At 38.4% G+C, this 57671-nt stretch carries 50 protein-coding genes and 2 tRNA genes (2 of these 52 cut by a window edge); 32 read left to right on the top strand and 20 right to left on the bottom strand.

Annotated elements, in window-relative coordinates; genetic code table 11:
• The 9 genes from AAY42_RS09380 to AAY42_RS09340 form a co-directional block, all read left to right on the top strand.
• Nucleotides 1-831, top strand: the 3' portion of a protein-coding gene (locus AAY42_RS09380) for an asparaginase (RefSeq protein WP_055394511.1). Its footprint begins 201 nt before the window's first position; only the last 831 of its 1032 coding nucleotides appear in the window; its start codon lies beyond the left edge, outside the window; the stop codon is at nt 829-831.
• A gap of 67 nt (nt 832-898) precedes the next feature.
• Nucleotides 899-986 (top strand) — tRNA-Ser (locus AAY42_RS09375).
• A gap of 81 nt (nt 987-1067) precedes the next feature.
• Complete coding sequence (locus AAY42_RS09370; protein ID WP_055394509.1) at nt 1068-1799, top strand: MotA/TolQ/ExbB proton channel family protein; 732 nt, start codon at nt 1068-1070, stop codon at nt 1797-1799.
• A gap of 27 nt (nt 1800-1826) precedes the next feature.
• Entirely contained in the window at nt 1827-2273 is a 447-nt protein-coding gene (locus tag AAY42_RS09365; protein ID WP_055394507.1) for a hypothetical protein, read from the top strand.
• Nucleotides 2274-2287: 14 nt separating this feature from the next.
• The gene (locus tag AAY42_RS09360; RefSeq protein ID WP_055394505.1) at nt 2288-2893 is read left to right on the top strand and encodes an ExbD/TolR family protein; all 606 of its coding nucleotides are present in this window, start codon (nt 2288-2290) and stop codon (nt 2891-2893) included.
• Between the two features lie 11 nt (nt 2894-2904).
• Nucleotides 2905-3387 carry an ExbD/TolR family protein gene (locus AAY42_RS09355; protein ID WP_055394503.1) on the top strand — a complete coding sequence of 161 codons (483 nt, stop codon included), beginning with the start codon at nt 2905-2907 and terminating at the stop codon, nt 3385-3387.
• A gap of 177 nt (nt 3388-3564) precedes the next feature.
• The gene (locus tag AAY42_RS09350; protein ID WP_055394501.1) at nt 3565-4185 is read left to right on the top strand and encodes an ExbD/TolR family protein; all 621 of its coding nucleotides are present in this window, start codon (nt 3565-3567) and stop codon (nt 4183-4185) included.
• Between the two features lie 10 nt (nt 4186-4195).
• Entirely contained in the window at nt 4196-4675 is a 480-nt protein-coding gene (locus tag AAY42_RS09345; protein ID WP_055394498.1) for an ExbD/TolR family protein, read from the top strand.
• Nucleotides 4676-4748: 73 nt separating this feature from the next.
• Nucleotides 4749-5432 (top strand): porin family protein, encoded by a 684-nt coding sequence (locus AAY42_RS09340; protein WP_055394496.1) that lies wholly within the window; start codon nt 4749-4751, stop codon nt 5430-5432.
• Here AAY42_RS09340 and AAY42_RS09335 read toward each other — a convergent pair.
• From AAY42_RS09335 to pyrH, 6 genes are all read right to left on the bottom strand, one after another.
• Nucleotides 5427-6029, bottom strand: coding sequence for a hypothetical protein (locus tag AAY42_RS09335; protein WP_055394494.1), 603 nt, complete (start codon nt 6027-6029; stop codon nt 5427-5429). The two genes, AAY42_RS09340 and AAY42_RS09335, sit on opposite strands and share 6 nt — an antisense overlap.
• Nucleotides 6029-7483, bottom strand: coding sequence for an RNA polymerase factor sigma-54 (gene rpoN, locus AAY42_RS09330; protein WP_055394492.1), 1455 nt, complete (start codon nt 7481-7483; stop codon nt 6029-6031). Before rpoN ends, AAY42_RS09335 begins: the two co-directional genes overlap by 1 nt.
• A gap of 43 nt (nt 7484-7526) precedes the next feature.
• Nucleotides 7527-8960: an asparagine--tRNA ligase gene (asnS, locus tag AAY42_RS09325; protein WP_055394490.1), complete on the bottom strand. Its 1434-nt coding sequence runs from the start codon at nt 8958-8960 to the stop codon at nt 7527-7529.
• 91 nt (nt 8961-9051) lie between these two features.
• A complete protein-coding gene (locus AAY42_RS09320; protein WP_055394489.1) occupies nt 9052-11448 on the bottom strand; it encodes an efflux RND transporter permease subunit in 2397 nt (798 codons plus the stop codon).
• A gap of 78 nt (nt 11449-11526) precedes the next feature.
• Nucleotides 11527-12081, bottom strand: coding sequence for a ribosome recycling factor (frr, locus tag AAY42_RS09315; protein WP_055394487.1), 555 nt, complete (start codon nt 12079-12081; stop codon nt 11527-11529).
• Between the two features lie 41 nt (nt 12082-12122).
• Nucleotides 12123-12830, bottom strand: a complete 708-nt coding sequence (gene pyrH / locus AAY42_RS09310) for a UMP kinase (protein ID WP_055394485.1) — start codon at nt 12828-12830, stop codon at nt 12123-12125.
• A 191-nt stretch (nt 12831-13021) separates the two neighbouring features.
• Between pyrH and AAY42_RS09305 the strand changes: the two genes are divergently transcribed.
• From AAY42_RS09305 to AAY42_RS09290, 4 genes are read left to right on the top strand one after another with little or no spacing between them, the layout of a single operon-like run.
• Nucleotides 13022-13549: an RNA polymerase sigma factor gene (locus tag AAY42_RS09305; RefSeq protein ID WP_222836839.1), complete on the top strand. Its 528-nt coding sequence runs from the start codon at nt 13022-13024 to the stop codon at nt 13547-13549.
• A gap of 2 nt (nt 13550-13551) precedes the next feature.
• Nucleotides 13552-14346: a HEAT repeat domain-containing protein gene (locus AAY42_RS09300; RefSeq protein WP_055394481.1), complete on the top strand. Its 795-nt coding sequence runs from the start codon at nt 13552-13554 to the stop codon at nt 14344-14346.
• A 58-nt stretch (nt 14347-14404) separates the two neighbouring features.
• Nucleotides 14405-15265 carry a DUF4097 family beta strand repeat-containing protein gene (locus AAY42_RS09295; protein WP_055394479.1) on the top strand — a complete coding sequence of 287 codons (861 nt, stop codon included), beginning with the start codon at nt 14405-14407 and terminating at the stop codon, nt 15263-15265.
• Nucleotides 15266-15269: 4 nt separating this feature from the next.
• Nucleotides 15270-16079: a DUF4097 family beta strand repeat-containing protein gene (locus tag AAY42_RS09290; protein ID WP_175288746.1), complete on the top strand. Its 810-nt coding sequence runs from the start codon at nt 15270-15272 to the stop codon at nt 16077-16079.
• 80 nt (nt 16080-16159) lie between these two features.
• Here AAY42_RS09290 and tsf read toward each other — a convergent pair whose 3' ends face one another.
• The 4 genes from tsf to rplM all read right to left on the bottom strand — a co-directional run bounded on the left by tsf (nt 16160) and on the right by rplM (nt 19286).
• Complete coding sequence (gene tsf / locus AAY42_RS09285) at nt 16160-16984, bottom strand: translation elongation factor Ts (protein ID WP_055394475.1); 825 nt, start codon at nt 16982-16984, stop codon at nt 16160-16162.
• 81 nt (nt 16985-17065) lie between these two features.
• Nucleotides 17066-18232, bottom strand: a complete 1167-nt coding sequence (gene rpsB, locus AAY42_RS09280; RefSeq protein WP_055394473.1) for a 30S ribosomal protein S2 — start codon at nt 18230-18232, stop codon at nt 17066-17068.
• 212 nt (nt 18233-18444) lie between these two features.
• Complete coding sequence (gene rpsI / locus AAY42_RS09275; protein WP_055394471.1) at nt 18445-18831, bottom strand: 30S ribosomal protein S9; 387 nt, start codon at nt 18829-18831, stop codon at nt 18445-18447.
• Nucleotides 18831-19286 carry a 50S ribosomal protein L13 gene (gene rplM / locus AAY42_RS09270; protein WP_055394469.1) on the bottom strand — a complete coding sequence of 152 codons (456 nt, stop codon included), beginning with the start codon at nt 19284-19286 and terminating at the stop codon, nt 18831-18833. Before rplM ends, rpsI begins: the two co-directional genes overlap by 1 nt.
• A 250-nt stretch (nt 19287-19536) precedes the next feature.
• On the opposite strand from rplM, the gene AAY42_RS09265 reads away from it, so the two are divergent.
• Both AAY42_RS09265 and AAY42_RS09260 read left to right on the top strand, forming a co-directional pair.
• Entirely contained in the window at nt 19537-22188 is a 2652-nt protein-coding gene (locus tag AAY42_RS09265; protein ID WP_055394467.1) for a DUF5916 domain-containing protein, read from the top strand.
• 77 nt (nt 22189-22265) lie between these two features.
• The gene (locus AAY42_RS09260; RefSeq protein ID WP_055394465.1) at nt 22266-22763 is read left to right on the top strand and encodes a lipocalin family protein; all 498 of its coding nucleotides are present in this window, start codon (nt 22266-22268) and stop codon (nt 22761-22763) included.
• Nucleotides 22764-22801: 38 nt separating this feature from the next.
• Here the strand turns inward: AAY42_RS09260 and AAY42_RS09255 are convergent, their stop codons facing one another.
• From AAY42_RS09255 to hppD, 5 genes are all read right to left on the bottom strand, one after another.
• A complete protein-coding gene (locus AAY42_RS09255) occupies nt 22802-23905 on the bottom strand; it encodes a pyridoxal phosphate-dependent aminotransferase (RefSeq protein ID WP_055394463.1) in 1104 nt (367 codons plus the stop codon).
• On the bottom strand, nt 23902-24816 hold the full coding sequence (locus AAY42_RS09250; RefSeq protein WP_055394461.1) for a flavin reductase family protein: 915 nt from the start codon (nt 24814-24816) through the stop codon (nt 23902-23904). The genes AAY42_RS09255 and AAY42_RS09250 overlap by 4 nt, the downstream gene beginning before the upstream one ends.
• Before the next feature lie 33 nt (nt 24817-24849).
• Nucleotides 24850-26070 carry a fumarylacetoacetase gene (fahA, locus tag AAY42_RS09245; RefSeq protein WP_055394459.1) on the bottom strand — a complete coding sequence of 407 codons (1221 nt, stop codon included), beginning with the start codon at nt 26068-26070 and terminating at the stop codon, nt 24850-24852.
• Between the two features lie 92 nt (nt 26071-26162).
• Entirely contained in the window at nt 26163-27320 is a 1158-nt protein-coding gene (locus AAY42_RS09240) for a homogentisate 1,2-dioxygenase (protein ID WP_055394457.1), read from the bottom strand.
• 15 nt (nt 27321-27335) lie between these two features.
• Nucleotides 27336-28469: a 4-hydroxyphenylpyruvate dioxygenase gene (hppD, locus tag AAY42_RS09235; RefSeq protein WP_055394455.1), complete on the bottom strand. Its 1134-nt coding sequence runs from the start codon at nt 28467-28469 to the stop codon at nt 27336-27338.
• Nucleotides 28470-28611: 142 nt separating this feature from the next.
• Between hppD and AAY42_RS09230 the strand changes: the two genes are divergently transcribed.
• Complete coding sequence (locus AAY42_RS09230; RefSeq protein WP_055394453.1) at nt 28612-29058, top strand: MarR family winged helix-turn-helix transcriptional regulator; 447 nt, start codon at nt 28612-28614, stop codon at nt 29056-29058.
• A 140-nt stretch (nt 29059-29198) separates the two neighbouring features.
• Entirely contained in the window at nt 29199-29369 is a 171-nt protein-coding gene (locus AAY42_RS18270) for a hypothetical protein (protein WP_175288745.1), read from the top strand.
• A gap of 80 nt (nt 29370-29449) precedes the next feature.
• On the opposite strand, the gene AAY42_RS09220 is transcribed toward AAY42_RS18270, so the two are convergent.
• Nucleotides 29450-29926, bottom strand: a complete 477-nt coding sequence (locus AAY42_RS09220) for a nuclear transport factor 2 family protein (RefSeq protein WP_055394449.1) — start codon at nt 29924-29926, stop codon at nt 29450-29452.
• Between the two features lie 369 nt (nt 29927-30295).
• On the opposite strand from AAY42_RS09220, the gene AAY42_RS09215 reads away from it, so the two are divergent.
• The 4 genes from AAY42_RS09215 (at nt 30296) to AAY42_RS09200 (ending at nt 36460) form a co-directional block, all read left to right on the top strand.
• Nucleotides 30296-31462 (top strand): DUF4249 domain-containing protein, encoded by a 1167-nt coding sequence (locus AAY42_RS09215; protein ID WP_082433388.1) that lies wholly within the window; start codon nt 30296-30298, stop codon nt 31460-31462.
• 114 nt (nt 31463-31576) lie between these two features.
• A complete protein-coding gene (locus AAY42_RS09210; protein ID WP_082433386.1) occupies nt 31577-32734 on the top strand; it encodes a DUF4249 domain-containing protein in 1158 nt (385 codons plus the stop codon).
• A 114-nt stretch (nt 32735-32848) separates the two neighbouring features.
• Entirely contained in the window at nt 32849-34018 is a 1170-nt protein-coding gene (locus AAY42_RS09205; RefSeq protein ID WP_055394443.1) for a DUF4249 domain-containing protein, read from the top strand.
• A 9-nt stretch (nt 34019-34027) separates the two neighbouring features.
• Nucleotides 34028-36460, top strand: a complete 2433-nt coding sequence (locus tag AAY42_RS09200) for a TonB-dependent receptor (RefSeq protein WP_055394442.1) — start codon at nt 34028-34030, stop codon at nt 36458-36460.
• A gap of 2 nt (nt 36461-36462) precedes the next feature.
• On the opposite strand, the gene polA is transcribed toward AAY42_RS09200, so the two are convergent.
• Nucleotides 36463-39297: a DNA polymerase I gene (gene polA, locus AAY42_RS09195; protein ID WP_055394439.1), complete on the bottom strand. Its 2835-nt coding sequence runs from the start codon at nt 39295-39297 to the stop codon at nt 36463-36465.
• A gap of 82 nt (nt 39298-39379) precedes the next feature.
• Nucleotides 39380-40375: an isoaspartyl peptidase/L-asparaginase family protein gene (locus AAY42_RS09190; protein WP_055394437.1), complete on the bottom strand. Its 996-nt coding sequence runs from the start codon at nt 40373-40375 to the stop codon at nt 39380-39382.
• A gap of 40 nt (nt 40376-40415) precedes the next feature.
• Here AAY42_RS09190 and AAY42_RS09185 point away from each other — a divergent pair, with 40 nt between their 5' ends.
• The 3 genes from AAY42_RS09185 (at nt 40416) to AAY42_RS09175 (ending at nt 42814) form a co-directional block, all read left to right on the top strand.
• Nucleotides 40416-41138 carry a copper homeostasis protein CutC gene (locus tag AAY42_RS09185; protein ID WP_055397835.1) on the top strand — a complete coding sequence of 241 codons (723 nt, stop codon included), beginning with the start codon at nt 40416-40418 and terminating at the stop codon, nt 41136-41138.
• A 55-nt stretch (nt 41139-41193) separates the two neighbouring features.
• Nucleotides 41194-42426 (top strand): metallophosphoesterase, encoded by a 1233-nt coding sequence (locus AAY42_RS09180; protein ID WP_055394435.1) that lies wholly within the window; start codon nt 41194-41196, stop codon nt 42424-42426.
• 91 nt (nt 42427-42517) lie between these two features.
• On the top strand, nt 42518-42814 hold the full coding sequence (locus tag AAY42_RS09175) for a thioredoxin family protein (protein WP_055394433.1): 297 nt from the start codon (nt 42518-42520) through the stop codon (nt 42812-42814).
• 25 nt (nt 42815-42839) lie between these two features.
• Here AAY42_RS09175 and AAY42_RS09170 read toward each other — a convergent pair whose 3' ends face one another.
• Complete coding sequence (locus AAY42_RS09170) at nt 42840-46172, bottom strand: glycosyltransferase family 117 protein (RefSeq protein WP_055394431.1); 3333 nt, start codon at nt 46170-46172, stop codon at nt 42840-42842.
• 170 nt (nt 46173-46342) lie between these two features.
• On the opposite strand from AAY42_RS09170, the gene AAY42_RS09165 reads away from it, so the two are divergent.
• The 5 genes from AAY42_RS09165 to infB all read left to right on the top strand — a co-directional run bounded on the left by AAY42_RS09165 (nt 46343) and on the right by infB (nt 51918).
• Nucleotides 46343-46414, top strand: a tRNA-Gln gene (locus AAY42_RS09165).
• A gap of 310 nt (nt 46415-46724) precedes the next feature.
• Nucleotides 46725-47261 (top strand): DinB family protein, encoded by a 537-nt coding sequence (locus AAY42_RS09160; protein ID WP_055394429.1) that lies wholly within the window; start codon nt 46725-46727, stop codon nt 47259-47261.
• Between the two features lie 148 nt (nt 47262-47409).
• On the top strand, nt 47410-47871 hold the full coding sequence (gene rimP / locus AAY42_RS09155) for a ribosome assembly cofactor RimP (protein WP_055394428.1): 462 nt from the start codon (nt 47410-47412) through the stop codon (nt 47869-47871).
• Between the two features lie 13 nt (nt 47872-47884).
• Nucleotides 47885-49117: a transcription termination factor NusA gene (gene nusA / locus AAY42_RS09150; RefSeq protein ID WP_055394426.1), complete on the top strand. Its 1233-nt coding sequence runs from the start codon at nt 47885-47887 to the stop codon at nt 49115-49117.
• Between the two features lie 44 nt (nt 49118-49161).
• A complete protein-coding gene (gene infB / locus AAY42_RS09145; RefSeq protein WP_055394424.1) occupies nt 49162-51918 on the top strand; it encodes a translation initiation factor IF-2 in 2757 nt (918 codons plus the stop codon).
• A gap of 52 nt (nt 51919-51970) precedes the next feature.
• Here the strand turns inward: infB and AAY42_RS09140 are convergent, their stop codons facing one another.
• The gene (locus AAY42_RS09140) at nt 51971-52342 is read right to left on the bottom strand and encodes an SPOR domain-containing protein (protein WP_055394422.1); all 372 of its coding nucleotides are present in this window, start codon (nt 52340-52342) and stop codon (nt 51971-51973) included.
• A 235-nt stretch (nt 52343-52577) separates the two neighbouring features.
• On the opposite strand from AAY42_RS09140, the gene AAY42_RS09135 reads away from it, so the two are divergent.
• The 3 genes in view from AAY42_RS09135 to nrfD are tightly spaced (at most 32 nt apart) and all read left to right on the top strand, a layout consistent with a single transcriptional unit that may run on beyond the window.
• Nucleotides 52578-53939 (top strand): c-type cytochrome, encoded by a 1362-nt coding sequence (locus AAY42_RS09135; RefSeq protein WP_055394420.1) that lies wholly within the window; start codon nt 52578-52580, stop codon nt 53937-53939.
• Between the two features lie 32 nt (nt 53940-53971).
• Nucleotides 53972-57100: a TAT-variant-translocated molybdopterin oxidoreductase gene (locus tag AAY42_RS09130; protein ID WP_055394418.1), complete on the top strand. Its 3129-nt coding sequence runs from the start codon at nt 53972-53974 to the stop codon at nt 57098-57100.
• 32 nt (nt 57101-57132) lie between these two features.
• Nucleotides 57133-57671: the 5' portion of an NrfD/PsrC family molybdoenzyme membrane anchor subunit gene (nrfD, locus tag AAY42_RS09125; protein ID WP_082433384.1), read on the top strand. Its footprint extends 1186 nt past the window's final position; 539 of the gene's 1725 nt are visible here — the first part of the coding sequence; its start codon is at nt 57133-57135; its stop codon lies beyond the right edge, outside the window.

The raw sequence follows: 57671 nt of genomic DNA, 5'->3' as shown, positions 1-57671 counted from the left end.
TGGGTTGCCATTGCTTCACTAATTGAAGAGAATTATGTGGAATTTGATGGATTTGTAGTGCTCCACGGAAGCGATACTATGAGTTATTCGGCTTCAGCCTTAAGCTTTATGTTGGAAAATCTGGCCAAGCCAGTAATATTCACAGGATCTCAACTTCCTATTGGGGATTTGCGTACAGATGCAAAAGAAAATCTCATTACGTCAATTCAAATAGCAGCCTTAAAAGAAAAAGGAAAACCCGTTGTACAAGAGGTGGGTCTGTATTTTGAATATAAGTTGTACCGGGCCAATAGAACTACAAAAATCAACGCGGAACATTTTGAGGCGTTCGCATCTTTAAACCATCCTCCGCTAATTGAATCTGGGGTACATTTAAAAGTTCATCATTCAAATCTTTGTAAAAGGCCACCGCGATCAAAATCTTTACAGGTACATAGGAATATGGATAATAATATTGTGGTTTTAAAACTGTTCCCTGGTCTTAGTAGGTCAGTTTTAAAATCAATTTTGAACATATCTGGGTTAAAGGTGGTTGTTTTGGAAACCTATGGTGCCGGAAATGCACCAACGGATGATTGGTTTTTAAAAGAATTAAAAGAAGCCATTGATAAAGGATTACATATTATTAATGTAACGCAGTGTTCAGGAGGAGCGGTTTCAATGGGGCATTATGAGACCAGTGAAAAGCTAAAAGAGATGCAAATGATTAACGGAAAGGACATTACGACTGAAGCGGCCATAACAAAAGCCATGTACCTATTGGGAAGTAATATTTCCAGAAAGCTCTTTAAGACAATTTTTGAAACCCCGCTTCGTGGTGAAATGCACTAAAATTAACGCCTCAAATTTCTTTTACTAATTATTTTTTTGTTTATTGGGCAGCCTAACTATTAGAAATAGAGAGGTGGCCGAGTGGTCGAAGGCGCACGCCTGGAAAGTGTGTATACACCAAAAGTGTATCGAGGGTTCGAATCCCTTCCTCTCTGCTAGGTATTTTAATTTTTCAATTATAAAATTTTTATATCTTTAACATTATTAATAACTAACTAAATTTAAGTTTAAGAGAAATGAAAAGAATATCCTATACTCTGGCTGTAGCTGGAATGTTTATTTTGGGAACAACAACTGCATCTGCAGCAATGTTGCAAGAAGAAACTGCTGCTGCCAGCAAAGGTTTTACTCAAGTATTGAAAGAACAGTTTATCCAGGGAGGTCCTGCTTTCATGGGAATTGTACTTTTATGTTTGATTTTAGGATTGGCAGTTGCCATTGAAAGAATTATTTATTTGAATTTGGCAAGTACCAATTCAGCTAAACTTAAACAGCAAGTAGAAGACGCTTTGGCTTCCGGTGGTGTTGAAGCAGCAAAAGAAGTGTGCAGAAACACAAAAGGTCCTGTTGCCTCTATTTTTTATCAAGGTTTGGATAGAGCTGGAGAAGGATTGGAATCTGCTGAAAAAGCTGTTGTGGCATACGGTGGTGTACAAATGGGTCAATTAGAGAAAAACGTTTCTTGGTTGTCTTTATTTATCGCTATTGCACCAATGCTTGGGTTTATGGGTACAGTAATCGGTATGATTGCGGCCTTCCAGAAAATTGCAGCAGTTGGTAACTTGAGTGCATCTTTGATTGCTGGTGATATCCAAGTAGCATTATTGACTACTGTATTTGGTTTGATCACTGCAATTATTCTTCAGATTTTCTACAACTATATCATTGCTAAAATTGATAGTATCGTAAATGACATGGAAGACTCCTCTATATCTTTAATAGATATGTTGGCGGCACACAAAAAGTAATTACGAAATTAAAAACTATCGAGAATCATGAATAAAATAATAAAAATAGTACTGATTGTTATCGGACTGTTGGCTACCGCTTTATGGTTTGGTATGCCGTCAAGTGATGATCCAGATGCTATAAACAGTGGTTCTATGAACTTCATGTTTATCATCATGTATGTTCTGTTGGCCATTGCGGTGGTTTCAACGGTGTTTTTTGGATTCAAAAAACTGTTGTCAACGCCAGGAAGCATTAAAAAAGCCTTGTACGCAATAGGTGGATTGGCTGTGGTTGTAGCAATAGCATATGGTCTATCATCTTCAGAGGAAGCCAATGCAGTCGTAGATACATTTGCCAACAATCCAAACCTTAGCACTACCGAAGGAACAGTCAAGAATATAGGAATGGGACTAAACGTTTTCTTTATCCTAACCATTGTAGCTGTTGTCTTAATGGTTTTTCCAGGATTGAAAAAAATGTTTGTTAAGTAAAAAATGTAAAAGTTATGGCTAGAAGAAATGGAGCACCAGAAGTGAATGCCGGTTCTATGGCAGACATAGCTTTCTTATTACTTATCTTTTTCTTGGTTACAACAACCATTGAGACAGATGCAGGATTAGATCGTATGTTGCCGCCAATGGAGCCGCCAGAAGAAGATGTAGTTATCAAGCAAAAGAACATTTTTACGGTTAACATCAATAGAAATGGTCAATTGTTGGTGGAGGACGAGTTGATGGATTTAAGGAATTTACGTGAGTCTGCAAAGACATTTTTGGAGAACGGAGCAGATGGTTCTTGTGAGTTTTGCAAAGGAAAGAGAGACCCAGCTTCATCGGACAATCCAACAAAAGCCATTATCTCGTTAAAGAATGATCGTGAGACTAAGTACAGTACCTATATAACCGTTCAAAATGAATTGGTAGGCGCATACAATGATTTGCGTAATCGTGAAGCACAGCGTCTATATGGTCAAGATTTCACAAAAATGGAATCTGAATACTTGAATCCAGAAACACCTGAAAGTGTACGAGAAGGTCTTAAGGATAAGGTAAAGCGTATACAAGAAATGTTTCCTCAGAAATTGTCGGAAGCAGAAACATCAACCAATTAAATTAAAGTAGAATGGCAAAGTTTGCAAAAAAGAAGGATGGGGATTTGCCTGCAGTATCAACTGCATCACTACCCGATATCGTCTTCATGTTACTATTTTTCTTTATGACAGTGACCACAATGAAAGATAGTTCTTTAATGGTTGATAATGTTCTTCCAAACGCAACAGAAATCAAGAAGCTAGAGAAGAAGGATAGGGTAATCTATATATTTGTTGGTACACCAACCCAAGAATATCAAAAGGTTTTTGGGACTGAACCAAAAATTCAATTGAATGATAAGTTTGCCAATGTTGAAGAAGTAGGCTCTTATATCCTTGCGGAACGTGCTAAGAAACCTCAAGAACTACAGAACGTGTTGACAACTGCTCTAAAGGTGGATAAAAATGCTAACATGGGTCTTATCGCTGATATTAAACAACAGTTAAGAGAAGTAAATGCTCTGAAGGTCAACTACACGACCTACGAAGGAGATGCTTTTAACAATTTACAGTAAGCAATAACTTAGATTTAGTGGAAAGCTCCAAATTAAAAATAATTTGGAGCTTTTTTATGTGCTCTTATGTAATCATCTTGTTTTCAGCCATATATGTCATTTTGGAATAGTTGTTGTGATTGATGAATAACCCCTAAAAGGGAAATAGAATCATTAATTCCAACAAAACTTTTTATTATGGCTAGAAACAATGAAATCCCAGAGGTAAATGCTGGGTCAATGGCTGACATTGCTTTTTTATTATTGATCTTTTTCTTGGTAACAGCAACAATTCAAACCGATATGGGTTTGGATAGAAAACTACCTCCTACGGATACAACACCTCCCATACACATTAATGAGCGAAACATTTTTAGAGTGAGCCTCAATAAAAATAATGAGCTTTTTGTTGAGGACGATAGGATGCAAATGCAAGATTTGAAGGATGCGGCCATTACGTTTTTGGATAATGGCGGGACTATGGTTGGTAATGAAAATCATTGCAACTATTGCCTTGGAGAACGAAGTTCCAGTTCATCTGATAATCCCAATGAAGCAATAATAGCTTTTAGTAGTGATAGAGAGGCAGCATATGGAACATATATCCTTGTACAAAACGAATTGACTGCTGCATATAATATGCTTAGAAACAGGGAAGCGCAAAGATTGTTTAAGAGCGATTTCACCGAAATGGAAAAAGCATATTTTGACTCAAAAACCAGTGCTAAAACCAAATCTGAACTCAAGGAAAACATCAATCAGATAAGAAGTATGTTCCCTATGAGCTTATCAGAAGCCCAAACAAATATGAATTTCTAAAACTGATATCATGAAAAATTATAGAAAAACAAAAAATAGATTCCCCGCCATTTCAACGGCATCACTTCCAGATATTGTTTTTATGTTATTGTTCTTTTTTATGACGGTTACCACCATTAAAAACAATACACTCTTGGTAGATAATAACCTGCCGAATGCCAAGGAGGTCAAGAAACTGGAAAAGAAAGACAGGATTATTGAAATATTTGTTGGAAAGCCATCCCGAGAATTAGTAGAGGTGCTTGGAACGGAACCAAGAATTCAATTAGATAATAAGTTGGCAAATGTAAATGATGTGGCTCCCTACGTCTTATCCGAGCTATCTAAAAAACCAGATGCGATTAGAAATTTGGTAACGGTTTCATTAAAAGTTGATAAAGATGTCAAGGTTGGGATAGTATCAGATATTAAAGAGGAACTACGAAAAGTAAATTTATTGAAGGTGAATTATACTACCTATGAAGGCAATGCATTTACCAATATAAAATAAGTTGAAGCAAGTACATCTAAAAAACAATCCAAATGATTAATTTGGATTGTTTTTTAGTATTAGACTAGTGCAAATGAGAAACTATTTGTTTTTATTATGCTATCTTCTTTTTTGTCTTGGTATTAAGGCTCAGGAGAGCCCAAAAGCTGTAGAAGATGATAAATACCTCGAGGATCAATTTTATGTTGGTTTGGGATTTAATCTCCTCTTGGAGAAACCATCAAACATTGTTCAGAGTAGTTTGTCATACAGTGTACAAACCGGATTTATAAAAGACATCCCGTTTAATCAAAAAAGAAATTTTGGCTTGGGATTGGGACTCGGCTACGCCACTAATTCGTACTATAGCAATATAGGAGCGAGTAAAACTGACAATGTTATAGCATATGAAGTTTTGACTTCAGATTATAAGCGAAGTAAGTTTGAGACCCATGCCATAGAAATTCCTTTAGAATTAAGATGGAGAACCTCAACGGTAGATGAGTATAAGTTTTGGAGAATTTATGCAGGGGTCAAATTGGGTTATGTCTTTTCCGGCAGGTCAAAATTGGTGACAGATTCAAATACAACAGCATTTTCAAATGATGATATCCAGAATTTACAATATGGATTACAACTAAATTTTGGATATAATACGTGGAATATTCATGCCTATTATGGCTTAAATCCTTTACTGAAAGATGATGTTGGCATTGAAAGTGGTGAACTAATCACTATGGGTATATTGCGAATAGGTGTTATCTTCTATATCTTATAACCAATACTTCAAAATAATAAGCTGCGAACAGGTTCCAATAATAAACCCAATCAATAATTCTGTTTTACTATGTGCTTTTAGATATAATCTTGAAGTGGCAACAAGACCAGTAAGTAAAGTGAATATGCTTATGGCAATAGTGATGTTTGTTTCAAAACGGATACTCAGACCAATCATGAACATCAGTATACTACCCATTCCCAAAAGATGAATACTGGTCTTAAATTTTAAAAATAAAAGTACAATGGCCGCACTTGTTGCGGTTAAAAGACCTGTAAAAAAATAAAATAGCTCATGTACATAGTTGTTAGGGATTACCTTGTATAAAACCATCAGTAAAAGAATACAACTAATGTAAAGAGGGTATTTGCGTTCTTGAACGCTTGGTAGAAATATAGAACTGATTACCCCTAGGTTTTTAAGTATCAGAAAAAAAATAATTGGAATAATTACCGTAAGAATGAATATGGGAAGAATGTTCCCACTTTGTATTTCCAAGGTGCTATATGGCGCTACCAAAAAGTATAGAGCGGTGCCTCCAATAGGAATAAATAAAGGATGAAAAATATAGGAAATAATATTTAGGAAATGGCGCATTAAATTTGCTTTCTTAATCTGGCCACGGATATGCCCAACTGCTCCCTGTATTTGGCAACAGTTCTTCTGGCAATGGGATATCCACGTTCCTTAAGAATTTTTGCCAATTTATCATCTGTTAAAGGTTTTTTCTTTTCCTCTTCACCAATAACAGTTTCCAAAATCTTTTTAATTTCTTTTGTCGATACATCCTCTCCTTGCTCATTTTTCATGGATTCGGAGAAGTATTCCTTGATTAATTTTGTTCCATAAGGAGTATCCACATATTTACTGTTCGCTACTCTTGATACCGTAGAAACATCCATATGAATTTGATCAGCAATATCTTTTAAGATCATGGGGCGCAACTTACGCTCGTCTCCGCTCAAAAAATACTCTTTTTGATAGTTCATAATGGTACTCATAGTAATAAACAAAGTCTGTTGTCTTTGCTTAATGGCATCTATGAACCATTTGGCAGCATCTAGCTTTTGCTTTATGAAAAGTACAGTGTCTTTTTGGGATTTTGATTTTTCCTTGGAATTTTTATAACCCTCCAGCATATTGTTATAATCCCGGGAAACGTGAAGTTCCGGTGCATTTCTTCCGTTCAATGTCAGTTCCAGTTCGCCTTCAACAATCTTAATGGAAAAATCAGGGACAATATGTTCAATAATTCGTGTGTTGCCAGCATATGAGCCCCCAGGTTTTGGGTTCAGTTTTTCAATTTCTGAAATAGCATCCTTGAGTTGCTCTTCATTAACATGATGCTTTTGGGTAAGCTTGGAGTAATGTTTTTTTGTAAACTGATCAAACGACTTTTCCAAAATTGAAATTGCAAGCTCAACTTCTGGTGTTTTTTCTTTCCGTTTTAATTGAATGATGAGACACTCGCCCAAAGATCTTGCAGCTACACCTGGAGGGTCAAGCTCTTGAACAGTTTTGAGGACACTCTCAATTTTATCTTCTTCTACATAGATATTCTGAGTAAAAGCAAGATCATCCATAATATCCGTTAGCGGTCTTCGTATGTAGCCACTTTCATCCACGCTGCCCACCAAAAATTCGGCAATGGCCCATTCCTCATCATCCAGATATATGGTATTAAGTTGATTCAGCAAATATTGGTTAAAGGACGTTCCGGCTGCATAAGGAATACTTTTTTCATCATCATCTGGACTATAATTGCTAGTCTGGGTCCTATAGTCGGGAATCTCATCATCACTTAAATAATCATCAATATTGATTTCTTCGGCGGAAATGGTTTCACTATCCGCAGAATCATCATAGCTTTCATCAAAAGCATCATCTGTTTCACTCTCCGCTTTTCCGCTTTCAAGTGCTGGATTTTCCTCAAGTTCCTGTTTTAGGCGTTGTTCAAAAGCCTGTGTCGGCAACTGAATTAGCTTCATGAGCTGTATCTGCTGCGGAGATAGTTTCTGGGAAAGTTTAAACTGTAGATGTTGCTTTAGCATAAAGATGTATAATCTTCCTTCTATATAAATTTAAGCATTCAATTTAAAACTCTGCATTCTGTGGAGTTCTAGGATAAGGAATAACATCCCTTATATTTCCCATTCCGGTCGTAAACTGAACCAAACGTTCAAAACCAAGTCCGAATCCACTATGCACAGCGGTTCCAAATCGCCTAAGATCCAGATACCACCAGAGTTCTTTTTCATCAATATCCAAGTCCTTTATTTTTTGTTGAAGCACCTCTAGCCGCTCTTCACGTTGCGAACCTCCAACAATTTCTCCAATACCTGGAAATAGTACATCCATGGCCCTAACTGTCTTTTCGTCCTCGTTTAAGCGCATATAGAATGCCTTTATTTTGGCTGGATAGTCAAAAAGGATGACAGGACATTTAAAATGTTTTTCTACCAAGAAACGTTCATGTTCACTTTGCAGGTCAGCTCCCCATTCATTGATGGGAAATTGAAACTTCTTCTTTTTATTTGGTTTGCTGTTCTTTAGAATATCTAAGGCCTCTGTATAACTAACCCTTTTAAAGTTGTTCTCCACAACAAATTTGAGTTTTTCTATCAAAGCCATTTCCGATCGTTCATTTTGAGGTTTTGATTTCTCTTCGTCCAAAAGGCGTTTCTCCAAAAACTCAAGGTCATCTTTACAATTATCTAAAACATATTGAATTGTCCATTTGATAAAATCTTCGGTCAAATCCATATTGGCATCCAAATCATGGAAAGCCATTTCGGGTTCAATCATCCAAAATTCCGATAGATGTCGAGATGTATTCGAATTTTCAGCTCTGAAAGTGGGTCCAAAAGTGTACACTTTGCCAAGTCCCATAGCGTAGGTTTCAGCTTCCAGTTGCCCTGAAACGGTAAGATTTGTCTCTTTCCCAAAGAAATCTTGGGAATAGTCCACTTTTCCGTTTTCATCTAAGGGTGGATTCTTGGTGTCCAGTGTACTCACCCTGAACATTTCTCCAGCACCTTCGGCATCAGACCCGGTAATAATTGGAGCATTCATATAGTAAAATCCATTTTGCTGAAAATAACTATGAACTGCAAATGATAGGGTAGAACGAACTCTCATGACAGCAGAAAATGTATTTGTGCGAACTCTTAGGTGCGCTTTTTCCCTTAAAAACTCCAAAGAATGTTTTTTTGGCTGAATGGGATATGTTTCTGGATCGGCAGTACCATGAACAAAAACATTCGTAGCCTGAATTTCAACACTTTGCCCTCTTCCCTGACTTTCTACAAGTGTGCCTGAAATTTTTAGGGCTGCACCTGTGGAAATTTGTTTGAGCAAATTATCATCAAAGTTTTCAAAGTCAACGACACATTGTAAATTGTGTATGGTAGACCCATCATTTAAGGCAATAAACCGGTTACTTCTAAATGTTTTTACCCATCCGTTTATTTCAACGGAATCTCCAATTGGTTGCTTGTTAAGCAATTCTTTAATCGAATAAGAGTTCATTTTCAAGCTGTCGTAAATTAAGCGGTAAAGATAGGTTTTTGGTCAAAAACGATAGCAATGGAACCTGCATATTTATTAGATGTCCGCGGCGCTATTTGTCTTTGAGGTTAACCTCGTCTTTTGGTAAGATATCTATCTGTGGTTTTTTGAGTACTTCCTTGTTGGCAATACTTCTTTCCAACGAAAGCAATAGCGATGGAAGTAAAACAAGATTGGCAAGCATCGCAAAAAGTAAAGTAGCCGAAACCAATCCACCCAAAGCTTTTGTTCCGCCAAAACTTGAAATTATAAAAACGGAGAACCCAAAGAAAAGTACAATGGAAGTGTAGAACATGCTTACACCGGTTTCACGAAGTGCGGCGTAAACAGATTTTTTAATTTGCCATCGATTTGCGGCCAGTTCTTGCCTGTACTTTGCGAGAAAATGAATTGTATCATCCACGGAAATACCAAATGCAATACTGAATACTAGAATTGTTGAGGGTTTTATAGGAACTCCAAGATAGCCCATTAATCCTGCCGTAATTACCAATGGAAGGAGGTTAGGAACCAAGGAAATTATGATCATTCTAAAGGAACGGAACAAATAAGCCATAAACAGGGAAATTAGTCCGATGGCTAGTGCCAATGAAAGCAATAAATTTTTGACCAGATATTTAGTTCCCTTTAAAAACAACAACGCTTTTCCTGTAATAAAGACGTTAAACCGTTCGGCGGGAAAAAGTTTGGCAATAGATTGTTGCATGTCTTGCTCAATTTCTTCCATGCGATCAATTTTAACATCGCGTAAATAGGTTGTTATGCGTGCTGTTTGACCCGTACTATCCACAAAGCTTTCCAGAATGTTTCCATCATTGGAAGATTTTCTGGCCACATCCATTATAAATGTATTTTCCTGTGATGTTGGTAATTGGTAATATTTAGGGATTCCATTATAGAAAGCCTGTTTGGAATACTTAATTAGATTTACCAAGGATATTGGTTTGGAAAGTTCCGGTGTTTCCTCAATAATTGTCCCCAATTGATCCATTCGTCTTAAAGTTGCAGGTTTTATGGCTCCATTCTTTTTCTTGGTGTCTACCACAATCTCCATGGGCATAATTCCATCAAACTCTTCCTCAAAAAAGCGGATATCTTTAAAATAATGCGTGTCTTTGGGCAAATCTTCAATCCTACTCCCTGTAATCTCTATTTGATAAATTCCAACAATACTCAATACCAAAACGATGACAGAGGTAATATAAACACCTATGCGGTGATGCCGAACCATCCGTTCCATCCAATTGACAAAGATGTCAATCCATTTTTTATTGAGATGTTTTAAATGTTTGTTCTTTGGAAGTGGCATAAAGCTGTAGACAATTGGGATAATCAACAGCGATAAGATAAAAATGCCGATAATGTTTATTGAGGCTACAATGCCAAATTCCTTAAGTAGGTCACTATCCAGAATAATGAATGTCGCAAAACCCGAAGCCGTGGTAATATTGGTCATAAGGGTGGCGTTGCCAATTTTGGAAATGACACGTTGCAATGATAGCGCCTGATTTCCATGTTTTTTGACCTCTTGCTGGTATTTGTTGATTAGGAAAATGCAGTTGGGAATCCCTATTACAATAATTAGAGGAGGGATAAGCGCCGTAAGAATCGTGATTTCATAACGTAAGAGACCTAAGATTCCAAAGGCCCACATAACACCAATAATTACTACGCACATTGAAATTAAAGTGGCCCTAAAACTTCTGAAAAAGAAGAAAAATATGATTGAGGTAACCAGTAATGCTGCAACGATAAAGATTCCAATTTCATCAACAATGGATTTTGTGTTCCAAGTACGTATATAAGGCATGCCAGATACGCGTACATCAAGACTGGTTTCTTCTTCAAAACTGTCAACAAGATCCGCAAGATCGTTAAGGATAAACTCATTCCGAACAGCGGTGTTCATAATATCCTTGTCCAAATAGGCAATGGTCTGTATGGTTCCGCTTTCCGGATTATAAATAAGATTGTCGTAAAATGGAAGCTCATTGAAAAGGTGATTTTTAAGCTTTTCCACCTCCTCTTTGGTTTCTGGCTGATTCTCAATATAGGGTTTCATGACAAACTCTTGTTTATCATTATCCTTTACCAAAACTTTTAGGTTGTCCGTAGATATTACAAAATCTATTTCTGGAAATGCCTCAAGTTGCTTGCTTAGTTTATTCCAACGGTTAAATTTATCTGGGGTAAATAGGGATGAATCCCTAATGGCAAGAACTATTGCATTTCCTTCTTCACCAAAAATATTTTTAAAGGCATTGTATTGTATGGTGGCTGGATGATCATCTGGCAGAATATTGGCTTCGGTATTGGAAAACTGCATGTTTTTCCACTGAAGGCCCAAAAAAACCGTAAAAGCGGCAACGCCAAGAAGAATAAGGATTCTATTCCTTAGAATAATGCTTGCGACCTTTGGCCAAAATCCTTTAGTGAGCTTCGCTACCATATGGGTTTTATTGGCGGCAAAGGTATAGAATGATAAGCGGTGTTCCTAAAGAAAGCCAATGGTAAATTTGGATGAAATTTAAACCTTCATTATTTCGGCTTCCTTCACTGCAAAAATGGCATCAACTTTTTTGCTATAGCTATCTGTGAGCTCTTGAACATCCACCTCGGCATTTTTTTGTAGGTCTTCGGAGATTTCCAAACCTTTAAGCTCCTTATTGGCTTCCTGTCTGGCACTTCGGATACTTACTTTTGCATCTTCAGCTTCAGCCTTTGCCTGTTTTACCAATTGCACCCTACGTTCTTCGGTTAATGGCGGAACGTTGATTATAATCATTTCACCATTGTTCATAGGGTTAAAACCCAAGTTGGAATTTGTAATGGCTGTCTCTATATCTTGAAGGATGCTTTTTTCCCAAGGCTGTACGGAAATAGTCCGTGCATCTGGAGTATTAATGTTTGATACTTGTGAAAGAGGTGTTACGGACCCATAATATTCTATCATAACTGTTGATAGCATTACTGGACTAGCTTTACCTGCACGTATCTTGATCAAAGCCTTTTCCAAATGAGCAATACTGCCATCCATACTTTCCTTAGTACTGTCAATGATAAAAGTTACTTCTTCGTTCATAATTTTAAATTTTAATAGTTGGTATCAAAGGCTATACCAATTTAAAGATTTACAACCGTTCCAATGTTCTCTCCAGAAACCAATTTCATTAGATTCCCCCTTGTATTCATATCAAATACCACAATTGGAAGTTCGTTTTCCTGGCTTAACGTAAAGGCCGTGGTATCCATGACCTTTAACCCCTTAGAAAGAACTTCGTTAAATGAAATGGAATCAAACTTAGTGGCATTTTTATCTTTTTCAGGGTCGGAAGTATAGATTCCATCCACTCGTGTTCCCTTAAGAATAACATCAGCTTTTATTTCAATAGCTCTCAAAACTGCTGCAGAATCTGTGGTGAAATATGGATTTCCAGTACCGCCCCCAAAAATAACAACTCTTCCTTTTTCCAAATGCCGTATTGCTCTCCGTCTAATAAAAGGTTCTGCAACCTCATTGATTTTTATGGCGGATTGCAGTCTGGTTTCAACACCCTGAAGTTCCAATGCACTTTGCAATGCAAGACCATTGATTACGGTTGCCAGCATGCCCATATGGTCGCCTTGTACACGATCCATACCTTGGCTTGCACCCGAAAGTCCCCTAAAAATATTACCTCCACCAATAACTATAGCGACTTCAATACCTTTGGCAATGACCGCCTTAATGTCTTCTGCGTATTCTGAAAGACGTACTGGGTCAATTCCATATTGCTGTTCACCCATTAGGGCTTCTCCGCTTAATTTTAATAAAATTCTTTTGTATTGCATTGAGGATATCTTGAAGTCCGGACAAAAATAATCAAAAATATTTATGAAGAATTATTGGAAAAAGATATGATTCAAGAATATATTGATAAAAAAAATCATACATTCTGTAACCTTTTTGGAAAACCAAAGTATATCCTTCAACAAGCCAAAACAACAACATCAAATTGCAGACACTAACCGACAACTTTCTTATGCTCAAAGTAAAATCTGGGGATTTGGATAAACTGGGATTACTGTACGAACGTCATAAAAAAAGATTGTTCGGATTCTTTTACAATTTGGGAAATAACCCTTCCGTTAGTGAGGATTTGGTTCAAAATGTATTTGAAAGAATGCTAAAGTATAAGGAGTCGTATACAGGTGATGGCTCATTTCCAGCTTGGATGTTTAGGATGGCAAGAAACGTGAATTACGATTATCATAAAAAGACGGTGAAAGAAAATGTTTCAAAAGGAATTTCTCCTGAAAATGTTAGAACCGGGATTGATGATTTTCTAAATGAGAAAATTGAAATGGAGGGCAATACGGTTTTGTTGAAACAAGCTCTGGAAAGACTGCCCGAAGAGAAAAGGGAACTATTGATTTTAAGCAAGTATAGAGACTTGAAATTTGCTGAAATAGCAGAAATTGTTGGTTGTACAGAAGGCGCTGCCAAAGTAAGGGTGCATAGAGCCCTAAAGGATTTACGAACAATTTTTTTACAATTGGAAATAAGGTAGAAATGGACAAAGAAAAATTTGAGCTGCAATGCATGGATTATATGACGGGGACTATGTCTGAGGAGGAGAGCAAAAAATTCAAAATTTTTTTAGACGAAAATGTTGAATGCCAAACTCAGTTTGATGAGTTGGCGGATACTTGGAAGATGGTGAAGGAATTGAAAACCCCTGAACCTTCTGCGAAAATGGACGATACTTTTTTTAATATGCTCAACAAAGAAGTGGAGAATACGATTAAGAAAAGCGGTTGGAGTATGTTTTTACAAGGATTGGCAGAAATTTTTAAACCGCAATTGGCTTATGGTATGCTTTTGTTGGGGCTGGGCCTAGGAATTGGATATTATATGAATTCTTCTGACAGTACGAATACAATTGAAGTTGCTGCGTCCAATGCGGAAACGGATGATGTGCGTCAAAAGTTGATCCTTACCCTTTTAGAACAGCCTTCTGCTAATCAGCGATTGCAAGGAGTTAGTGAGGCTAATAAAGTTGGAGATGTTGATGAAATGGTGGTCAAAGCGTTGTTGCAAACCTTAAATAAGGATTCTAATGTAAATGTTAGATTGGCAGCAATAGAGTCGTTGACCAATTATGTGGACAATCCATTGGTTCGTCAGGGATTGGTACAGTCAATACCTAATCAAGAATCCCCAATCTTGCAGATAACATTGGCAAATCTTATGGTTGCCTTACAAGAAAAAGCATCAATAGAACCATTTAAACAACTATTAAAGGAAAAACAATTGGATACTACGGTCAAGAAAAAAATAGAGCATTCTATAGAATCAATAATCTAGTTTATTTATCAATCGTCCTATTTGGGACAAATCAAATCACGAACAGTCAAATTTAAAAATGATGAAGCAATTAATTTTTATGGTATGTCTATCCTCATTGGTAGGCATACAATGCACAGAAGCACAGAAAGGGGAATTTACAGAGGTAATTAAAAAAGAGATACCGTTTTCCAACAGTACGGAAAATACGGTAATAGTAAAAAATGTTTTTGGCTCTATTTCGGTGGAAGGCTATAGCGGAAGTACGATTATGGTTGCTGTTGAAAAAACAATTACAGCAGACAACTCCACGGATTTGGAGTTGGGAAAACAAGAACTTTCGCTTCAAGTTATTCAGGAAGATGATAAGGTATTCTTACACCCCGATGCACCTTATATTGAGTTTGATAAAAATCAACTTAAATATAACTGGTGCAATAATTATCAAGAACCACCCTATGAACATCAAATGGACTTTAAAATCAAGGTGCCTTATTCGGTCCAGATTAATGTAAGTACAGTGAACAATGGTGAAGTTTCAGTTAAAAACACTAAGGGAACTTATTTACAGGCAGAAAATGTAAATGGAGGGATTACGCTCAGTAATGTTACAGGAAAAACAAAGGTAAATTGTATCAATGGGGCTGTTAATATTTCGTATACTGAAAACCCAAAAAGTCCTTCGAAATATTATTCTTTGAATGGAGACATCAATATATCATACCAAAAAGCACTATCGGCAAATATTTCCTTTAAAAGTATGAACGGGGAAATGTTCACGGATTTTGATATTAACAAACAATTTATGAAAACCAATAAAGAACAGGGAGGTAAGGCGAAATACAAATTTGAGGTCAAACCTGTTGTGCAAATTGGAAACGGCCAAGTTGATTTTGACTTTGAAACTTTAAACGGAAATGTATTCATCAAAAAAATATAATGTCATGAAAAAAATAATACTACTAATTGCAATTGTATTTTTTACAAGTAATTTATCGGCACAAGAAAAAAGTATAAATCTATTTTCGGTTCCTTTAAGTAATCCAATCAGTCCAGGAAAATTGGTCATAGATCAAATCTCTGGTTCTATAAACGTAGCAGCTTACGAAGGGAAAGAAGTGGTTGTAAAGGCATCCTTTGGGAGTGAAAAACATCATTATAAAGAAAAGAATAATCGAGAGGGTATGAAGCGCATTGAAGGTTCCTCTTTAAATATAGGTGCGGAGGAAAAGAACAATGTTGTCCACATCATTAATGAACAATGGAATAAGATTACGAATTTGGATGTGAAGGTTCCTAAGAATTTTTCACTTAAACTATCTACCGTCAATGATGGCAATATTTCCGTTAAAGGAGTTAATGGAGAAATGGAGATAAGTAACGTTAATGGTGAAATAACTCTGGAGTCAGTAAGTGGTTCCGCTTCCACAGATACTGTTAATGGAGATATTAAGGTTGAATTCAATAGTATTGATAGCGATGCCAATATGGCTTTTAGTAGTTTAAATGGTGATGTAGAGATTATCTTTCCAAGCTCATTAAAAGCTGATGTAAAGGCAAAGTCCGATATGGGAGAGATATTTACAGATTTTGATATGCAGGTTGTAGTAAATAAACCTGAAGTGAATAAAAATAGCTCATCAGGCACATATAAAGTTAAGCTGGAACAGTGGGTGAGGGGGAAGATAAATGGGGGTGGCCCGGAAATGCTCTTTAAAACTTTTAATGGCGATATTTTGATAAAGTCGAAATAATACAGTGTCCTTAATATTGATATAAATAAAAAGCCCGATTCCTTTAGGAAGCGGGCTTTTCTAATCTTATAATAATTGGATTATCCCAATGCCACTCTTTGGAATCCTGTAACTTCCAAATTGGAATCAACAGACTTCACGTATTGTGCTACACTTTGCTTGCTGTCTTTTATAAATGCCTGGTTTACCAAGGTGTTGTCCTTGAAGAAACGCTTCAATTTACCTTTTGCAATGTTTTCAAGCATAGCTTCAGGCTTACCTTCTTGACGCAACTGGTCTTTGGCAATCTCAATTTCTTTATCAATAACGGATTGATCAACACCTTCCTCATTCAAAGCAACCGGATTCATTGCGGCAGCTTGCATAGCAACATCTTTTGCAGCTTCTGGAGCACCATCAACTGCGGCTGACAAACCAACCAAAGTTGCAATCTTGTTACCAGCATGAATATAGGAACCTACAAAAGGAGCTTCTAATTTTTCAAAGCTTCCAATTTCAATTTTCTCTCCAATAACACCAGTTTGCTCGGTCAACTTTTCAGCAACACTCATTCCATTGAAAGAGGCAGCCAAGAAATCATCTTTACTGGAAAAATCCAAAGCAAGGTCAGCCAAATCATTTGCAAGGGTCACAAAGGTTTCGTTTTTTGCAACAAAGTCGGTCTCACAGTTCAAAGAGATGATTACCCCATTTGAGCTATCGGCACTTACCTTAGCAATAGCTGCACCTTCAGAGGAATCTCTGTCCGCTCTTTTGGCAGCTACTTTTTGTCCTTTTTTTCTAAGGATCTCTATTGCTTTTTCAAAATCACCATCAGCTTCAACCAAAGCATTTTTGCAATCCATCATTCCAGCTCCGGTGGTCTTTCTTAATTTATTTACTTCTGCGGCGGTAATCTTTGCCATTTTTTCTCTATTTAAAAATTTATATAAAGTAAAACACGGATTAGGTGTTTTGTTTTAGGTCAATGTTAAATTAGTTTTAGGCTATTCAACACCGCCTTTGGCGTTGTCTTGCCATTCTTTTAATTCGTCCCATTTTCCATCAGCAGCCATTTTTGCCTGTTTTGGCCAAGATGTTGGATCTAAATGAGCCATTCTTGAACTAGCTTCAGTCAAGATTTCCTTGATTTTTTCAGGGTCAGCTTTTGCAAGTTCAGCAAAAGTATCTATACCGCTGTTTACTAAAGCTTCAGCCGCTTTTGGTCCGGCACCTTCAATCTTGGTAAGGTCATCGGCCTTGGACTTTTCCGCTTTCTTCGGTTTTTTCTCCTCTGCTTTAACTTCTTCCTTAACTTCAACTTCGGCAACGACCTCTTCTACTTTTTCTGCAATAGGTTCAGCTACTTCAGTCACTGGAGCCTCTTCTTCAGCTACTACTTCTTTCTTTGTTTCTTTTGGTGCTTCAGTTTTGGCCTCAGGAGCTTCTTTGGCCGCCGCTGGCTTTTCTTCTTGCTTGTCACTTTTACGTTCTGCCAAACCTTCGGCAACGGCATTGGTAACCTGTGTCATGATTGCTTCGATAGATTTTCCGGCATCATCATTTGCTGGAATAACATAATCGATAGGTCTTGGGTCAGAATTGGTGTCAACTATTGCGAAAATAGGAATGTTCAATTTTTGAGCTTCTTTTACCGCAATGTGTTCACGCATGGTGTCTACTATAAAAATAGCACCAGGTAATCGTGTCATTTCTGAAATAGACCCTAAGTTTTTTTCCAATTTTGCTCTCAAACGATCAACTTGAAGTCTTTCTTTTTTGGAAAGCGTTTTAAATGTACCATCCTTTTTCATTCGATCAATAGCGGCCATTTTCTTAACAGCTTTACGAATGGTAACAAAGTTGGTCAACATACCACCTGGCCACCTTTCGGTGATATAAGGCATGTTTACATTGGATACTTTTTCAGCAACAATATCCTTTGCTTGTTTTTTTGTGGCTACAAAAAGAATTTTTCTTCCGGATGCGGCAATTTTTTTAAGGGCCTGATTGGCTTCCTCAATTTTTGCAACTGTTTTGTAGAGATTGATAACGTGGATTCCGTTACGCTCCATATAGATATACGGAGACATATTAGGATTCCATTTTCTTGTTAGGTGTCCAAAATGCACACCTGCTTGTAATAAGTCTTTAACTTCAATTTTACTTGCCATCTTTTGTAATTAGTTTACGTTCCGTTGTATTAGCCAATGAGTGGGTGGTCACAAAATTTGTTCGCCCCATTCATTTAGATGCTAAACTAAATTCCAAAAAGTCAATCTTTTTTGCTCTTTGGAACAACGACAACTTGGTTAAAAATTTAACCCTGAAATATTTCAGGGTTTTCAATGAACTTATATAATGAGGTGCATCAGCACCAAAAATATTAACGTTTAGAGAACTGGAATTTCTTACGGGCTTTTTTCTGACCGAATTTCTTCCGTTCCACCATTCTTGGATCCCTTGTCAATAAACCTTCAGGCTTAAGGACTATTCTATGCTCTTCGTTTATTTCGCACAATGCTCTTGACAATGCTAAACGAACCGCCTCAGCTTGCCCGGTTATTCCACCACCATACACATTCACCTTTACATCGTAGCTGTCTTCATTTTCAGTTAGTGCAAAAGGTTGCTTTACCTTATATTGTAATGTAGCTGTAGTAAAGTAGTCTTTTAAATCTTTTTTATTTACAGTTATGTTTCCTTTTCCTTCTGAAACATATACTCTTGCAACAGCAGTTTTTCTTCTACCAATCTTATGAACCACTTCCATTATTTGTAGTCGTTTAAGTTTATTGCTTTCGGTTTTTGTGCCTCTTGATCATGCTCTGATCCAACATATACTTTAAGGTTTCTGAACAACTCAGCACCTAATTTGTTTTTTGGAAGCATTCCCTTAACGGATTTTTCAATAATTCGTTCAGGATGTTTATCCAACAATTCCTTGGCGGTAGTTGAACGTTGTCCACCTGGATAGCCCGTATACCTTAAATAGGTTTTATCATCCCATTTGTTTCCGCTCAACTTGATTTTTTCGGCATTGATAATAACTACATTATCTCCGCAATCTACGTGAGGGGTAAAATTGGTCTTGTATTTTCCTCTTAGCAATTTGGCTACTTTTGAAGACAATCTTCCTAATGTTTCTCCCTCAGCATCAACCAACAGCCATTGCTTGTCAACGGTTGCTTTATTGGCAGAAATAGTCTTGTAACTTAATGTATCCACTTCTAGAATATTATTGAATTATAAATCTATCCCGATAAACGGGCTGCAAATGTACGATTATTAGATTGAATTACAAATGGTTGGTTGGGAATATTTTTTACTTTTTCAAAGAGCTACTATTTCCCTAAAAAATGCAAGGGTATACCATGTTTTTTTTTGCGGATAATTTAATAAAAAAGCTCACCTAACTGTAACGATTCCATTTTTGGAAGGTCTTTACTATGGCTAATCAAATCAAAAAACGAAACAAGTGAAAAACCTAATTATTTTCTTCACCTTAGTATCCATTTCTTTTTATTCAACTGCCCAAGATTCAACAACCGTTGTTCCAAAAAAAATATATGAAACTAAATCTATTGATATAGAAACACCTCCAACCATAGATGGATTGTTGGATGACCTTGCATGGAATCTTGTGGATTGGGGGGGAGATTACATTGAATCCCGACCTGATGAAAACACTCCTCCCAGCTATCAAACAAAATTTAAAATAGTGTATGATAGTAAGAATCTTTACATAGGAGTAAGATGTTATGATGCAGAACCTGATAAAATTGTAAAAAGATTATCAAGAAGGGATGGATTTGAAGGGGATTGGGTAGAATTTAATATTGATAGTTATCATGACAAGCGCACGGCATTTTCTTTTACTGTTACAGTAGCTGGGGTAAAAGGAGATGAATTTGTATCCAATAATGGGAATAACTGGGATAGTAGTTGGAACCCAATTTGGTATACAAAAACCAAAATTGATGATGAGGGTTGGACAGCTGAATTGAAAATACCACTAAGCCAGTTAAAATTTGGCGATTCTGAAAATCAGGTTTGGGGGCTACAATCTACCCGAAGATTTTTTAGGGCAGAGGAACGATCTTTATGGCAAAGAAAACCTATTGACCAACCGGGATGGGTAAGTGAGTTTGGTGAGCTACATGGATTAAAGAATATGGAACCCCAAAAACAATTGGAAATACAACCATATACTGTTGCCAGCAGTGAAACTTATGAAGCAGAAGATGGAAATCCTTTTAGAGATGGAAGTGATGGTGATATTACCGTTGGATTGGATGCAAAAATTGGTATTACGAATGATTTAACTTTGGATTTGACGGTCAATCCAGATTTTGGACAAGTTGAGGCGGACCCATCAGCGATAGCTTTGGATGGGTTTCAAATTTTTTTCCGAGAACAGCGACCTTTTTTTGTAGAGAACAAGAATATATTTGACTTTAATCTTTCCGAATCTGAAGCGGGAAACACCTTTGGTTTTGACAATGTATTTTATTCTAGACGAATTGGTAGAAGTCCACAAGGTTCGCCTAGCACTTCGGATCAAGAATTTGTGGATCAACCGAATAATACTCCAATAATTGGAGCCGCAAAATTTAGTGGTAAAACCAAAGATGGATGGGCGATAGGAGTTCTTGAAAGTGTTACCGCAAAGCGGTACGCATCCATTATTGATGATGAGGGTAATCGGAGAAAAGAAATGGTAGAGCCGTTGACCAATTATTTTGTTGGAAGGCTTCAAAAAGATTTTAATGAACGTAATTCCTATATCGGCGGAATTTTTACCGCTACAAATAGGGATAATTTAACCGAACAATTGGATTTTTTGCATGAATCCGCATACACGGGCGCAGTAGATTTTAAGCACCAATGGAACAATAGGGATTGGTATGTAGAAGGCAATGTTACTTTTAGTCATGTAAAAGGAAGTGAAGAGGCCATAACCAATACCCAAGAAACCATTACCCATCTATTTCAACGTGTAGATGCAGGTCATGTTGAATTGGATACTACAAAAACATCCTTATCCGGTACGGGTGGGAATATACAAATTGGAAAAATAGGCAATGGCCATTGGAAGTTTGAGTCTGGAGGTACCTGGCGTTCCCCAGAATTGGAATTGAATGACATTGGTTTTCAACGCCAGGCAGATGATATTCGCCACTATACTTGGATAGGGTATCAAACCCTGAAACCGGATAGTACATTCAGGAGAGTTGGCATTAACTATAACCATTGGAGTTCATGGGATTTTGGAGGTAACCACAACAGTCTTCGTTTTAACACCAACAGCTGGCAAAATTGGAAAAACAATTGGTTTTCTAACTTTGGATTTAACTACGCCCCAATTCAATATTCTAATTTTGCGTTGAGAGGTGGTCCAAGATTACGACAATCCCCTGAGATGAGTTTTTGGAACAGTATAAGCACCGATAGCAGGAAAAAAATACGATTTAGTATGTTTCACAGAGGCGAAAAAGCAGTTGATAATTCCTATCGCACATATTATATAGAAGCGGGAGCTACGTACCAACCTTTTGATGCTCTTCGAATTTCAGCCTTTCCCTCATTCAATATCAATAATGATAAGTTACAGTTTATAGACAATTTTGATGATGTAAATGGTACGCCAAGATACTTAAATGGTCATATTCAGCAGCGAACTTTGAGCATGTCTTTCCGATTGAATTATACAATTAACCCAAATCTGACTATTCAATATTGGGGACAACCATTTATTTCAAGAGGCAGATATTCCAACTTTAAACATGTTTCCGCCGCTTTGGAAAAACGCTTTGAAGATAGGTTTACTTCGTATGATGATACTCAGATTTCTTTTGTGGATGATACATACTCTGTTGACGAGGATTTAAATGGAAACGAGGATTTTAACTTTGATAATCCTGATTTTTCATTTGTACAGTTCCGTTCCAATTTGGTTGTCCGCTGGGAATACATTCCAGGGTCTGAGATTTTCTTGGTCTGGTCTCAAGACGTGTCACGAGACGGCGATCCATCTGAAGGACTTTTTGCCAGCTTAGGGGATAATATTTTTGGTCAAAAACCCCAGAACATTTTTCTGCTGAAGGCTACCTATCGCTTTGTCTTTTAGAGCATAATCTGCTTTTTTTTGGTACTATTTGATGGTTTTTTGCGTTATCCCGTTGTAAAACCCCTCAAACTAAAACCATGAAAAAGAATATTGCATTACTTTTTTTAACCGCTTTTTTAATTTTTTCCTGTTCTTCGGATAGCTCTGATGATACTGATACTCCGGAAGGAGACACCCTAGTCGGAACCTGGGTATTGACAGATTTAACTGTAGACAGCGGTGTAGATGATGACGACCTTGATTTCGCAAAAGAAATCCTTCTGTTTTTACAAGGAGAAGGTTGTGACATAGTAACTTTTACTTTTAATGAAAGTGGAACTTTAATGTCCGATAGTAAAATTAATAATCTGTCCATTAATGTTGGTGTGGGAGGTTTGGATGTTCCATGTCCAACAGAAAGTGATGAAGAAGACTCGCTTTGGGTTTTGGATGGTGATCAGCTTACAATTTCACGTGAAGGAGAGGAAGATCAAGTAATTACCATTCAATTGGAAGGGAATACATTAATAATTCCTGGAGAAAGTGTGGATGAAAACAATTACGCTGGAGCAGACGCCGTTTTCACCAAACAGTAAATAAATACAACAGCATAAAACAAACCCTGCATCTTAATTTAAGTGTGGGGTTTTATTTTTTTAAGCGCATGTACCAATGCTTCATTGGATTCTTGGTCACCAATAGTGATGCGCACTTTTCCCAAGGCACCAAATTGTGAAACTGGTCTGACCATAATTCCATCTTTCATCAGTCTATCCGTAAAATCAAATTCGGGAATAGGCGGGTCTATGATAAAAAAGTTTCCCTGTGTAGGCCAATACGTAATTCCCAATTTTTCAAACTCATACATTAAGTATTTCCTGCCGGCATGAATCGTTTTTACCGTTTTTTCAACAAACAACTCATCATTTAATGCGCCGATGGCAGCCTCAATGGAAGTGATTGGCAATAAAAACGGCTTGTGTATTTGTCTGATGTAATTTGCAATTTTTGCGGTCGTATAGCAATACCCAATGCGTTGTCCGGCTAATCCATACGTTTTTGAAAAGCTATTTATTGCGATTATATTATGACCGGTTTTCACATAGGGTAATGCGGTAACATAATCTTCAGCATCAGCAAAATGCCGATATACTTCATCAAAAACAATGATTATATTTTTTGGGATTCCATTCAGAAAACCTTCCAACACATCCTTTGGAATATAGGTGCCAGTTGGATTGTTGGGACTGGTTAAGAAAATGACCTTTGTTTTATTGGTAATGGCATTTAAAATCCCCTCCACATCTAAATCGTAATTTGGTTTCAACAGTGGAATATCAAATGGGTTTGCGCCATACCATCTTGAAAATACGGAGTAGGGCAAAAAGGAAGGATTGGAGTAGATAACTTCATCCCCTTCATTTATAAATGCCCGTAAAAGCATATCGATAATCTCCGAACCCCCATTGGCACAAATAAATTGGTCTGCTGCCAACTGACCATTAAAATCCATTACCAGGGCTTCCCTTAAACGAATGTCTGTTTGGTCAGGATAAACCGTTACCTGTTCAGCTGCTGTTTTTAATGCGGCAATGGCTTTTGGAGAAGCCCCGAGCGGGTTTTCATTTGAAGAAAGTTTATAGATTTTCTTGTTTGAAGCGGGTATATTCTTACCTCCAGTGTATACCTCTCTGGGCTCTAAATAGGATTTGAAAATAGACTCTATTCCGTAGTTCATTCACCTAATTTTTCAGCATACAGTAGCACCTTTAATGCCTTTTCTGTATCATTTTCCTTTAGCATTTGCTGGGATATCCAATGCAACTCTTTTTTGAATTTTTCCAAATTTCCATTTAGTCTTTTGGACAGCATTTTAATCTCATCATCTAAACCAACCTGTTCTATCTCCTCTGGCGTGGGTAGTTTTTCCAGATTTCCCAGTCGGCCCAAATTGTTTCCTGTCAAAACGGTACTATTTCTAATGCCTTCCGGAAGCTGATCTACTCCAATCCCTTTATTGCGAATTGGTTTTGGAATTTCAAAGAGGGAATTTCCGCTGGCTCTTGTATACCAGCTTCCACCCATTCTACCCACTAAGTCCAATTTTAAGGGGTCTAACTTTCCTTGTTCATCCATGGATTTTTCGTTGATATGGATGAGTTCAACCTTGGCTAAGATTAGGTTCCCTGCTCCCGGAGTATCCCCAAGTTCAATAATCCGTTCAACTTTGCATTCAAAAGAGATTGGGGCTTCCGCAACACGCGGGGGTCTTATTTTTTTGCTGGGAACTTGGGTCAATCCCGACTTTATAAATTCATTTACTCCTTTCTCATAAGCGGTACTGGACAAAGACATTTGCTCAACTATGGGATAGTCCACAATATTGATGACCACCTCTGGCACTTCCTTTATATTTTGATGTGAATGTTTTAGGGAGTTGTCCCGTCCACTTCGGGATGGTGAAAAAATAAGCATTGGAGGATTGGAACTAAAAACATTAAAAAAACTAAAAGGACTCAGGTTTACATTTCCAACTGAGTCAATTGTACTTGCAAAGCAAATAGGCCTCGGAGCGACTGCCGACAGTAAATAGGCATGCAACTCAGGTTGAGGGATAGAGGATGGATTTATAGTTTTTATGCTGGACATTGCTGTTTCTTTAGGTTGCGCTAAGATAATGATCTATTTTGCTGGAAGCACCTTTGCTGAAACTTCTCCAAAACCAACTCTAATCCCATCTTTTTCGGCAGAACCTCGCATAATTACAGTATCACCATCATTTATGAACTTCCGCTCAGATCCATCTTTCATTTTAATTGGTTTAGTGCCCATCCATGCCAGTTCTAACATTGAACCATAAGAATTTTCATCCTTTCCTGAGATGGTTCCAGAACCATATAGATCGCCTACATTAATATTGCAACCATTGATTGTATGATGCGCCAGTTGTTGCGCCATGTTCCAATACATATATTTAAAGTTGGAATGACAAACAGTCTTTTCTTCACTGTCTTCCGGTACGATTCCCACTTCAAGATTAATATCGTAGTTTTTTACTCCTTCAAATTCCAAATAAGGTAGCACTTTCGGTTCTTGATTTGGACCTTGCATTCTAAAAGGCTCCAAAGCTTCCAAGGTCACAATCCAAGGAGATATATGAGAAGCAAAATTCTTCGCCAAAAAAGGGCCCAATGGCACATATTCCCATTTCTGGATATCGCGGGCAGACCAATCATTCAACAAGACCATGCCAAAAATATAATCCTCAGCCTCTTTGGTTGAGATAGATTCTCCTATGGCAGTATTTTTTCCAGTGATAAAACCCATTTCCAATTCAAAATCCAAGCGAGCTGAAGGTTGAAATACTGGGATTGTTGCATCTTTCGGTAGCACCTGTCCTTTTGGTCTATGGATGGGCTCGCCACTTACAATTATAGAAGAAGCTCTACCATGATAGCCTACGGGAATGTGTTTCCAATTAGGCATCAAAGCATTTTTTGGATCGCGAAACATGGTTCCTACATTTGTAGCATGTTCTATGCTTGAATAAAAATCTGTATAGTCTCCAATGGATACAGGCATATGCATTTGTGCTTCAGATTGAAGGACAAAAAGTTCAGGTTTTCCTGCCAAAGCTGAATTTTGATCTTGTAACCAATGCTGAATATTGACTCGTACCCTTTTGGTAATAGATTTTCCCAAGGAGATAAAATCATTGAGCGTATCTTTTTCAAGTACGGCAGTATTGAAATCAAAAACATCCAATTCGGCTACAGCAGCCAAATCTAAAATATGTTCGCCAACGGCAACCCCAGCCCTAGGGCTTCTTTCGGCGGTTGAAAATATCCCAAAAGGAATATTATGGATTGAGAAATCGGAGTTTTCTGGAATATTTATGATCATAAGAATTCTTTATGTCATTCCTGCGAAGGCAGGAATCTGTTTTTAATAATTAGGATTCCCGTTTTCACGGGAATGACAATTTTTGTCGTTGATTACTCTACCCAAGATTTGTAATACGTGCCGTCATCAATCTTCAAGGCATTTTCTGTGACCTGAAGTGGTTTGAACGTATCGATCATAACGGCTAATTCTTCAGTTTTGGTTTTACCAATACTTCCTTCATACGTTCCTGGGTGTGGTCCATGTGGAATTCCTGCAGGATGCAAGGAGATATAACCGGGGCCAATGCCTGTTCTACTCATAAAATCCCCATCAACATAATACAATACTTCATCAGAATCTATATTGGAGTGATTGTATGGCGCTGGAATTGCCTTTGGATGATAATCGTACAATCTTGGACAAAACGAACAGATTACAAAAGCTCCTGTTTCAAAAGTTTGATGTACTGGTGGAGGCTGATGCACACGACCGGTAATGGGCTCAAAGTTATGAATGGAAAACCCGTAGGGAAAATTGTATCCATCCCAACCCACAACATCAAACGGATGTGAAGCATATACGAGCGTATGCAACATACCCTGCTTCTTTATTTTCATTACAAACTCGCCTTTTTCGTCATGGGTCTGCAAATCTTGAGGCAATTTATAGTCACGCTCACAGAATGGGGAATGCTCCAATAATTGCCCAAACCAATTTCGATAGCGTTTTGGGGTATAGATAGGATGAAAAGATTCCGCATATAATATTCGGTTGTCCTCAGAATCAAATTCAATTTGATAAATCATCCCACGGGGAATAATTAAATAATCACCATACTCAAAAGGAATATCGCCTAAAAAAGTTTTTAAGGTGCCAGTTCCCTTGTGGATAAAAAGCATCTCATCAGCATCCGAATTTTTATAAAAATATTCGGTCATTGATTTTTTTGGAGCTGCCAAACCCACATGCACATCGCTATTTACAAGCATTGGTTCTCGTGATTCCAAAAAGTCATCTTTGGGAGCGACATCAAAACCTATAAGTTTGCGCGAAGCAATATTTTTTTCAACGGCAATTTTTGGACTTAGGTCAACCGCTTTGCCAATTGCAGCAACCTGCGTAGGTCTATGTACATGATAAAGGAGGGAAGACATCCCATCAAAACCTATGGTGCCAAATAATTGTTCATAATATAGACTCCCATCTGGTTTCGTAAATTTGGTGTGTCTTTTCTGCGGAATCTTTCCGAGTTTATGATAGATTGGCATACTAGAATGTTTTAATTAATGCAAAGTTCCCCTAAGTTCCTGTTCTCTCTCAATGGCTTCGAACAGTGCTTTAAAGTTACCTTTTCCAAATGATTGTGCACCTTTTCTTTGAATGATTTCAAAAAACATTGTGGGTCTTGGCTCCACCGGACGGGTAAAGATCTGCAATAAATAGCCTTCGTCATCACGGTCAACCAAAATCCCTAGTTCTTTTAAAGGGGCAATATCCTCATCAATTTCTCCAACACGGTCCAACACGGCATCATAATAGGTGTCAGGTACTTTTAGAAACTCAACCCCTCTACTTCTAAGTTGCCTAACTGTAGCAATTACATCATCTGTGGCCACTGCAATGTGCTGTACACCTTCGCCTTCATAAAAATCAAGGTATTCTTCTACTTGGGATTTTTTCTTTCCAGCTGCAGGTTCGTTTATGGGAAATTTAATACGACCGTTACCATTACTCATTACTTTGCTCATAAGAGCAGTGAAATCTGTAGAGATATCTTTATCGTCAAAAGAAAGTATTTGGGTGAAACCCATGACGTTTTCGTAGAAATTCACCCACTCGTTCATTTGGTTCCATCCAACATTACCAACCATATGGTCTACATATTTTAAACCTACTGGCGATGGATTGTAGTCCGGAGTCTCCCATTTTCTAAACCCGGGCATAAAAATTCCGTTGTAATCTTTTCTTTCTACAAAAATGTGAACAGTCTCACCATAGGTATAAATGCCAGAACGAACTATTTTACCAGTTTCATCCTTCTCTGTCTGGGGTTCCATATAGGATTTAGCTCCACGTTCCATGGCGGTATTGTAGGCATAGGTGGCATCATCTACCCATAGGGCCACTACCTTGATTCCATCTCCATGTTGGTCTATATGACGGCCGATATCGGTACCGCTTTTTAAAGGAGAGGTAAGCACAAGCCTAATTTTATCTTGAACCACCACATAACTTTCCCTATCTTTTAAACCGGTTTCCAACCCTGCATAAGCCAAAGATTGAAAGCCAAAAGCGGTTTTATAAAAATGAGCCGCCTGTTTTGAATTGCTTACATAAAGTTCCAAATAATCTGTGCCGTTTATGGGCATAAAGTCTTTGGCGGTATCATGTAATTTTGGTAGCGTAGAGGTGCTCATATCAGTTATATTTTAAATTATTGTTGTTGATGCAACAAAAATAGTAATTTTGAAACTACTTTAGCGCAGTTTAGGTCAAATAATTGTTAAAATCTCAAGTAATTTCGGGCAGTTAACTGGAATAGCGGATAAAAGGATAGGCATGCTTCATCAAATAGACGAAATATCAGGTATTGGATTGCATTTGGATTTGGTTTTGCGGAAAGTTCAGGATGCCTACCTTAGAAAGTTCAAAGAATTGGGAGTTGAACTCACCATTGAGCAATGGGTAATTCTATACCGAATTTATCAGTTGGGCAAAGATGTGTCCCAATCTGATATTGTAAAGTCCAATTTTAGGAATAGAGCCACTACTTCTCGGGTTATTGGGGGACTTGAACGAAAAGGTTGGATTACCAAGACTCGTTTTAAAGGTGATTTAAAACGTTTTAAATTAGAGTTGACCCTAAAAGGGCAGGATATTATCTCCAAAATAGAACCTCATGCCAACCTTTTGCGTAAACAAGCTGTAAAAGGCTTGGATAATGAAGAGTTTGAAACTTTTTTAAGGGTTTTGGATAAAATTGGGGATAACTATGAAAATTTCTGATTTTTTATCCCATGTTAGGATTTTTACTTCCCAAAAGTAATAATAGGGATAAAATAGCATAGAAATAGGAAAATCATGTTGTTTTGAAACGATAGTAATAGATGGAATTTTGCTTCGTATTAATTGAAAATTATTTCAATATGAAAAAGTTAAAGCATTATCCAAATGTATGGCAAGCTTCACCGTTTTCAATGGAAATGTTCGCGCATTTTGAGCAGGACGCGCGTCTTAGGAATCATGAGGTAGAAATAGAACAACAAAAAGTTGAAAAGAAAAGTAAATCAAAATTTAAACTGGCTTTTGGCTGGTAAACAAAAACGAATAATACGATAAGAAAAGGCACCCAATGGGTGCCTTTTTTAGGTTTTAGTTTGTTTCTAACTGGTTCTATTTATTTTATTTTCCCATCATGAAATGCGGCGCGTTTCCATACACCAGAAACATTTGCCCAAAGATTGGTAATGCGGTATTGATTTTCTTTTAACAGCACACTATCTTGAGTTACAACAGAAATTTTACCAGTTACAATGGCATTATTTTGGTATATTTCAACATGTTGTTCGTCGAAAGTATAGGATATTACCTTAAGATTTCCAGATTGAATTTGGGCGGTTCTTTTTTCTAGATATTTAAACCACTTAGATTTTCCAATTGCCTTTGAATTTCCGTTGGTGTGAATATAGTTCTCGGTTGTCAATGAGTCCAGAGTAGCTAAGTCACCTTTTGAAAAAGCAGTGTTGAATATTTCTATGGTTTGTAATAAACTATTCCTTTTGTCGCTATCATCTTTACCGGAATTAACCGTTTCCTGGCAAGCTATTAATGTCAAAATTATCAGGCTTAAGGAGAGTACTCGAATTGGTTTCATTTTTGACGGAATTATTATGTCCAAGCTAATAAAAAGTTGCCAAAATGGATGAATTTATCTATTCTGAGTATTTTGGAATACCCTCGCAACTATTTTCCCATCTCACGTTAAAGAAGTCATATGAGAGGAGCTAGAAAGGTAGTTTTTCTATAATAACGTAATTCCGTTTAAGACAATCATAATAGGTCAGTGCTTATTATTTAAAGAAAGGTCTTTAAAGCACAAGTACTTGTCCAGAAGGATGGCCCACGAATTAACAAATGGGTTATGTTTTATACTAGTTGACCGATGTTTTCAACATTGTACATAAGAATACAGCTACATTAGTTGGGCAAATATATATTGTCAATAAAGGAAATATAGAAAAGCATGAAGTCTTATACCCTTTTACTTGTTTTTTGCCTTTCTGTTTTAATGGGATGCACGGAACCCATAAGACCAGAATTCGATTTTAAGAGTGGTATGGTATTGGTGGAAGGTTTTGTTTCCACTGCTCCTAACGGTTCTTTTGTCAAGATAAATACAGTAAACGAATTTAATATAGGCACCAACAGCTATGAAAATGTCTTTATTGGTGGGGCCGAGGTTTCTTTTATAAATACTGATACCGGTGATGTTGTGGCATTGATCGAGGACACGGAAGCGGATATCTATATTCCTCCCGTTGATTTTGTGGCAATAGCGGGACAAACATGGGAACTGGACATTTTACTGGATGATGGAAGACAATATAAATCCTTGCCGGAGACCATCATGGAGTCGGTTCCAATTTCGGCAATTGGAGTCACCTACAAACCTGAACTTTCATTCAATGTGGAACTCGATGATTTTGCTCCAGGGCATTCCATTCTGGTGGATTTTGAAGATCCTCCTAACGTCGAGAACTATTATTACTGGAATTATCGCTCCTTTGAGTTTAGGGATATCTGTGTAACGTGTCATATTTACCGTATCTACAGAGACGGTACTTGCGTCTTAATAGGTTCTGAAATACCACCGGAAGTGGAACTGGTGCATCCTTACCAAACCTATTACTGTGAGAATGACTGTTGGCGCATACGATACAACCAAAACATCAAAATTTTTAGTGATAAGTTCACAAATGGATCAACAATTGAAAGGTTACCTGTCGCGGACGTCCTATTGTATACTAAAAAGGACATTTTGGTAGAGGTGCAACAATTTTCACTCTCTGCTTCTGCCTACGAATATTATGAAACCCTAAAGGACTTGATCAATGATAATGGCGGCTTCAATTCCCCACCATCGGCAGCCTTGATCGGAAATATAATCAACCCCAACGACAGGGATGAATTTGTTTTGGGCAGGTTCACAGCTGCTCCTGCCGAAACAGCACGGATTATTTTGGAACGTGATGATGTCGAAGAAGATCAGATAGAAATTGGACTTTTGGCACCTGAGGGAACATGGCAAGAACCAAGGATACCACCAGAAGAATATATTTTTGAAGCTCCATGTCCTGGGGAAAGTCGATATAATACAAGTATTCGTCCTGAAGGATGGCCCACGAATTAACAAATGGGTAATGTTTTATACTAGTTGGCTCATGTTTTCAACATTGAATATAGGAATACGACTACATTGGTCGGACAAATATATATATAGTCAACCAAGGAAATATAGAAAAGCATGAAGTCTTATACTCTTTTACTGACCCTCTGCCTTTCTTTTTTAGTTGGATGCACGGAACCCATGAGACCAGAATTCGATTTTAAGAGTGGTCTGGTATCGGTGGAAGGTTTTGTTTCAACTACGAGGGGGAGTTCTTTTGTTAGGTTAAGCGAAATAAACGAATTCAACATCGGGGTAAACAGGTTTGTCAATGTTTTTATCCCGGGAGCACAGGTTTCTTTTCTAAATACGACGACCGGTAATGTTGTTGAACTAATTGAAAATGAAGAGGCAGAAATCTATATGCCACCAACGGATTTTGTAGCCATGGTTGGGGAAACATGGGAATTGGAGGTCGTGTTGTCCAATGGAAAAGTGTATCGGTCGCTTCCGGAGACAATAATTGAACCAGTTGCGATTTCTGATATTTCAGCCACCTTTAATCCTGAGCTTGTATATAACCTAGGTTGGGATGATTTTGTTCCAGGACATTCCATTCAAATAGATTTTGAAGACCCGCCCGGAAGTGAAAACTTTTATTACTGGAACTACCGTTCTTTTGAACGAAAGGATATTTGTGCCGCTTGCTATGATGCCCATATTTATAGGGGTGGTACGTGTATTCCAGTGGATCCCTATCCATTGCGTCCAGAAACAATTCCGATTCATACCTACTACTGTGAGTCCGATTGCTGGCGCATACGTTATAATCAGAATATCTTCATATTTAACGACAGATTTTCCGATGGTTTGAGTATAGCTAAATTTCCGGTTGGAAATGTGCTGTTGTACACTAAGAAAGACATTCTTGTGGAGGTACAACAATTTTCGCTTTCAGCTTCCGCATATGAGTATTATGAGACTTTAAAGGATATTATTGATGATAATGGAGGCTTCAACTCCCCTCCATCCGCGGCTCTGATAGGCAATATGTTTAGTCCTGGGGATCCGACGGAATTTGTGTTGGGCAGATTTACGGCTGCCTCATCATGGGTCGCCCGAACTTTTTTGGAGCGGAGTACTATACAATTAGATCCTTTAGAAAATGTTGTTTCTGTCCCTGAAGGAACATGGTCTGTACCTTTTCCACCGGAAGAGTATGTTTTTTATGCTCCATGTCCTGGGGAAAGTCGATATAATACAAGTATTCGTCCTGAAGGATGGCCCACGAATTAACAAATGGGTAATGTTTTATACTAGTTGGCTCATGTTTTCAACATTGAATATAGGAATACGACTACATTGGTCGGACAAATATATATATAGTCAACCAAGGAAATATAGAAAAGCATGAAGTCTTATACTCTTTTACTGACCCTCTGCCTTTCTTTTTTAGTTGGATGCACGGAACCCATAAGACCAGAATTCGACTTCAAGAGTGGTCTGGTATCGGTGGAAGGTTTTGTTTCCACAACCCTGGGCGGATCCTCTGTTACGATAAGCCAGTTGAATGCGTTTAATGTTGGGACCAATAGCTATGAAAATATCTTTATAAGTGGAGCTGAAGTTTCTTTCATAAATACCGATACGGGCAATGAGGTTGGTCTAACGGAAGATATAGAGGCGGAGGTTTATCTCCCCCCTACTGATTTTTTGGCAAAGACAGGGGAAACATGGGAGTTAAGTATTTCGCTGGCCGATGGAAGACAATATAAATCCTTTCCTGAGACTATGGAGCAAAGCGTACCAATTTCGGCAATTGCCGCTACCTATGACCCTGAACTTACCTATAATTTAGGATTTGATGATTTTGTCCCAGGGCATTCCATTCAGGTTGATTTTGAGGATCCGCCGGACAGTGAGAATTATTATTTCTGGAACTATCGTTCCTTTGAGCCTAGGATTATTTGTAAAACCTGTTACGAGGTAAAGATATACAGAGAAGGAGAATGTGTATGGGCAATACCACCTGAGCGAATAACTCCAGAAGACGTTGAAGCATATCCATACTGGACATACCGTTGTGAGTCGGATTGTTGGCAGATACGATATAACCAAAACATTAGCATTTTTGCCGATGAGCATACCAACGGTGCAGCGTGGAGTAAACTTCCAGTGGCCAACGTATTGCTGTATAATAAAAGAGATATTTTGGTGGAGCTGCGACAAATTTCACTATCAGCGGCGGCATACCAATATTATGAGACCCTTAAGGATATTGTTGATGACAATGGTGGTTTTAATTCCCCACCGTCTGCGGCTTTGGTTGGAAATATGTTCAACCCCAACAACGCTGATGAATTTGTTTTGGGCAGATTCACTGCTGCACCAGCTGAAATAGCACGAGTTTTTATAAAACGTTCCCATATAACAGAACGGAGTTTAATACTTGACGTTGTAAAGCAGGAAGGACAACCTCCACCTCCAGGATTGCTACCTGAAGAGTGGGTGTTCTATGCCCCATGCCCAGAGGAGAGCCGCTACAACACTAGTAATAAACCCGAAGGATGGCCGTATTAATTTAATTCTATGTTCCAGATGTACAGCACCTATAAATCCAAAAGTTTGTATTCTCTTTTTCTATTGTTCATTTTGTGGAACACGATCAGTGCACAAAATGTTGAGTACGAACTATCCTTCAAGATAAGTGACCTGACAACCAATAGGGGTTTAGAAAATGCGAATATTTCCATTAGTCCATGTAATTGTGGGGGTGTTTCGGATGCCGAAGGTGAATTTGCAATAAGCCTCCCAAGAAACGACTACCGCGTTGAGGTCACCTTTATCGGATTTGATACCTATACACAGGACATAACCTTGGACAAGGACCTGTTTTTACAGATTGATCTTATGGAAAATCAGGAAAAATTATCGGAAGTTGTGGTAAGGGCACGAAGAAACAATGAGTTTTTGGAAACGCCCCAGATGGGGGTCCTACAACTGAAGTCACAGGAGTTAAAAAAAATACCTGCTGCAATTGGCGAGTTTGATATTTTGCGAGGGATGACACTTCTGCCAGGGGTAAACAATTCTGGTGAGATTAGTAACGGGCTGTCTGTTAGAGGAGGGTCTTTAGACCAAAATCTTTTGTTGTATGATTATGCTCCGGTTTTTAATCCCACTCATTTGTTTGGTCTATTCTCCGTTTTTACACCAGATGTATTGTCTTCAGTAGATTTATATAGGGCCAATATTCCTGCGCGCTATGGTGGACGGGCAACTTCTGTTGTTGATGTCAAGGTCAAAAATCCATATACAAACAAATTTAAAATGACAGGGGGAATAGGGTTGGTATCTAGCAGAATTGCTATAGAGACACCAATTATAAAGGATAAACTTATGCTTATAGCTGGCGCTAGGGCTGGACTTACAGATTTTTTGCTTCCAATATTTTCAGACCGATTGAAAAATACAAAAGCCCGGTTTTATGATAGTACCCTAAAATTATTGTACTTGCCAACCGAAAAAGACCAAATAGCCTTTACTGGTTTTTTCAGTAAGGATTTTTACCAATTGGACTTGATTACAAGAATCGAAAATATCAGTGCGGAAAACAATCAATACGATTTTCAAACTTTAAACGGAACGCTAAATTGGTTGCATACGTTTAGTGAAAATTCCAGTCTTAGGACCATACTGGTAGGAAGCAATTATACTCCAAGGAATATTTTTCCTGAATTGGATAGTTCCAACGAAATTGAATATGAGTCCGGTATTAAGTATACAAGCTTGATTTCCGAGTTCTCCAAAAAAGCATCTGATGCATTTGATTATTACTTTGGTGTTCAAGCGAATCGATATAAAATTAATCCTGGAGAGCTTGATCCTGGAACTTCTGAGGAGGTTTTGCCGGTTTCACTACTTAATGAAATCAGTTATGAACTTTCTGCCTTTACAAACTTAAATTGGAAGCCAGTGGATAATTTGATTTTTTCGGCAGGCCTGAGGTTCAACCATTTTTTGTTCCAGGGTCCCTATACCTTGAACACCTATGATGAAGCAGGCAATACCATAGATTCCGAGTTTTTCGAAAAAGGGAAAGCCGTAGAGTCTTTTTCCAATTTGGAACCAAGATTGGGGGTTAGTTTACAGTTGGGAGAAAATACCTCTTTAAAAGCCAGCTATGCCAACGTTAACCAATATCTTCAGAACATATATAACAGCACAACTCCAATACCCACATCCCGATGGAAAACAGCAGATCCATATATAAAGCCTCAATCCAGTAATTCTTATGGTTTCGGAGTTTACAAAACACTTGGGGAAAGTGAGATTGAAATAGGATTGGAAAGTTATTACCGGGATACCAAAAACAATTTGACCTACAAACCTGGGGCACGTTTTTTTCTAGAAGAAGCCATAGAAAGAGATGTTGTTCAAGTTGATGGAAGAGCCTATGGTGTGGAACTCAGCCTTAAGAAACCCAAAGGAAAGGTGAATGGCTGGTTTAATTATACCTGGTCACGGAGCCTATTACGTTCAGATGATGAAAACCCCACCACCGCGGTAAACAACAATAAGTGGTTCAATTCCGATTTTGATAGACCTCATGTGATTAATGCCACCGTTAACCTTGAGAGTAATAAATACAATACGTTAAGCTTTAATTTTACGGGCCAGACAGGGAGGCCCTACACCATAGCTAATGGCGTTTTCGAATTGGAAGATATTACAGTTCCCATATTCTTGGAGCGAAACAATGCTCGTTTACCCGTATATCATCGTTTGGATTTTTCATGGAAAATAAAATATACAAAAAAGAATAATCCCAGATGGGTGGGGGATTGGACCTTTACGGTCTACAATGTATATGGAAGAAAAAACCCTTTTAATATATTTTATGGTCCCCGTGCCGATGGTGCACTTAACCATGTTTTTGGTGGAATGCCTATTGGAGCCTATGAACTTGCCGTAACCAACAGTCCCATTTTTGCATTGACCTATAATTTTACTTTTCAATAAAATTAGTGCGCTTCCAACCAATTTTCACCAATTCCTACTTCCACATCCAAAGGCACGGCTAAAGTATAAGCATTTTCCATTTCGGATTTAATAAGTGCCTTCATTTCTTCCAACTCTGGTTTGTAACAATCAAAAACCAGTTCATCATGCACCTGCAATAGCATTTTGGTTTTGTATCTACCCTCGGAGAGTTTTTTATGGATGTTGATCATAGCTATTTTAATAATGTCGGCAGCGCTTCCTTGGATTGGGGCATTCACGGCATTTCGCTCTGCAGCACCACGAACCACCTGATTACCGGCATTTATATCTTTTAGGTAACGTCTGCGACCCAAAACAGTTTGTACATAACCGTTATCGCGAGCAAAATCCACTTGCTCACCCATATAATTTCGTAGTTTGGGATAGGTCTTGTAATAAGTCTCTATCAATTCTTTTGCTTCGGAACGACTTAAATCTGTCTGGTTGCTTAATCCAAAGGCAGAAACGCCATAAATAATTCCAAAGTTGACCGTTTTGGCATTGCCACGTTGTTCGCGGGTGACTTCTTCAATGGGAACATTAAAAACCCGGGATGCAGTTGAGGCATGTATATCCTCCCCATTTTTAAAAGCTTCGATCATTGTATCTTCTTCGCTCAAAGCGGCAATGATACGAAGCTCAATTTGAGAATAATCCGCAGCTAGCAAAACATGATTTTCATCCCTTGGAACAAAAGCCTTACGTACTTGTCGGCCTCGCTCAGTTCGAATAGGAATGTTTTGTAGATTGGGATTATTACTGCTTAATCTACCCGTAGCGGCAACAGTTTGCATATAATCGGTGTGTACCCGACCACTATGTTGCTGGACTTCATTGGGCAAGGCATCCACATAAGTGCTTTTCAGTTTGGCGAGGCCTCGGTAATCCAACACGTTTTGAATAATTTCATGATCTTTGGCTAAATAGGAAAGCACATCTTCTGCAGTGGAATATTGACCTGTTTTGGTCTTTTTTGGTTTATCTACCAATTTTAATTTGTCAAAAAGAATTTCACCCAATTGTTTTGGCGATGCAATATTGAATTCTTGGCCCGCGGCATCATAAATTTTTTGTTCTAAATTTTTAATGTCAGTGTCAAGTTCAGAAGAGAGATCGTTTAGAAAGTTTTCATTTAAATTGATGCCCTCAATTTCCATATCGGCCAAAACTCGTAATAAAGGAACTTCAATATTCTCGAAAAGCTCTTCTGTTTTGGCGGAGGCCAGTTCCGGTCTAAAATGCTGTGCCAATTGTAAGGTTATGTCAGCATCTTCAGATGCATATTCGGTTTGTTTTTCTACAGGGACCTGACGCATGCTTAGCTGCTTTTTCCCTTTTTTCCCAATGAGTTCTGTAATGGAAACCGGAGTGTAATTGAGGTAGGTTTCTGCCAATACATCCATATTGTGGCGCATATCAGGATTGATAAGATAATGTGCCAACATCGTATCGAACAACTTTCCTTTTACTTCAACACCATAGTTTTTCATCACTTTGATGTCGTATTTGAGGTTTTGTCCAATTTTTTCTATGGATTCAGATTCAAAGAAAGGTCGAAGCTGTTCCAAAATTTCCATACATGCTTCTTTTTCGTCAGGAATAGGTATATAAAAGCCTTTTTTTGCTTCCCAACTAAATGCAATTCCAACTAGTTCGGCCTCTAAGGGATTAATGGAAGTAGTCTCCGTATCAAAACAAACTGAAGTCTGCTTCATTAACTTATCCAAAAAGAGTTTCATTCCCAAGCCAGGAACAACGCTTTGATAGGAATGGGAAACGTTGGTAACCGTATTTCTGCTGTTCTCATCTTTTATTGTTGCGGGAGCATCCGCAGGACTTCCTCCAAATAAACTAAATTGCCCACTTCCAGCAACCTGCAATTTTTCTGCTGTTTTTGGGGTGTTTGAAGCGGGACTTGCTTCTACAGATTCCTCCGAGAAAATCTTAACGAACTGGTCTTTAAGTCTTCTAAACTCCAGTTCTTCAAAAATCTGTTGGACCTTGGGGCTGTCCGGTTCAGACATTTCATAATCTGTAGCATTAAAAGTAACATCACAATTAAGATTTATTTCAGCTAACTTTCGTGAAAGCCTACCCAGTTCGGCATTTTCTTCAACTTTCTCTTTCATTTTGCCTTTCAGCTTATCCGTGTTGGCCAAAAGTCCTTCCATATCTCCAAAATCCGCAATGAATTTTTTGGCTGTTTTGTCTCCCACTCCTGGCAGTCCAGGAATATTGTCACTGGCATCTCCCATCATCCCCAAATAATCTATGACCTGCTCTGGGCGTTCCACACCAAATCGTTTTTGAACTTCAGGGATACCCCAAATCTCTATACCATTTCCCATTCTTGCAGGACGGTACATGAAAATGTTTTCGGAAACCAATTGACCAAAATCCTTGTCTGGGGTGACCATAAAAACTTTATAATCTTCCTTTTCCGCCTGTTTGGCAAGAGTTCCAATAATATCATCAGCTTCAAAACCTTCCAATTCTACAACAGGAATTTGCATGGCCTTTAAAATATCCTGAATGTAGGGAACTGCAATCCGGATGGCATCTGGGGTTTCATCGCGATTGGCTTTGTAGTCTTCAAAAAGTTCCGTGCGTTCCACACTACCTCCTTTGTCAAAACATACGGCAAGATGGTCCGGCTTTTCACGCTTGATCACATCAAAAAGAGAATTTACGAAGCCCATGATGGCTGAGGTATCCATCCCTTTGGAATTGATTCTTGGGTTCTTGATTAGAGCGTAGTACCCTCTAAAAATCAGGGCGTAGGCATCAAGGAGAAAAAGACGTTTTTGGTCGGACATTTTATTAGTAGTTGTCTGTTAACAATGATTGATTGACGAATTTTAAAAGTAGAAAAAAGTGCTAAGAAACGGGCATTGTGGCCTACCCTTTTTGATAAAAACTGCTCACTTGCCTATTCTTATGGCCTTGTTCTGAATATTCTCTGTATGTAAATCCTGGGTGTACGCAGTAACCCCCTGTTTCACCTTGCTTGTTTATGGCCAAAAAGCCTATTTGGAAGTCCTTACGGCCTTTATTTTTTTTCATGATGCGCTTTACGCCTTCCTCACAAGCTTCTTGCGGACTTTTTCCCTGACGCATCAATTCCACAATTAAAAAGCTGCCCACGGTTCTAATCACCTCTTCGCCAACACCTGTGGCCGTGGCGCCGCCCACTTCGTTGTCCACATAAAGTCCAGCTCCAATAATAGGGGAATCCCCAACCCGTCCAGCAACTTTATATGCCATTCCACTGGTAGTACAGGCCCCAGCAATATCCCCATTTTCATCAATGGCCAGCATACCAATGGTATCATGGTTTTCTATGTTGATGATGGTTTCATATTTGGATTTTTTTTTCCATTCTTCATATTGCTTTCGAGTACTTTCGGTAAGCAAGTCGGTTTTTTTAAATCCCTTTTCATAGGCAAACTGCTCTGCGCCTTTGCCGGCCAATATAATATGTGGAGTGTCTTCCATAACCTTACGGGCTACAGATACAGGATGTACAATATTCTGAAGATAAACAACCGATCCGCAATTTCCATCTTTGTCCATAATGCACGCATCTAGGGTTACATTCCCATCTCTATCGGGCCTTCCGCCTATACCAACAGTCTTGTTATTTTCATTAGCTTCTTCTACCATAACACCCTGTTCCACGGCATCTAAAGCATTACCTTTATTACTTAGAACTTCCCATGCTTTTGCAGTGGCATTTGCAAAGTTCCAAGTGCATATGGCAATTGGCTTCCTGGTTTCGGTTAACAGAGGTGTATTTTCTCCTTTATTTTCGGTTTTGTTGGATGCAAGAATTGGAGCGGACAACAATCCTGCCGTAGTAAGGCTTGATTTTTTTAAAAACTTACGTCTTTCCATGATTTGGATGTTTATTTTTAATCCTGATAAATATAGCAATATGCTTATAGAAGTTTGCGTCAATTCTTTGGAATCTGCTCTAAATGCACAACGTGCTGGAGCGGATAGAATTGAACTTTGTTCTGAACTTGGAGTAGGAGGGATTACCCCTTCTTACGGTTTGATTAAAATGGTAAAGGAACAAATGGACATTCCAATTCATGTGTTGATCCGTCCACGAAGCGGTCATTTCACATATTCTAAACACGAGTTTGAAGTGATGAAAAAAGATATTGAATTTTGCAATGGAATAGGAATTAATGGTATAGTTTCCGGTATTCTAAAATCTGATTTCACTTTGGATATTGAAAGAACAGAGCAACTTATTGCCGTATCAAAACCAATGAAATTTACTTTCCATCGTGCTTTTGATTGGATTCTGAATCCAAATGAGGCTCTGTTACAACTTGAAGAAGTTGGGGTTGATTGTGTATTAAGTTCAGGACAACAAACTTCCGCTGAGAAAGGGTTAGATCTTCTTTTAGAGCTTAAAACTACTTCAAAAACATGCAACATTATGCCTGGAGGGGGCATAGGAACGGAAAATGTTGAAAAATTCAATAAGGCAGGCTTTACGGCCATTCACTTATCAGGAACTTCTTTTGAAAATGAAATTTCTGTTGAGGACAAAGTCTCTATGAATTCTATTGTTCACTTAAAAGAAGGTCAGGTTGCTGTAACAAATCTAGAGACTGTTCGTCAAATCGTACGGAGCGTTAAATAATTCTCAAATAATTCTGTTCCAACACTAAAAAAATACCTTTGTAAAAAAATAGCGCATGTCAAGATTTCTTATCATTCTAGTCATTTACCTTGTTTTGGCTTTTTATGGTTTTCAAGGTTTTAAGACTATATTCAAAAGTCTTTGGGCGCAAATAGCATATGGCGTATTGTTTTTGGCTGCTGGGCTAAATATTTTAATCCGGGTTTTAAATTATGTCCCAGGTGATGGTGTGCGCGGTCAAATCGCAATAGCTTTGGGAGTGTTCTTTTCTTTCTTTATTCTGGCTTTGGTATTTAGTATTTTTTTAGTGTTTGAAGACATTGTTCGCATATTCACCTTTGCATACAATAAACTTGCTGGTCCTACAGATGGTCAAGTTAAATTTTTCCCATCCAGAAGAAAATTTATTAGTGGAATAGCGCTTGGCATTGCGGCTTTGCCATTTGGAGCTTTGCTTTATGGGATGTTTAAAGGCAAGTACAATTATAAGGTGCTTAAATATGAATTGGAGTTTGATGATCTGCCCGATGCTTTTGATGGATATCAAATCACACAAATTTCAGATGTTCATAGTGGTAGTTTTGATAATAGGGATAAAGTAGCTTATGGTATTGATTTGATTAACAAACAAAAGAGTGATGTTATTCTTTTTACGGGTGATATGGTCAATGATAAATCCATAGAGATGGAACCTTGGGCTGACCTTTTTGCCACTCTAGAAGCAAAAGATGGAAAATTCTCTATTTTAGGCAATCATGATTATGGGGATTATACATCTTGGCCCTCGGATGAAGCAAAAGTTAAAAACCTTGAAGATTTAAAAAATCTTCAGAAAAACATCGGTTTTGATTTGTTGTTGGATTCACATCGATATTTAGAAAAGGACGGGGAGAAAATAGCTCTGTTAGGTGTCGAAAATTGGGGTAGGGGTGGATTTAAAAAAGCTGGAGATTTAGAAAAAGCAAAACAAGGAATCGCCAAAGAGGATTTTAAGATTTTGATGAGCCACGATCCTTCACATTGGGAAGACGTGGTGATTAATGATGACTACCATTTTCATTTGACATTGAGTGGCCATACCCATGGTATGCAGTTTGGTGTTGAAATCCCTGGATGGATAAAATGGAGTCCTGTAAAATGGCGTTATAAATATTGGGCCGGCATCTACGAAGAACTAGGACAGTTCATTAATGTAAACCGTGGTTTTGGTTTTATTGGATACCCGGGAAGAGTGGGTATTTGGCCTGAAATCTCTGTGATTACGCTTAAAAAGAAAGGTTTAACGTGAATTTAACGCTCTTCTTTCCTTGTTAAATTCTACCCAGATTAAAATTTTAACAAATTTTCTTACTTTTGGATTGTAAACCTTAGAATTACACATGTCCAAATTTGGTGAACTTATAGATTTAAAAGTACCGGTACTACTGGACTTTTATGCAGAATGGAACGATCAATCCATATCCATGCACCCCGTGTTGCGCGATGTTGCAGCAGCATTAGGTGATAAAGGAAAAGTAATAAAGATTGATGTTGACAAAAACAAAGAACTTTCACAAGCTTTACGAATTAAAGGATTGCCAACATTGATGATCTATAAGAAAGGAGAAATGGTTTGGCGACAGAGTGGTGAACAAGATGCCAATACCCTTATTGGAATATTGAACGAATATATTTAAAAGCGAGGTTAAAACCTCGCTTTTTTTATTGTTCCAGCCCAACGGAATCTGGTACAGACTCAATACTATCCAAGGGAATCGAGTCTTCTAAATCTGGGTCAAGCAAAGGTTCTTCAAACATATCTTCCTCTTCTCCCATAAACTGAGAGAATTTATCAATGTATTCGTTGAAAATCATGGTTTCTGATTCTGCCAGTTCTCGATCTTGATTTTCTATGAGGATATCTATATTTCTACGATAGGCTTGCATATCCGCCAAAATATCATCAAGCTTTCCGTACTGTTCATCAAGAGGAATCCCGGAGTAATATTCCAAACGTTCTTGATATACTTTTTTCAATTTTCCGAAAAGCACTCTGGCTTTTTCAGTTTCACCAACTTTATAATATCCATCAACAAAAGGCTCTACAAAGGCATAGAAGCTAAAATGCTCAACGGGCATATTGGTCATGGCAATATCTATGATATCCTTGGCTTTTTCTATTTTACCTTCATCAATCAAGGCTTCTGTAAGTCGTGCTAAATTGCTTCTAAAAGAGAGTCCTTGGGAGCGTGTTTGTGTATCATGGTAAATTTCACTGCTTCCAGAATTTCCCCATTCCCATTTTTTGACAATATCATACATTAAATCAGTATCAATACGTCCCATTTCAAATGAGCTTCTATTTTTGGTTTTTATAGGAACCAATTTGTATACGAGGCCATCCAATTGCAAATAATCCTTCATCCAAATATATTCCGCACTATCAAAACTTCCTCCAGAAAAATAGATGGGTCTTTTCCAATCGTTGTTGGCAATTATATCCAACATTAATATCCTGTTTTTTGGCATGGCGCTCTGCGGAAGATTAATATCGATATAATCCACTATCAAAGCTGAATCCTTTTCTTTGACCAAGCCACTTTCCAACACATTTTGTTTGTTTACAGGAATCCTGATCTTATTTGTGGGGTAATATATGATGTCTAGATTACTCTCATCATAGTTATTAAGATCTTCTCCTCGCTTTTCTAAAAGATACCTGAATCTGGTTTGGGGTTTATCACTTCCAATCCAATTTATCAAATCTTTTATATTCCAACGATTTTCTGTGATTCCCTCAAAATGGTATACGGCATCACGCGAACCATATCTGTATTTTTCATGCGTAAGTTGTGATGGGATAGGGTCGCTCTCATAGGCCTTTCGTTTCATTTGGTCAATGTACCAATCAGTGGCAAAAAGACTGGTGTTTACAACCCGTACGTCTGTGCGATACTCTTCAATTTCTTGGGCGTACCACAATGGAAAGGTGTCATTGTCGCCAATAGTAAACAAAATGGCTCCAGCATCTTCCTGACAGGAGTCCAAATAAGCTTTGGCCGTGGAGTTTGCGGTATATCGATCAGATCTATCATGGTCATCCCAATTTTGAAATGCCATTAATAAGGGTACCGCCAAAAGACAGAGTACCGTAACCGCGGGTGCGGCTATTTTTGCCGATAACAGCTTTTTGAACTCTTCAAAAAGGCCATAAACCCCAATACCAATCCAAATACAGAAAATATAGAATGATCCCACGAGCGAATAATCTCTTTCCCGTGGTTGGAAGATATAGGGATTGGTGTAGAACTGAATTGCCAACCCGGTAAACAGGAAAAAGACAAAGAGTGCCCAAAAGTGTTTTGGATTTTTTGAGATTTGAAAAACAAGTCCAATAATACCTAGAAACAAGGGCAAAAAGAAATAGGTGTTTCTTCCCTTATTGTTTTTCCAATCACTTGGAAGGTTATTCTGACTTCCTAATCGAATACTATCTATAAAACCAATACCACTAAGCCAATTACCATTTTCATCATACCTACCTTGAAGGTCATTCTGTCTACCTACAAAATTCCACATAAAGTAGCGCATATACATGTAGCCAAATTGAAACTCAAAAAGATAGCGTAGGTTTTGGCCTAAAGTAGGGGGTTCAACCTCAATATACTCCCCAAACTCCTGTAAAAACCGAATGTATTGATCGGCTTCCAGTTCGCCTCGTGCGTAGGCACTTTTAAATTGACTTACGGCTTGTCTAAGGTCATTGTTGGAAATATATTCAGATTTTATGCGAAATCCCAACTCACCAAAATAGCGGATGTAGTTTTCTGCATGTTGATCGCTCCAAAGTCTCGGAAGAATGCCTACATGCTTTTCATTAGGGCCTTGGATAGCATTCTTGTAATTATTTACGATAACATATTTGCCCAATTTTCTGTCCTTTTCATATTTGGGACGGTCATCTTTATTTTCTCCGGCAGGTGCGAAAGCATCAGAGTAATAAGCTCCGTAGAAAGGACTTTCAACACCGGGGTATTGTTCTCTGTTATAATAGGCCAAAAGAGATCGCGCATCTGAAGGGTCATTCTCATTTACCACAGTCTTTGCATTGGCTCTTATGGGAAGCATTAACCAAGAAGAAAATCCGAAAATCAAAAACATTAGACAAAGGACAATTGTATTTCCGGTATGAAAGTTGTTTTTTCGGGTATACTTCAAGCCAAAATAAAAGGCGGCAATAAAGAGTAGGCCCATGATAATGGTCCCAGAGTTGAAAGGAAGCCCAATGCTATTAATGAAAAATACCTCGCTCCAGCCAAATAGTTTTAAAACATAGGTCAAAGAGAATTTATATACGAGCATTAAAAGGGCAATCACTATTATATTGGCCAATAAGAAATTCTTGATAGTTGTGGTCTTGTATTTTTTGAAGTAATACAAAAGTCCAATGGTGGGGATAGCCAAAAATCCCATGAATTGGATACCAAATGTTAGGCCAATTAGAAAACAGATGAGCAATAACCAACGGTTACCTCTAGGGTCATCCAGATTATCGGTCCATTTTAATCCTAACCAAAGTAACAAGGACATAATGAAGCTTGCCATGGCATAAACTTCTGTTTCCACAGCATTGAACCAAAAACTATCGGAAAAAGTAAAGGCCAAAGCACCTACCAGTCCACTCCCTAGAACTGCAATAGACCTGCTATTGGTTAAAGCCTTCTTTTGAGGAATTAGTTTACGGGTCATATTGGTAATGGTCCAAAAAGTGAACAAGACCGCAAAGGCACTGGAAACTATTGAAACTGCATTTACCATCAAGGCTATTTTGGAAGAATCTCCAAAAGCAAATATGGAAAAGAACGCACCTATCATTTGTAAAAGTGGGGCTCCGGGAGGGTGGCCCACTTGTAATTTGGCCGAGGTGGTTATATATTCCCCAGCATCCCAGAAACTTCCCGTAGGTTCAACGGTTAAGGCATATACGATAAATGCTATAGCAAAGGAAACCCATCCTAAGATGGTATCCCATTTTTTGAAGTCTTTTGCAAACATAAAGATTGGTGTTTACCAAGTTGGGGCGAATTTAGTAAATATAGTAGAGAAGACTGTTCAATTTTGGAAAAGCTTTAACAAGTAAGCATCTGTAAAAATAGCTTGGAATCTTGTCAAAATATTTGTTGAAACCAAAGTTTGTTTTAAATTTGCACGCTCAAATGCGGTACTGGCCTATGGTGTAATTGGTAACACAGCTGGTTTTGGTCCAGTCGTTCAAGGTTCGAGTCCTTGTAGGCCAACAAAAAGCCTCCTTATATTACAACTATATAGGAGGTTTTTTATTTGTAGGTAATGTCTTTGTTTACTTCAAAAATTTTTCGGCAAGAACAATTTTGGCAACCCCTTTGATTTTTATATTTCTACAGTTTCGAGTTTGTTAGGGATTACCAATTTTTACTTGTTTAAATATGATGTATGCCTATCACTGGAACCAAGAGCCTAATAGTATATCATTGGCGGGTGTTAGATTTCTTTTTAGAAGATGGTCTATATTGTTCTTAAATAATAGAAGTCACTACTAATAGTTTGCAAACAGTAACTTTGTTGAATATGAAATTTGAACTGAATAAAGCAATTCCCGTATTGGAAAAAACCCCTTTGGTCATAAGAACGTTACTACGGGATTTACCTTTGGAATGGATTCTGGAAAACGAGGGTAAAGATACGTGGAGTCCGTTCGATGTTATTGGACATCTTATCCATGGTGAAAAAACGGATTGGATGGTTCGGACAGAACTTATTTTGGAAGATGGTACCCCAAAGACTTTTCAACCTTTTGATAGATTTGCACAATTTGAAAACTCCAAGGACAAAAATCTTGAAGACTTATTTGATGAGTTTGAAGAATTGCGAAAAAACAATCTAACAAGTTTAAAATCAAAAAACCTTACATCTAAAGATTTGGATCGTATTGGTGTTCATCCTGAACTTGGCGAGGTTACCTTGGCCCAGCTTCTCTCTGCCTGGGTGGTTCATGACTTGGGGCACATTGCTCAAATCTCTAGGGTAATGGCCAAACAGTATAAGTCTGAGGTAGGGCCATGGCCAAAATACCTTACCATTTTAAACCATATTCCAAAGGAATAACCTAACTCAACCTTGTATTTTAAGGAACTGAACTTTCTGGGTTTCTGGCTTGTTTTAAACATTAAATTTATTGTATATTTGCACCACTGAACGGATAAAAAGTTATTCATGAGGGGACTTCTAGTCCCCTCTTTTATTACTTATTTTTATGTTTAAGGAAAAAGTAGCATCATTATTAAATAAGGCTTTGGAAGAAAACCCTTCCTTGTTTTTGATTGATTTTACTGTGGGTGGAGACAACACGATACGTGTGGTTTTGGATGGCGATAACGGAATCAATCTACAGGATTGTATGAATGTAAGTAGGGCCATTGAACATAACCTAGATCGTGAAGAAGAGGATTTCTCATTGGAAGTTACTTCTGCTGGAGCTGCCTCTCCTTTGGAATTGCCCCGTCAGTATAAAAAAAACATAGGCAGAAAATTAAAGGTCAGGACTGTGGGGGAAGAGTTGGAAGGAAATCTGACAAATGCCACCGATGATACGATTACCTTAGAGTGGAAGGCTCGTGAGCCCAAACCAGTTGGTAAAGGAAAAATAACGGTTCAGAAAAAGCGGGATATTGCATTTTCTGATATCCATGAAGCAAAAGTTATTATAAAATTTTAATTGTAGTATAAAAATGGAAAACCTAGCGCTCATCGAATCCTTTTCAGAATTTAAGGACGATAAGTTTATTGATAGGGTAACCCTTATGGCGATTTTGGAAGATGTTTTCCGAAATGCCCTTAAAAAGAAATTTGGTTCCGATGAAAATTTTGACATCATTATCAACCCAGATAAAGGTGATTTGGAAATTTGGAGAAACCGTATTGTGGTCGAGGATGGAGAAGTGGAAGAGCCCAATGAGGAAATTTCTTTGACCGAGGCTAGAAAAATAGAGCCGGATTTTGAAGTTGGCGAGGACGTATCTGAAGAAGTGAAGTTAATCGATTTGGGACGACGGGCTATTTTGGCCTTGCGTCAAAACTTGATTTCCAAAATCCATGAGCATGATAACACTACAATCTACAAGCAGTTCAAGGACTTAGAAGGAGAGATTTATACCGCTGAGGTACATCATATTCGTCATAAAGCAATTATTTTGTTGGATGACGAAGGAAATGAAATTATACTTCCAAAGGAAAAACAGATTCCATCAGATTTTTTCAGAAAAGGCGATAATGTTCGTGGTGTAATTGAAAGTGTTGAGCTGAAAGGGAACAAGCCTGCAATCATCATGTCAAGGACTTCGCCATCTTTCTTGGAGCAATTATTTTTCCAAGAAATTCCTGAAGTGTTCGACGGACTGATTACAATAAAGAAGGCAGTTCGAATCCCTGGGGAAAAAGCAAAGGTTGCTGTAGATTCATATGATGATAGAATTGACCCAGTAGGAGCTTGTGTGGGAATGAAAGGTTCACGGATTCATGGTATTGTACGTGAATTGGGCAATGAAAACATTGATGTTATCAACTGGACAAATAATTCACAGTTAATGGTGACAAGGGCATTGAGTCCGGCTAGAGTATCATCTGTGAAATTAAATGACGAGAAGAAAACAGCTCAAGTCTACCTTAAGCCAGAGGAGGTTTCCAAAGCTATCGGTAGAGGCGGACATAATATTCGATTGGCCGGACAATTAACTGGTTATGAGATAGATGTGTTTAGGGAAGGTGTGGAAGAAGATGTTGAGCTGACCGAGTTTTCGGATGAAATAGAAGCATGGGTTATTGATGAATTCAAGAAGATTGGATTGGATACTGCACGAAGTGTCTTGGAACAAGATGTCAATGACTTGATAAAGCGAACTGATTTAGAAGAAGAAACTGTTCAGGATGTAGTGCGCATCCTTAAAGAAGAGTTTGAAGATTAAGCTATATATTAGCGGCAAATTTTTAGGGTAAGGAAATACAATTTATGGCAGGAAACCCAACAATAAGACTTAATAAAGTTCTCAGGGAATTGAACATTTCACTGGATAGGGCTGTAGAACACCTTTCTTCCATGGGTCATGATGTGGAAGCAAGACCTACAACAAAAATTTCAGATGAGGTGTATCAGGTGCTGTTGGATGAATTCCAGACGGATAAAAGCAAAAAGGTAGCCTCGAAAGAAGTTGGTGAGGAAAAGCGTAAAGAGAAAGAAGCTCTTAGAGTTCAAATTGAACAAGAGCAGGAAGAACGCAGACTTGCCAGAGAGCGAAGGAATGCGGAACACGTTATAAAAGCCAAAGTAGAGTTGTCTGGTCCTAAAAAGGTTGGCAAAATTGATTTAGATAAAAAACCAGAGAAGCCAAAGGCGGAAAAAGCACCTGAGGTTGTAGAGGAACCAAAGGTTGTGGAGCCTGTTAAAGAAGAGGTTAAATCATCGCCAGAGGTTATTGCCGAAATAGAAATAAAACCAGAGGTAGAACCAAAGAAAGAAACGGCTAAACCAGTTGAAAAAGCTATTGAATCCAAAAAAGAATCTGAAGAGGAGCCTAAAGAACCAGAGGCTATTCAGACCCAATATAAAAAACTTAGTGGGCCTAAGATTACTGGAGATAAAATAGATCTTGCCCAATTCAATAAGCCAAAGAAAAAGAAAGAAGAACCTAAAAAGGCCGCTTCATCAAATTCTGATGCAAGTGCAGATAGGAGAAAGCGAAGAAAGCGTATTATTAGCAAAAACCCATCTCAATCAGCAGGTGGAAACCGTCCTCCAAATAGGGGTGGAGCCAATGGACCAGGTAGAAGAGGGGCTCAACGTTCTGGAGCTCCAAAAGTTGAGCCAACGGAAGAAGAAGTACAAAAACAGGTACGGGAAACCCTTGAAAAACTTCAAGGTAAATCCAACAAAGGTAAAGGGGCCAAATATAGAAGGGAGAAAAGAGATCAGCACCGTCAGCAGACAGAGAAAGATCTTGAACAGCAAGAGCTTGAAAGTAAAATCCTAAAAGTAACCGAATTCGTTACGGTGAATGAGGTTGCTACATTGATGGAAGTTTCTACTACCCAGATTATATCTGCTTGTATGTCATTGGGTATCATGGTAACTATGAACCAGCGTTTGGATGCAGAAACACTCTCTATTGTTGCGGAAGAATTTGGATATGAGGTTGAGTTTATTACCGCGGAAATAGAAGAATCTATTGAAGAAGAAGTAGATGCTCCTGAAGATTTAAAACCAAGAGCTCCCATTGTTACCGTTATGGGGCATGTGGATCACGGTAAAACATCTTTGCTGGATCATATACGGGAAGAAAATGTAATTGCAGGTGAAAGTGGTGGGATTACCCAGCATATTGGTGCTTATGGGGTTACATTAAAGGACGGACAAAAAATTGCATTTTTAGATACACCGGGTCACGAAGCCTTTACGGCGATGCGTGCTCGTGGTGCTCAAGTAACTGACATAGCTATAATTGTTGTTGCGGCAGATGATGATATCATGCCTCAAACAAAAGAAGCAATCAGTCATGCCCAAGCGGCGGGCGTTCCAATTGTTTTCGCTATTAATAAGATTGATAGGCCAGCGGCCAATCCTGAGAAGATTAAGGAAGGTCTTGCTGCTATGAACTTGTTGGTTGAAGATTGGGGCGGTAAAATACAATCCCATGACATTTCCGCAAAAACAGGAGAAGGGGTAAACGAGCTATTGGAAAAAGTGCTTTTGGAAGCTGAATTGCTGGAATTGAAAGCAAATCCAGATAGATTGGCTTCTGGTACAGTCGTTGAAGCTTATCTGGATAAGGGTAGGGGGTATGTGTCCACTATTTTGGTGCAATCCGGAACCCTTCAAATAGGAGATTATGTGTTGGCGGGAACTTGTAGTGGTAAAGTAAAAGCCATGCAAGATGAACGTGGTAAGGATATTAAAAAAGCTGGTCCTGCTACGCCAATTTCAATTTTAGGATTGGACGGTGCTCCGCAGGCAGGTGATAAGTTCAGTGTGTTGGATGATGAGCGTGAAGCAAAACAAATTGCAACCAAGCGTTCGCAATTGCAACGTGAGCAATCTGTTCGTACACAACGACACATTACTTTGGATGAGATAGGTAGGCGTATTGCCTTAGGTGACTTCCAAGAATTGAACATTATCCTTAAGGGTGATGTGGATGGTTCCGTTGAGGCATTGACAGACTCGTTCCAAAAATTATCTACGGATGAAATACAGGTCAACATTATTCATAAAGGCGTAGGTGCAATTACCGAATCTGATGTATTATTGGCCAGTGCTTCCGATGCAATTATAATTGGTTTTAATGTAAGGCCAATGGGCAATGCACGTATGGTTGCTGATAAGGAGGAGATTGATATTAGAATGTATTCCATTATCTATGATGCCATCAACGACCTCAAGGACGCAATGGAAGGTATGCTGTCTCCTGAAATGAAGGAAGAGATTACCGGTAATGCAGAGATTAGGGAAACCTTCAAGATTTCCAAGATCGGAACCATTGCAGGTTGTATGGTGACCAGTGGTAAAGTCTTTAGAAACTCGCAAATTCGTTTGATAAGAGATGGTGTTGTAATCTATACCGGTGAATTGGCATCACTTAAACGATTTAAGGATGATGCTAAAGAAGTGTCTAAAGGATACGATTGTGGTCTACAGATTAAAAACTACAATGATATCAAGGAAGGGGATATTGTAGAAGCCTTCCAAGAAGTAGCTGTCAAGAAAAAACTATAAGAGGAATAATAGATTAGAAATAAAAAATCCCGCCTAAGCGGGATTTTTTATTTTATCTAGAATTGGTTTCAGGTTTCAAGAGCATTGCATCTGGATATTTTTTTCGTACCTCCAGATATTTCCGCTCTGCTTCCAACTTCGTTTTGAACTTGCCCAAACGTACCCTGTAGGTAGGAGATTCAAACTCAATTTTGGAATACCATGTAGGAAAATCAATGTCTATTTTGGATTTTAGGTTTTGAGCTTTTTGGTAGCTCCCAAAACCTACCTGTATTTGATAAAAATCTGCCTTCGAATTAACTTCTGCATATACCTTCATTAGTTCATCAATTCGTGGGTCTTGTTCAACAGTAACACTGCCTTCCTGAGCGGAAAGTTGAACCGTGAAACCTATCAAGAATGTTATAATTACTAGGGTTTTCATGAGATATGACTGCTTTTCCATTCTTTGCTACTACAAATGTAAATTTTTATGTTTTAAACAAGGTGCTCGCAGCTTATTTAGAATCCGTATAAATTAGTTATTATAGATCCCTTAACATTTTAAAAAATCACTCTATGTCGTATTTTTGTGACCGATTTTAGCATGGTGAAAGGCTATAACACTCAATATCAGTAGTAATAACCGTGCCAAAGATTTCGACAGAAATTTCGTTAATATGAAAAAGGTTTTATACCGCCATCTATTTTCTAAAGTCTTAGGTTTATCCCTCCTATTTTTTTCCACTTCATTTTATGCGCAAGAAGAAGCTGTTGTCTCAGAAGTTGTAGCTGAAGACGCAAATGCATCGGGAGGTGATGTCGCTAAGGGTAAGCAGTTGTTCAATCAAAATTGTGCTGCCTGTCATGCACTAAACCGTAAAATGACGGGTCCTGCATTGGCCAATGTGGAGTCCAGATTATTGGAAGACGAAGGTTTGGATAAAGAATGGCTTTACGCTTGGATCAAGAACAGTCCGGGGATGATTAAGTCAGGCGATGCATATGCCAATAAAATTTACGCAGAGTACAATCAAGCGGCAATGACGGCCTTTCCTACATTGTCAAATGCTGATATTGATGATATACTGGCCTATACAGCTGCTCCACCACCGGCACCTGTTACTGCTGTAGCAGTTGCTTCTGAAGGTGGAGAAACAGGTTCTGGTAGTGGTATATCAAATGAAATTATTCTAGGTGCCTTGGCACTTGTTTTTGGTCTTTTAGTCATCATGCTGATTTTGGTGAACAATACGTTAAGACGTATTGCCGAAGCGAATGGTGTGGTATTGGAAAAAGAAAAAGTTGAAAAGCGAACACCAATCTGGAAAGCTTTTGCCCAAAATCAGTTTTTGGTTTTGGTAAGTGTTATCTTCTTATTGCTGGCAAGTGCTTACTTTGCTTATGGTTGGATGATGCAGGTGGGTGTTGATCAAGGATATGCACCTGTGCAGCCTATTCATTATTCGCACAAAATACATGCTGGAGACAATAAAATTGAATGTAAATATTGTCATTCATCGGCGCGAGTTTCAAAACATTCTGGAATACCGGCATTGAATGTTTGTATGAACTGTCATAAATCTATCTATGAGTACAAAGGCAATCCTGAAGGACCAAGTGCGGAAGATTTAGCAAATGGCTATACCAACGAATTTTATACTGGAGAGATTAAGAAATTGTACAAAGCTGTTGGATGGGACGAGGAGAATCAAAAGTATACTGGTGAAAGTCAACCTGTAGAATGGGTGAGAATCCATAACCTGCCAGACTTTGCCTATTTTAATCACTCACAGCACGTTTCTGTTGGAGGTATTGAATGTCAAACATGTCATGGTCCGGTTGAGGAAATGGAAGTAATGTACCAATTTGCTCCGTTAACAATGGGATGGTGTATCAACTGTCACAGAGAGACGGAAGTTAAGGTTGAGGACAATGCGTACTATGCAGCTATTCATGAGGAACTTTCAAAGAAGTATGGAGTTGATAACCTGACAGTAGCTATGATGGGTGGTTTGGAATGTGGTAAGTGTCACTATTAAGAATTAAAAGAAGATAATCTCAGATATATCGTATGGCATCAAACAAAAAATATTGGAAAAGTGAAGCGGAGTTAAATCCGAACGATTCCATTGTTGAGGCGCTAAGACAAAACGAATTTACAGAACAGATTCCCGTTGATGAGTTTTTGGGCGACAAGGAAAATTTGTCAGCCTCCAGTACTAATAGGAGGGACTTCTTAAAATATGTTGGCTTTAGTACGGCCGCAGCAACAGTTGCTGCCTGTGAAGGACCTGTTCGTAAATCTATTCCCTATGTGGTGCAACCGGACAGCATTGTCCCGGGAGTTGCCAACTACTATGCCACCACAATTGCTGATGGATATGATTTTGCCAGCATCTTGGTAAAAACTAGGGAAGGAAGACCTATTAAGATTGAAAATAATACAGATGCTAAAGTGAATGGAAGTGCGAATGCACGTGTTCAGGCTTCGGTATTATCCTTATATGATAGCACAAGGGTTCAAGGGCCATCCGCAAATGGCGAAGCCATTGATTGGAAAGATTTGGATAACAGGATTAAAGGCGGTCTTGCGGCTGCAAAAAATTCTGGTAAGCAAATAGTGTTGTTGACCCAAACCTATGCCAGTCCATCAACAGATAGGTTGATTGCTGATTTTAAGGCAGCCTATGGTGAAAATGTAAGCCATGTAGTGTATGATGCTATCTCTGAAGATGCCGCACTAGATGCTTTTAATGCTGCTTACGGAGAAAGAGCTCTTGCAGATTATGATTTTGAAAAAGCAGATTTGATTGTCTCTTTTGGTGCTGATTTCTTAGGAGATTGGCAAGGCGGGGGATATGATGGTGGATATGCGAAAGGACGTGTTCCAAAACATGGAAAGATGTCCAAGCATATTCAGATGGAATCCAATATGTCCTTGACCGGGGCAAATGCGGACAAGCGCTATCCAATGACACCTACACAACAAAAAATTGCCTTGGCAAAGTTGTACGGCAAATTAAATGGCAGCAATGTTGGTGGAGGAACTTCAGATGTTGATGAAGCTGTTGATGCTGTGGCGGCTCAAATTAGAAAGGCTGGAAGCAAAGCTGTTGTTGTTACAGGGTTAAATGATATTAACGCACAAACCGTAGTGCTTGCTATCAATCAATTGTTGGCAAGTGAAGCATTTGACACAGAGAATCCAAAATATGTGCGCCAAGGTAGCATTGCAAAAGTGAACAAATTGGTTTCAGATATGAATGCTGGCCGTGTTGGAGCTTTGATTATTGATGGTGTGAATCCAGCGTATTCATTGCCAAATGCTGCTGACTTTATCTCTGGTCTTGAAAAAGTAAGTGTTTCAGTTGATTTTGCTTTTAATAATGATGAAACCGCACAAGCGGTGAAGTATGTAGCGGCAGCTTCCCATTATTTAGAATCTTGGGGTGATGCACAATTGAAAAAAGGACAATACAGTTTAATGCAGCCTGCTATTCGTGAGCTTTTTGATACAAGACAGTTTCAGTCAGCTTTGTTGACTTGGATGGGCAGTGAGCAAACCTATTACGAATATATTAAGGACACTTGGAGTACGAATGTATTGCAAGGTTCAGATTGGAATAAAGCATTGCAAGATGGTGTATTTGTTGCCCCGATTGTTGAGGAATCAGCTGAACAACCTTTGGTTGCAACTAGTGAGCAGAGTGCTGAAGAAGCACAGCCTAGCATCGCTCCAATTGCTTCGGCTATACGTTCCTTAGTAAACACTACAAGTTCTGGAGTAGAGATGGTTCTTTATTCCAAAGTTGGAATGGGGGATGGTAGACAGGCCAGTAACCCGTGGTTGCAAGAATTCCCGGATCCAGTTTCTAGGGTTTCTTGGGATAACTATGTTAGTGTTGCTAAAGCAGATGCGGAAAGATTGGAACTTGAGAATTTCAATGTTGCAAATGGAGGCTTAAACGGAAGCTATGTTAATTTAACAGTTAACGGAGTTACTGTGAATAACGTTCCTGTTATCATCCAGCCTGGACAAGCTATCGGTACGGTTGGACTTTCCTTTGGATATGGAAAGAAAGCTGGTATGAAGGCCGAAATGGCCACAGGCGTAAATGCTTTCGCACTTTATAATAATTTTTCCGATGTACAATCGGTTAGTATAGAAAAAGCTGAAGGAATCCATGAATTTGCATGTGTTCAGCTACAAAAAACATTGATGGGTAGAGGGGATATCATCAAGGAAACTACCTTGGAAATCTTCAATACAAAGGATGTTCATGAATGGAATGCAATTCCACAGGTATCCAAAGACCATCAAGAAATCCCTGTTACATCGCCAGATGCGGATTTATGGCAAGAGTTTGACCGCTCAATCGGTCATCACTTTAACTTGTCCATCGATTTGAATTCTTGTACAGGTTGTGGAGCTTGTGTTATTGCCTGTCATGCAGAGAATAATGTTCCTGTTGTTGGAAAAGAAGAGATTAGAAAGTCTAGGGATATGCATTGGTTGCGTATTGATAGATACTATTCCTCTGAAGAGACTTTTGAGCAGGATAACGACAAGAAAGATAACATGGATGGCCTATGGGGCGATAATGGTTCCTTAGGTGGATTTAGAGAGATGGAAGATCCTTCCGTGAATCCACAAGTGGCATTTCAACCTGTTATGTGTCAGCATTGTAACCACGCTCCTTGTGAAACGGTCTGTCCAGTTGCGGCAACGTCACACGGAAGACAAGGTCAAAATCAAATGGCATACAACCGTTGTGTGGGTACCAGATATTGTGCCAACAACTGTCCATACAAAGTAAGAAGGTTCAATTGGTTCTTGTATAGTGATAATGACGAGTTCAACTTCAACATGAACAATGACCTTGGTAAAATGGTTATCAATCCAGACGTTAATGTGCGTTCCAGAGGGGTAATGGAAAAATGTTCTATGTGTATTCAGATGACACAGAAGACCATTTTAGATGCTAAGAGAGATGGACGTGCAATTAAAGATGGCGAATTCCAAACGGCTTGTTCCGCCGCATGTAGCAGTGGAGCTATGGTATTTGGAGATATCAATGATGATCACAGTAAGGTTGCCGAGTTGAAAGAAGATGATAGAATGTATCACTTATTAGAGCATGTGGGGACAAAACCAAATGTGTTCTACCATGTTAAAGTGAGAAACACCAACGAGGCTTAATCAATAAATAAGAAGTAACTAGAAGATAAATTATGGCGTCGCATTACGAAGCACCTATTCGAAAGCCCTTAGTACTTGGAGACAAAGGTTACCATGATGTTACCGTGGATATCGCTGCTCCTGTAGAGGGAAAGGCCAACAAACATTGGTGGATTGTATTTACCATTGCTTTAGTTGCATTCCTTTGGGGTCTAGGATGTATTATTTATACCATTTCTACAGGTATTGGAGTTTGGGGTCTTAATAAGACGGTAAACTGGGCCTGGGATATTACAAACTTTGTTTGGTGGGTAGGTATTGGTCACGCAGGAACCTTGATTTCAGCAGTATTGCTGTTATTCAGACAAAAATGGAGAATGGCAATTAACCGTTCTGCGGAAGCAATGACCATTTTCTCTGTTATCCAGGCAGGTTTGTTTCCAATTATTCACATGGGTCGCCCATGGTTGGCCTATTGGGTACTTCCCATTCCAAACCAATTTGGTTCGTTATGGGTAAACTTTAACTCGCCATTGCTTTGGGATGTATTTGCGATTTCAACCTATCTATCCGTTTCCTTGGTATTCTGGTG

It is taken from the genome of Flagellimonas eckloniae (genome assembly GCF_001413955.1).
In the GTDB taxonomy this organism is placed as follows: Bacteria; Bacteroidota; Bacteroidia; order Flavobacteriales; family Flavobacteriaceae; genus Flagellimonas; species Flagellimonas eckloniae.
This window is presented reverse-complemented; position numbering and strand designations above follow the sequence as displayed.

Coding starts and splice junctions, on each gene's coding strand:
- AAY42_RS09215 (WP_082433388.1), top strand. CDS start 30,296: ATGAAGTCTTATACCCTTTTACTTGTTTTTTGCCTTTCTGTTTTAATG.
- AAY42_RS09290 (WP_175288746.1), top strand. CDS start 15,270: ATGAAAAAAATAATACTACTAATTGCAATTGTATTTTTTACAAGTAAT.
- AAY42_RS09185 (WP_055397835.1), top strand. CDS start 40,416: ATGCTTATAGAAGTTTGCGTCAATTCTTTGGAATCTGCTCTAAATGCA.
- AAY42_RS09160 (WP_055394429.1), top strand. CDS start 46,725: ATGAAATTTGAACTGAATAAAGCAATTCCCGTATTGGAAAAAACCCCT.
- AAY42_RS09350 (WP_055394501.1), top strand. CDS start 3,565: ATGGCTAGAAACAATGAAATCCCAGAGGTAAATGCTGGGTCAATGGCT.
- rpoN (WP_055394492.1), bottom strand. CDS start 7,483: ATGCTAAAGCAACATCTACAGTTTAAACTTTCCCAGAAACTATCTCCG.
- polA (WP_055394439.1), bottom strand. CDS start 39,297: ATGTCCGACCAAAAACGTCTTTTTCTCCTTGATGCCTACGCCCTGATT.
- AAY42_RS09250 (WP_055394461.1), bottom strand. CDS start 24,816: ATGTCCAGCATAAAAACTATAAATCCATCCTCTATCCCTCAACCTGAG.
- AAY42_RS09255 (WP_055394463.1), bottom strand. CDS start 23,905: ATGAACTACGGAATAGAGTCTATTTTCAAATCCTATTTAGAGCCCAGA.
- AAY42_RS09180 (WP_055394435.1), top strand. CDS start 41,194: ATGTCAAGATTTCTTATCATTCTAGTCATTTACCTTGTTTTGGCTTTT.
- rimP (WP_055394428.1), top strand. CDS start 47,410: ATGTTTAAGGAAAAAGTAGCATCATTATTAAATAAGGCTTTGGAAGAA.
- nusA (WP_055394426.1), top strand. CDS start 47,885: ATGGAAAACCTAGCGCTCATCGAATCCTTTTCAGAATTTAAGGACGAT.
- AAY42_RS09210 (WP_082433386.1), top strand. CDS start 31,577: ATGAAGTCTTATACTCTTTTACTGACCCTCTGCCTTTCTTTTTTAGTT.
- AAY42_RS09130 (WP_055394418.1), top strand. CDS start 53,972: ATGGCATCAAACAAAAAATATTGGAAAAGTGAAGCGGAGTTAAATCCG.
- hppD (WP_055394455.1), bottom strand. CDS start 28,469: ATGAGCACCTCTACGCTACCAAAATTACATGATACCGCCAAAGACTTT.
- AAY42_RS09230 (WP_055394453.1), top strand. CDS start 28,612: ATGCTTCATCAAATAGACGAAATATCAGGTATTGGATTGCATTTGGAT.
- rpsI (WP_055394471.1), bottom strand. CDS start 18,831: ATGGAAGTGGTTCATAAGATTGGTAGAAGAAAAACTGCTGTTGCAAGA.
- infB (WP_055394424.1), top strand. CDS start 49,162: ATGGCAGGAAACCCAACAATAAGACTTAATAAAGTTCTCAGGGAATTG.
- AAY42_RS09295 (WP_055394479.1), top strand. CDS start 14,405: ATGATGAAGCAATTAATTTTTATGGTATGTCTATCCTCATTGGTAGGC.
- AAY42_RS09345 (WP_055394498.1), top strand. CDS start 4,196: ATGAAAAATTATAGAAAAACAAAAAATAGATTCCCCGCCATTTCAACG.
- AAY42_RS09365 (WP_055394507.1), top strand. CDS start 1,827: ATGAATAAAATAATAAAAATAGTACTGATTGTTATCGGACTGTTGGCT.
- rpsB (WP_055394473.1), bottom strand. CDS start 18,232: ATGGCAAGTAAAATTGAAGTTAAAGACTTATTACAAGCAGGTGTGCAT.
- AAY42_RS09300 (WP_055394481.1), top strand. CDS start 13,552: ATGGACAAAGAAAAATTTGAGCTGCAATGCATGGATTATATGACGGGG.
- AAY42_RS09305 (WP_222836839.1), top strand. CDS start 13,022: ATGCTCAAAGTAAAATCTGGGGATTTGGATAAACTGGGATTACTGTAC.
- AAY42_RS18270 (WP_175288745.1), top strand. CDS start 29,199: ATGAAAAAGTTAAAGCATTATCCAAATGTATGGCAAGCTTCACCGTTT.
- AAY42_RS09355 (WP_055394503.1), top strand. CDS start 2,905: ATGGCAAAGTTTGCAAAAAAGAAGGATGGGGATTTGCCTGCAGTATCA.
- AAY42_RS09240 (WP_055394457.1), bottom strand. CDS start 27,320: ATGCCAATCTATCATAAACTCGGAAAGATTCCGCAGAAAAGACACACC.
- frr (WP_055394487.1), bottom strand. CDS start 12,081: ATGAACGAAGAAGTAACTTTTATCATTGACAGTACTAAGGAAAGTATG.
- AAY42_RS09200 (WP_055394442.1), top strand. CDS start 34,028: ATGTTCCAGATGTACAGCACCTATAAATCCAAAAGTTTGTATTCTCTT.
- AAY42_RS09135 (WP_055394420.1), top strand. CDS start 52,578: ATGAAAAAGGTTTTATACCGCCATCTATTTTCTAAAGTCTTAGGTTTA.
- tsf (WP_055394475.1), bottom strand. CDS start 16,984: ATGGCAAAGATTACCGCCGCAGAAGTAAATAAATTAAGAAAGACCACC.
- AAY42_RS09360 (WP_055394505.1), top strand. CDS start 2,288: ATGGCTAGAAGAAATGGAGCACCAGAAGTGAATGCCGGTTCTATGGCA.
- AAY42_RS09340 (WP_055394496.1), top strand. CDS start 4,749: ATGAGAAACTATTTGTTTTTATTATGCTATCTTCTTTTTTGTCTTGGT.
- AAY42_RS09175 (WP_055394433.1), top strand. CDS start 42,518: ATGTCCAAATTTGGTGAACTTATAGATTTAAAAGTACCGGTACTACTG.
- fahA (WP_055394459.1), bottom strand. CDS start 26,070: ATGATCATAAATATTCCAGAAAACTCCGATTTCTCAATCCATAATATT.
- AAY42_RS09140 (WP_055394422.1), bottom strand. CDS start 52,342: ATGAAAACCCTAGTAATTATAACATTCTTGATAGGTTTCACGGTTCAA.
- AAY42_RS09320 (WP_055394489.1), bottom strand. CDS start 11,448: ATGGTAGCGAAGCTCACTAAAGGATTTTGGCCAAAGGTCGCAAGCATT.
- AAY42_RS09170 (WP_055394431.1), bottom strand. CDS start 46,172: ATGTTTGCAAAAGACTTCAAAAAATGGGATACCATCTTAGGATGGGTT.
- AAY42_RS09335 (WP_055394494.1), bottom strand. CDS start 6,029: ATGCGCCATTTCCTAAATATTATTTCCTATATTTTTCATCCTTTATTT.
- asnS (WP_055394490.1), bottom strand. CDS start 8,960: ATGAACTCTTATTCGATTAAAGAATTGCTTAACAAGCAACCAATTGGA.
- AAY42_RS09190 (WP_055394437.1), bottom strand. CDS start 40,375: ATGGAAAGACGTAAGTTTTTAAAAAAATCAAGCCTTACTACGGCAGGA.
- AAY42_RS09220 (WP_055394449.1), bottom strand. CDS start 29,926: ATGAAACCAATTCGAGTACTCTCCTTAAGCCTGATAATTTTGACATTA.
- pyrH (WP_055394485.1), bottom strand. CDS start 12,830: ATGCAATACAAAAGAATTTTATTAAAATTAAGCGGAGAAGCCCTAATG.
- AAY42_RS09370 (WP_055394509.1), top strand. CDS start 1,068: ATGAAAAGAATATCCTATACTCTGGCTGTAGCTGGAATGTTTATTTTG.
- AAY42_RS09205 (WP_055394443.1), top strand. CDS start 32,849: ATGAAGTCTTATACTCTTTTACTGACCCTCTGCCTTTCTTTTTTAGTT.
- AAY42_RS09260 (WP_055394465.1), top strand. CDS start 22,266: ATGAAAAAGAATATTGCATTACTTTTTTTAACCGCTTTTTTAATTTTT.